Source organism: Streptomyces sp. NPDC057694 (assembly GCF_042799415.1).
In the GTDB taxonomy this organism is placed as follows: domain Bacteria; phylum Actinomycetota; class Actinomycetes; order Streptomycetales; family Streptomycetaceae; genus Streptomyces.
In genome coordinates, this window is the sequence record NZ_JBHVIX010000002.1 from 1 (window position 1) to 54,875 (window position 54,875).

Sequence of the window (54,875 nt, forward strand, 5' to 3'; positions counted from 1 at the left end):
ATGCCCTCGGCATGCGCTGGTAACCACACAGACCACCGGAGGGAGCAGGCACCCATCAGCAGGCCGAGCGCCCCGGCCTTGAGACCATCCCCGCGGGCGTGGGGATGGTCCTGTCATCGTCTGACACATCGCCGAAGGCGGAGTTGCCGAGTAGCCGACGTCGGCATTCTCGATCGGCCTGGCCTTCGTGGAATTGATCTCGATGTGTGTCAGTGGCTCCTGGCAGTGTGTGCCGTGTGAACGTTGATTCTTTCTGGGGACTGGTGGAGACCTGCAGACGGCAGGCGGAGGGCAGGGATGCACGGCTTGCCTGGTTGCGGGATGAGCTGTCGCGAAGGTCGCAGATGGAGATCGTCGAGTTCCAGCTGCGCCTCGACCAGGTAACCCGTCAGGCTTTCCACTGGGAGTTGGTTGCTGCAGCTGAGCGGATCTTCGGCGGCCGGTGCTCGGACGACGATTTCGACTACTCCGGCCTCTGGATGGTCGGGCTCGGACGCGAGATCTTCGGGCGAGCGGTGCTTGACCCGGATGCCTTGGCTGATGCGCCTGAAGTGCTGGCGCTGACTGGTAGGAGCTCGAAGGGCTGGGGCGAGGGCTGGCCCGGGTGGGAGTTGCTGGATTATGTGGCCTCGGGAGCCTACGAGTTGGTGAGCGGGGATCTTGATCCGTGCGGGGAAGAGTTTTCTGCCGCGGTGCGGGCTCGGCGAGGCGCGCATGTGGTCAGCCGGGGGTTGGCGGGGGAACGCTGGAATGTTCGGGACGAAGCGGAAGCGGCTCGTAGGCTGCCGCGATTGAGCTCTATGTTCTCGCTCCGTGCTGATTCCTGAGGTCATTGTCCCGTCGTGTTGAGTCTGTCCGTGGGTCTTGTGGTGGGCTGTGGGGTTGCCAGGTGGAGTGAGGAAGCTCGAGGCGGGATTCGAGGCCCAGTGCGTCTGGCTTTCGCTGGATTCGGGGGGCGGTTGGTCCGTTGCTGTCTGGGGAGTCCGGCGCGGGGTGTCGGGAGGTCAGGTGTGGAGCAGGTTGGTCGAGACCGCCCAGAGGCGCTCGGCGACAGCGGGATCGAGCGCCCATTCCTTGACGCCGTGCGGGTGTTGTGCGAGGTCTGCGTTGTTCGGCACGGTGTAGGCCTCCTGCGAGTCGTCGAGGTAGTGGCCTCCGGAGTGGGCGAACTGCGGGGCGACGGCCGCGACCATGGTGGTGGCGGCTCCCTGCTGGACCGTTTTGTATGTGAAGACTCCGGCGGCTTCGGCTGCGTCGAGTGACTGCTTTTGCTGAGCGGTGAAGTTGCGCTGCAGACCCGTCGCGACGCCGCCGGGGTTTACCGCGTTGGCGACGATGCCGTCGGACGCCCACAGGCGGGTCGCCTCGACGGCGAACAGGGAGTTCGCCGTCTTCGACTGGGCGTAGGCGATCTGCGGGTCATAGCTGCGGCGCTCGAAGTGGAGGTCGTCGAAGTCGATGCCGGAACGCATGTGCGCCGTTGAACTGACCGAGACGATCCGTGCCCCGTCGCGCTCACACGCTCCGTCGGCCAGGGCGCGATGCAGCCCGATGGCGAGCGCGAGGTGGCCCAGGTGGTTCGTCGCGAACTGCAACTCCCAGCCCTCGCGGGTCCGTTCGAGGCCGCTGGTGACCACGCCCGCATTGTTGACCAGCAGGTGAAGTGGGCCGCTCCATGCGGCGACGAGCGACGTGGCGGTGGCTCTGTCGGCGAGGTCCAGACGGATGCCTCGGGGGCGGATCCCGCCGGTGGAGCTCTCGATCGATCCTGCCACGGCGTCACCCGCGGCCGTGTTCCGCACGGCGAGCGTCACCTCTGCCCCGGCTGCGGTCAACGCGCGAGCCGTCTCGATTCCGATCCCGGAGGAAGCTCCCGTCACGATCGCGCGGATGCCGGCGAGGTCAGCACTGCGAACCACCTCGTCCGCCGTGCTGGTGGCAGTGAAGGACGTGGAGAGAGGTGCGCGAGCCGTCATACAGCGAGACTATACAAACTAAACTCAACTTGTATAGCTGGACTCCCGCTTCTATGCTCACTCCATGAGCAGCCCCGGGACCGGTCCCCTGTCGTCGCCAACCCCCGATACCGACCGCCGAGCCACGGTTTTGGACTCTGCGCTCGCGACGTTCGCCCGATTCGGCTACCGGAAGACCTCGATGGAGGAAGTGGCGCGGGCTGCGCACATCTCCCGCCCCGGGCTCTATTTCCTCTTCTCCTCGAAAGAGGCTCTGTTCCGTGCTGCCGCGACCCAGGCCCTGGAACGCGACATCGCAGTGGTCGAAGACGTCCTGGCCGATGTCGACCGCCCCCTCCCGGAGCGCCTCGTCGAAGCCTTTGACCAATGGGCGGGCCGCTACGTCGGCCCACTGGCACGCGACATCGCTGCGGTCATAGCGGACAACCCCAACCTCCTCGGAGAGATCGCACAGACCGCTCCACAACGTTTCGAGGAATTGATCACGAGTGCGATCGCCGTCGAGTCAGGACACAAGACGGCCGCCCCCGCCGCACAGACGATGATCAGCGCATCGATCGGCCTCAAGCACCAGACCGCAACACGGGAGTCCTACCTCGAGCGCCTGAAGATCGGCATCGCACTCCTGGTGCACTGAAGACACACGGCGCGCGCCTGAGCGCAGAGATGGCGGCGAACGTCGGCTTCCCGAGCCCGCCGCGCCCACGGCGACGATGCGCGTACCGGGCTCCGGGGAGCGGAGTACGTCCGCGTCGGCGGCCGTCGCCGTGCAGGTCTCCTCCCGCGGGCCGTACGCGGCGGTCCAGCGGTCTGGCGCCCGGCCGGCGTCCCCGGCTGCCAGCCGGGCCAGGCCCTCGACATGGAGGGCGTCACCGAGGGCATGAACGGGCGGCTCAGTGTGACTCGTCGATACCTGAGCACTGTCCAGATGGACCGGACTGTCTTCACCGGGTGGAGCGGCCCTCCGGCAGTGAGCCTCGGGATTCAGCACAGCGGGTGGGATGCACTCGCGTCCCGTACAGAGGGGCCGACGGGGTCACGGTGGAGCGGCCGTGGCGGGCCGTGATAGAGGACCTGAGCCACTTGGAACGCTCGGTCGTGCACAGCGGCGAAGCGGGACGCGGTCATGACGCTGGACCAGGCCCCGCGCACGGCCGGCCAGGCCGGCCGGCCAGTGGTGGTTCGTGTGGGAGCAGCGGCGGGGCCGGGTGGTGGCTCATGTACCTCATCTGGTCGTGACTGTTGGTCGGGAGGCATGCACTTGGTGGACTGCCCTGGGCGGGAGGGCCTTCCGTGTAGCTGAGGCGCAAGGGGGCGGGAGATGAGGGCATCCGCGCGACAGTGAGGCACCTGGTCAGCCACGGCGCCCGGCACTCTCCACCTGGTGCGAAAGACGCCGTATCGGCGTGAACCTGATCAGTGGTCAGCCTCGTTCAGGGTATGACGGCCGCACCGGCCCGACCCTCAGACCTGAACACCGACCAGCGAGGTCGAGGGGTAGCAGATGGGACAGAAAATGATTCTGAAGAACTTCAAGCGGTCTGCTGCAGTGCTGACCGCAGCCGCCGCACTGGGTGTGAGTGCAGGCCTCATCGCTCCGCAGGCCGCTTCGGCAGGAACAGCCCGCAGCGCCACCTCTACCTGGAACGGCAGGACGGTCGAGGCTCAAATCGACAACTCTCCTGGCAACGGCGCTACCGCCTGGCTCTGGCTCGCGGACTACAACGCCGGAAACGCGATAGCACACGTCACCTACGTCGACGGTACGACGGCAGGCTGGGGACCCGTGTGGAACACCAGCGCGTCCGCAAGCCTGCCCAAGAAGGTCAGTCGCTTCCAGGTCTGTTTCTACGGAAACTCGACCTATCTGCACTGCAGCGCCTGGACTTCCATGTAGCCGCCCGCCGGGACTGCACCGAACATGCATGAACCGTCCCGCCGTCGTCGACCGCTGTGCCAGTGAGTACAGCGGTGCAGAACATGTGCCGAGCATGATCGGCATGAAGAAGCACCTGGCACCGATCGCCGCCCTGTCCGCTGCGGCCGGTGCCGCGGTGACCCTCGGTACGGGCACCGGCTCCGCGGCGAGCTACGACAACATCCCTCGGGACATGAACGCGCGCAAATCTAACGACGCGGACGCGGACCTCAGCCCCCGTAACCACCGACTGGCTGACGCAGACCTCCCCGCCCCAGTGATCACTCACAGTACGCGAGACCGCGCCGGAGCCGTCCCGCACTGACAGGCGGAGCGTCGCAGAAGCGCTGGTGACCCTAGGGACCTCTCCGTGAACTGGGGAACACACGTCAGTACTGCCATCGGCGTTGTCCTGGGCGTCAGCGCGACGCTGTTAACCGATCGTGTGCGGTACCGCAGGGAACGGGAAACTCGTGATCAGAATGCCCAACGAGACCTGTACACGAGGCACTTGACGGCTCTGCACAACGGTTCGTCACCGCCTGCCCGGCCCACCCCATCGGCTTCCCTACAAGGGCCGCACCTGCTCCCCACCGGGAAGCAGGTGCGGTCCAGATCGACCTGATGGACGCCGTGCAGCGTGTGATGCGCACTTAGCGGACGTCCGGGAACCATGAGCCGGAAGCTCATTTCAGTTCTGTTCCCTGGGGGCGGGGGGGGAGACTCCCGGCTCCCCCGCCCCCCCGGATCTGTGTCGGCCCGATGTCATCTGTCGTTGCGGGCCCCTCGATCTCCTGACCGCATCCGAACAATCTAGGACCGAAACTGGCCTAGTTCACTCCTACCGTGACGCCACTGGCACCCCAGCAACTCACACAAGGCGGTCACCATGACGAGCAACGAGACGATCACCCGTGTACACGCCGAGCCCGCCACCCCGGCCGTCACCGGCGAGGCCACCGACTGGCTCCAAGGGCTGGCCAAGCAGCGGCATTTCCTCCGGTTCACCACCCGCGACCTCACCGACGAGCAGGCAGGTCTGCGGACCACCGCCAGCGAGCTGTGTCTGGGCGGATTGATCAAGCACGTCACCCGGGTGGAGCGGAGCTGGGTGACCTTCATCCAGCACGGCCCGTCCGCAATGCCCGACTTCACGGCGATGACGCAGGCGGACTGGGCCGAGCGAGCAGCGACCTTCCGCATGCTGTCCGGCGAGACGCTGGCGGGCGTCCTCGCCGACTACACAAAGGCGGCGCACGACACTGACACCGTGGTCGCTTCCCTGCCCGACCTGGACGTGTCCTGGCCACTGCCGAAAGCTCCGTGGAACGAGCCCGGGACCTCCTGGTCAATCCGTCGCGTTCTGATCCACCTGATCGCCGAAACGGCCCAGCACTGCGGTCACGCCGACATCATCCGCGAGTCCCTGGACGGCGCGCAGAGCATGGCATAGCAGGCCGGACTCCGCTCAACCTGGCACAGAGACCGGACGCCGAACCAGAACCGTGCGACAGCCCGCCCGAATTCTGCACGGGCGGGCCGTCCACGCCCTCCCCGATACAGGCCTCCTCACCCGCATCCCCGCCGACGGCAGCCCTGCGATACGGCCGACGGACCGGCTGGTGGATAAAGAGGGCCGCGCCAGCCGCGGCCGAAGGCTCTCTTGCCCGTACGGCAGTCCTGTCCTACGGGCTCCCCGCAGGACGAACTGCCACACATAACGGCTAATGCCGACTGCAAGAGAAGAGCGACCGCCAGCATCCGACCGCGAATCCTACAAGCAGCGGAACACGGTCAAGCGGTACATCAACAGGCTCAAGCAATGGCGCGGGCTTGCCACACGCTACGACAAGACCGCCACCATCTACCTCGCCAAACTCCACATCGCAGGCATCTTCATCTGGTCGGCACGATAACGCCGGAGCCTCACGGTCGGATGGCGATCGTGCTTACGGTGCCGTTGCCCCAGACAGTGGTGTTCATCAACACCTGGCCGTCGAGCGAGACGACCGTGAACTCCGGGACGAACCGCTCCGTCAGCAGATCTCCCATCGAACTGCGGAACTGGGCCACCTCACTGCACACCACGTCCCATTCGTCGAGAAGACGGACGCGAACCCAGCCTCGATACTCCCCCTCGACGTCCTCGTCCTCAGGAAGCGCGAAGTCGACTGCGAGCAAGAACTCTCGTTCCTTGCTGAACAAGCCATGGTCAATCGCCATGCGATACCAGCTCGCATTGACCTTGTCCGCCAGGCCAGGCTCGTCCACATCCGCCACCTCATCCGGGCGAGAGTCGAACCGTCCGTGCTCGGGGCGTGCGCTCGCAGGGCTGTAGCCGGGCGGCAGCTCAGGCGATCGGACCTCCCCGTAGACCCGTTCAACGAAGCGAAACCCGGCGGGCTTGAGCGCGACAGCCATGTCGCCATCAGTCATTGGCACGGCGGCAACGATAAGGCCTGCTCAAACGACCACAAAGGCATTTTCGAATGATCCAAAAGACACCCCGTAGCCCACGAATGGATCTGTTCCCGTAGGCCAGGAACTCTCCGGGATCAGCTAGAACGAGGCGATGTCGAACCTCGGCACCGCGCCGTGACCACACACGACACACCCCCATCAATCCTCACCGGATACCCCAGCAGAGGCGGTTGGCCTCCAGGGTGCCGCCCCTGGTCAGAGGTCGAGGACGGCGCGCAGGGCTGCGTCCACCCGGTTCATGACCTCGGGGGCGACTGCTCCGCGCAGCGTGGCGTCAGCGAACCGGGTCGCCGTGGCGAGTTGCTGGATGTTGACGGCGACGGCGGTGCAGGGAACCGGGCCGGTGATCTCGACCGACATCGCGGTGTCGGGGTAGCGGCCGGGCGGGTGCAGCACGATCGCGAGGACGGCGCCGTACGCGGCGTCGAGGCCGGTGAGGGTGACGACCAGGACGTCGCGGCCGTCGGTGAGGGTCCAGACCTCACCGCGCTTGATCTCGCGGGTCACAGGCTATCGCCCTCACCAGCCAGGTCCTGGCCGAGGCCGAGGGCGGCGAGCTGGTGGCCGGCGTCGAGGGTCGCGGCGCGGCAGGCGGCTCTGACGATGTACGCGTTCACGCTGAGACCTGCGGTTTTCGCGGCGAGCTTGATCGCGGGGGCGATGTCGTCAGGCACGCGGAGCGTCATCGGGGTAATCGACATGACACCAGGCTAGACACCGGAAAGCGGTGTCACCAGGTGATGCCGGATACGGGGAGAGCCAGGCTGGTCTTGATGGTGTCGAAGGCCACCAAGGTCTCGTAGCGCCTGATGTTGTCATCAGCCTTGAACAGGCGGTCGCCGAGGCGGCCACAGTCGCGCATGCTGCGCGCCGCCAGGACGATCACGTAGTCCCATGGCCCCGCGACTCGGTAGCACTGCTGGACCTGTGGTTCGGAGAGCATCCGTTCGGCGAATACGCGGTGGTGTTCGAACGATTCCTGGTTCAGGGTCACCAGGACCGTCGCCAGGACGGTGGGGCCGAAGCGGTGCGGGTCGAGGACGGCGACCTGCCCGACGATGAGGCCGTCCTTGCGGTAGCGGGCGATCCTCCGATGGACGGCGCTCGGTGAGAGCCCGACCCGTTCGCCGAGCTCGTGCAGCGTGCGTCCGGCGTCGTACTGGAGCAGATCCAGCAGCAGAGCGTCGATCTCGTCCAGGCGTGGTGGCGGCGATTCAGGCACACAAAATTATTGCGCCTGGACGCGAAAATTCTCAATCGCTTCGATCGAGCGTTCGGTTAGCGTCGGTCGCGTCCGCAGGTTCTACGGCAGCGGAAGGGGAGGCGCATGGACCTGGATGTGGCGCGCATCGAGCACGCCGTACAGGTGATCGATCCGGTATTCCTCAATACCCCGCAGTACCTCGACGAGCAGCTTTGCAGGGCGTTGGGCCATCGCGCGGTGTCGGTGAAGGTGGAGACGGCCAATCCGGTGCGCAGTTTCAAGGGCCGGGGCGCCGATCTGATGCTGAGCACACTGGCTCCCGGAACGCCGGTGGTGTGCGCGAGTTCGGGCAACTTCGGGCAGGCCGTCGCCTACGCGGGACGCGCCCGCGGGATGCCGGTCGTGGTGTTCGTGCCCGAGACGGTCAATCCCGCCAAGCGCGAGCGGATGGAGACCTTCGGCGCCCGCGTCATCGCGGCGGGGGCGGACGGCCTGTCGGCGCGGAAAGCCGCGGCCGTCCACGCCGAACGCCATCCTGACCATCTCTACTTGCAGGATGGCCTCCAGGCGGCGATTGCCGAGGGCGCAGGGACGATCGGGGTCGAGCTGACCCGTGGAGCGCCGGGCGGTCCTGGCTTCGACGCCGTCGTGCTCCCGGTCGGCGATGGCGCGCTGATCAACGGTGTGGCGTGCTGGATGAAGGAGCACGCACCCGGCACCCGGATCGTGGGGGTGAATGCGGAAGGCGCCCCCACGATGCGGGAAAGCCTGCGCGCCGGCCGCGCGGTCCACCTCGAGCACGTCCGCACCTTCGCCGACGGCATCGCGGTGCGCACCTTGCTGGAGACCTCGGTGCGGCGGGCCTGCGCGCTGGTGGACGAGATCGTCCTGGTGTCCGACCACGCCATCGCTGCCGCCATGGAGCTGGCGGCGCGCACGCTGGGGATCGTCTTGGAACCGGCGGGGGCGGCGGGCCTGGCGGCGATCGCCGAGGGCGCGGTCGCCGGAGACCGGTTGGCGACGGTGCTGACCGGTGCCAACCCGCGCCCCGAACAGGTCCGCGCGCTGGCCGCCCGGCTCACCGGCCCCGCATGGGCGCCGAGTCCCGCCGGACGCACGACCTTCTTGAGAACAAGGGAGAAGACATGAGTGAGACCACTGCTGCCAAGCGGCCGCCGCAGCCGGACTTCTCGGCGGTCACGGCCGAAGAACTGATCGCCTACCGTGCTGCGGAGAACGGCTGGCGGGCGTCCAGCGCGGCGCGTGCGCTGCTTGGCGAACCCGATCCCAGCGCCGCGATCGAGTGGAAGGCCGTCGCGCTGCCGGGCCGCGTCCTGCCGGTCCGGGTATACCGGCCGCTGTCGACGGGCGGCGATGAGGCCGCCGCCCGCAGCGACCTGCCCCTCGTGATCCATGTCCACGGAGGCGGATTTGTGGGCACGGCGGTGCAATGCGACTGGACCAACAGCCGACTCGCGGCCAGGCTGCCCGCACTCGTGGTCTCGGTCGAACACCGCCTGCTCGCCCCGGGAACTGCGCTGTCGGCAGCCGCCGACGACGGCTGGGACATGCTCCGGCATGTGCTGCGGCATGCCGCACAATGGGGCATCGATCCGTCCCGCACGGTTGTCTTCGGGGAGAGCTGCGGCGCGCTGATCAGCGCGCTGACTGCCATCCGGGCCCAGGCCGCCGGCCTGGAGCTCACGGCGCAGGTGCTGGTCAACCCCGTGGTCGATGTGACCGGGACGATGTTCGACCACCCCTCGATCACCGAGTACGGATACAGCCCGACTCGCGCCCTGCCACTACTGCGGCTTTTTCAGCAGCTCGCCGTCCCGCCGGGATACGACGCCGGCGCAGTCTCACCGCTGTACGCGGACGACCTGAGCGGGCTCGCCCCGGCGCTCGTGGTCGTGCCCACCCAGGACGCGGTCGCCGATCACGGCCGCCGCTACGCCGAGCGGCTGCGCAAGGCAGGGACCTCCGTACGGCTCTCCGAATACCCGGAAGCACAGCACGCGTTCCTCACATTGCCCGGCGTGGAACCGCAGGCCGAGGCCGCCCAGGCTGAGATCCTCACATTCCTCCGCGCAGCCCTGTCAAAGTGACGGAGGACCGAAGCACCCAGCCCTTGGACCCGACAGCCCGGCGGACTCCCGACCCCGCTGTATGAGCAACGGCTCCACCGACCCGCACGAGGCCGCGGCCACTGTGCTGCAGGCCCTCGATTCGGGCGTCACCGTGTTCGAGACCGGCGACTTCCACGGCGATGGAGCAAACGAGGAACTCCTCGGCCCGGCCCTCACATCGCACCGCGGTCCCATCGCGCTGGTCACCAAGACCGGAATCCGCCGCATCGACGGGTCTGGTCCCAGCCGGTTCGCCCAACGATCTGCGGCGTGCCTGCGAAACGTCGTTGCATCGGTTGCGCACCGACCACATCGACCTGTACTACCTCGCCCGCATCGACCCAATGAAGAGCGAAGGACCCTGATGGCAAGACCAACCCATGCACGAGGAGCGCTCGGAGCGGTGTTCGCAGGCCTTGCGCTCACTGTCCTCGCGACGACCGCCTCGTACGTCGACCGCGACACCACCCATCTGCTGGCCGACCACATTCGTGCCGGCTATCCCAGCTACTCCCAGGCACGGGTCGACTCGGCCGTCACCGACTACCTGGTCGTTCTGTCCGTCATCGGAGCGCTCGGCGTCCTCGCCTGGCTCACGACGGCCTGGGCCGTCAGGACAGGCAAACGGTGGGCCTGCCCCGCCGCGACCGTGCTGTTCATGCTCGGCGCCGGCATCGGACTGGCCGGGCTGCTGACCAAGGACACCTCCGGCGCGACCGGACTGCCGACGGAGCTGGGTTGGGCCGGGATGATTCCCTGCCTGGCAGGCGTCGTCACGGTCATATTGCTGTGGAGCAGACCGCGACCGGCGTGACGTCGGCTTCGTTCGAGCCCGCACGTGAGGAGCCGACGGCAATCACCGCGACCGTACAGATCAGCGCCAACACAAGTCACGACCACCGAGCGCCATGGAGGAAGGCACAGTGCAGAGCATCGGCATCATCGGAGTGGGCGATATCGGCCAGGCCATCGTCGAGGGCCTGCGCAGCGGGGACGGCGCGTCGCCAGACGTCTTCCTCTCTCCCCGGGGAGCCCGCACCGCCGCGGTACTGTCCGAGCGCTTCGAGGGCATCCAGGTGTGCCTCGACAATCAGACAGTGCTGGACCGCTCCGAGGTGGTGATCATTGCCGTGCGCCGCCAAGACCACCACGAGGCACTTGCCGGGCTGACGACGGACGGCGACAAGGTTGTGGTCAACCTGATGGCCGGTGTCGCCACCGACGACCTGCGCCGGACCCTCGCCACCAACGCCCCGATCGTCCGCGCTATCCCGCTGCCCGCCGTGCGTGAGTGCCGCTCCGTCACCGTGACCTGCCCCTCGCACCCGGTCGTGGACTCCCTCTTCGAACGGCTGGGCGGAGCGCTTCCCGTTGCGGACGAGGACTCCTTCAACGTCTTCTCCGCGCTGACCGGGACGCTCACCGCTCACTACGCCTACCTCGCCACGCTCACCTCGTGGGCCGCCAGCCACGGCATCGCTCCCGACGCCGCCGACCGGTATGTGCGCGGCCTCTTCCAGAACGTCGGCCGCTCCCTGAGCAACGAGATCCGCCCTCTGCACCAACTCGCCGCCGACCACGAGACGCCCAAAGGGAACAACGAGCGGGTCCGCACCACGTGGTTCGATCCAGCCAACGCCGCAGCCCTCAAGGAGGCCCTGGACGGCCTCCTCTCCGATCTCAAGTAACGGCCGTCCAGCAGGACTGGCGCCCGTGACTGGAACAGAAACCTGCATGTAGAGCGAGCGTCAGAAGGACTGGGCACTCGGGTTCTGCGCTGCTTAAATGCTCCGGTGATCGAACTGGTGGTTGTTCTGGCAGCGGCAGGGCTGATGGCGTGGTTGTTCCGTCGCAGAGTGAAGCAGCGGGCAGACAGTGTCGCTCAGGGAGATGTGATCAAGGTTCCCTGTCTGCTCCGGCACCCTTCGCTTGAAGGACGATGGCTTCGGGGACGGCTGTTGGTAGGTCCCTCTGGGATGGGCTGGGAGCCACGAACCAAAGCTGGGGCGGCAGTCTCCCTCCCGGAAGGGCTGCGGCAGGTAAGCGTGCGGGCACCGTCATGCCGCGAGGCGGTGAAGATCAACGGTGGGTCCAGAATCGTCGAGTGCAGTTCCCCCGAGGGGGCTCTTCTCGTTGCCGTGATGCCTAATGAGTTGGATCACGTGCTCACGGCCCTGAACAGCAGCTGAGCAAAGAGCGTCCCTTCACGCCTGGGCAGCGCCGTCCTCCACCTGACCGGTCAGCAGCGTCACACGGCGGCGACTTCCTGAATCCTGCATGGCATCGCAAGTTACTGGCCGTACTCGCAGAATCTGCCAGATACTGCGAACAATTCACACGTATGGATAAAGCTCGGCGAAAGGGATCTCACCTCCCCACTTGCATCCTCTTGGGCAGACGCAGGGCGACGGAACCCGCGTGAACTCCAGTTGCGTAGGAGGCGGGGTGACGGCCGACGAGTTCGGCCAGGCGGCGGCCGCCGGCCGCAGTGCGGGAGCGCACCGCTGAGAAGTCGGTCTTCCCGTCGCGCCAGATGACCAGCTCCCCGTTTATGCGGGCTACCACACCTGTCTCATCGAGAGCCCTCTTCGAGGCGCCGCGCAAAGTGAAGCAGATCCGCCAGGCCCAGTACCCGGCCGTTGAATCCTGGGAGGGGAACGTGGAGCGTCTGGGTCCAGCGGGCGGGGATCGCATCCAGCCCGTAGTACGCCCCCGCGAGTCCTCCGGTCACCGCGGCGACGGTGTCCGTGTCACCGCCGAGGTCGATCGCCGCGCGTATCGCGTCTTCGAAGCTGGCGGTGGTGCGCAATGCCCAGACGGCGGAGCCCAAACAGGGCCAGACGGCACCGTTGAACTCGGTCGCCTGATCGGGGTGCCAGTCGGGCGCAAGGACGGTGGCGTAGCGGGTGCGGTGGTCGGGATGGACAAGGTCCAGGACGTCTGGCAGTGCGGTGAGGGGGTCGGTGTCCTCCAACGTGAGGCGGATGAGTTCGTGGAAGATCGCGGTGCCCTCCCATGCTGCGCGGTCGCCGTGGGTCAGTGCGGCGATGCGGCGGGCCGCGTCCATGGTCGCTTCCTGGCCGGCGGATGCGAAGTGAACCGCGGAGGTTGATGCCCGCATCAAAGAGCCGTTACCCGCTGCTCGTTGGTTGACCTGGAAGTGAATCGCGGCGGCGAGGTCCCAGGGCATGCCGTTGGTCAGGACGTCTTCGGTCTGCAAGCCGATGTCCTTGGGTTCTGATGCCGCCCACCGCTGGAAGCGGGCGAAGATGTCCGGCAGATCCAGTCCGCCCCGCTCCAGCAGCGACTCCGCGACCAGGACGGCCATCTGCGTGTCGTCGGTGGCCTCGCCGGGGTCCCAGCCGCCGCCGCCGCACATCTCGCCGCCAGCACCAGGCACGGGAAACCGTGCGGAGAACGCTTCCTGGGGACCGAACTCGAAGGGGCCGCCCAGCGCGTCACCCACCGCTGACCCGACGACCGCGCCGGCGGCCCGCTGAATCCGCTCCATCCGCGCAGGCTATCTGTGCCGCGCCGACGGCCGCGCGGCCTTATCTCCTTCTTGGGCTCCCGACCCATCGGCGACGAACGTGTCTCATCTACGGAGGTGCACCGCCTGAAACATCATGGGGCTGAGACAGCCGTACAGGTCACATAACGCCGTCGAGGACCGTGCCGGGGGGGAGGTTCATGTTCTCTGGGGTAAAGGCTGCGGTGCGAGGCGAGCCTAGAAGGCTTGATGCAGCTCAGCGCCAGTCTGTCTCACGCTAGCAGGTGCAACAGGTGTGGTGTTGCCGCCAGCCCGGGTTGCTGAGGAAGGCTGGTGAGCCGGGTGTACCCAGACTTCGCCGTCGAGCAGCGGCATTCCCAGTACCGCCACGCCTCCCGCGTGCGACGGTGCAGCCGCGTGGTGTCCATCTCGCTGCGTTGAATGCTAAGGAGTGTCTCGCCGATCACGAATCGGGATCGACGAGGGCGGGGATGAGGTAGACACCTCGGTATGGCAAACAAGGTACGGATCGCAGCTGCGCAGCCTCCCGTCACGACCCACCCAGCCGCGAACGCGACGGCCGTGCGAGACGTAATGATTCAGGCGGCGAGATCGGGGGCACGGCTCGTTCACTTTCCCGAAGGGGCTATATCCGGATACCCCTCAGGAGAAGAGGCCAAGGAGGCACTACGAGGCTGGGACATCGACTGGGCCGCCATCACCATGGAGTTGGAGCGCATCGCCCGGCTGGCCAGTGACCTTCGCCTCTGGGTTGTCGTCGGTTCCAGCCACCGGCTCGGCGCCCCGCACTTGCCCCACAACAGCCTGTATGTCATCTCGGACCGAGGCCAGTTGGTCGACCGCTACGACAAGCGCCGCTGCTCGAACAATGAACTGTCCGGTTGGTACTCGCCCGGCTTTGACCCCGTGCTATTCGAGATCGACGGATTCCGGTTTGGCGCTGCCTTGTGCATCGAGGTCAACTTCCCCGAGCTTTTCATGGAGTACACGGCCCTCGGTGCCGATTGCATATTGCTGTCTTCCTTCTCTGATGACCCGATTTTCGATGTGCTCGCGCGCAGCCACGCTGCCACTCAAACCTGCTGGGTGTCCGTGTCGGTTCCGGCTCAGTGCAGTTCCGCGATGCCCTCCGGGGTCGTCGGGCCCCATGGTTACTGGCTCGGCAGGTGCAGCACAGACGGCGAGCCGGGGCTAATCTGCGTGGACCTCGATCCAACTCAACCCGGCCTGGAATTCGCGCTCAACAAGGCTGGCCCGTGGCGGCAGTCGGCCCGGGCCGGGGTCATCTATCAAGAGCGGCGCGTCCAGGACGATCGTAGTGCCGACCGCACGCACTTCTGACGGCGTCGCGGAAGGGCCACTCAAATGCCCGAGCGAGGATGGTCTAACCGACTCAGACCATAAAGAACAAGCTCAGGACGGCTTTGGGATCGATGCCGCGCTTGGGCGGTGCTCGGCCAACCAGACCTGGGCATATGCGACGGCGTCTGCCAGGGAGAACAGCCGCGCTTCGGCTGCAGCCACCGTACCTCGTGTTATGGGGCGTTCCTGCTCGAAGGCCGCGCCCAGGTCGTCGAAGCCGTCATCGGTGATCGACGTATCTCTCACGGTGCTCCAGCGGCGGCCCTGTGGGGTCATGATGGCGAAGGAGTTGTCGACCTGTGGTGCGGGAATCCGGTACTCGGCCAGGTGAAACGCCGTGCAGGATTCGAAGCTCGCGCCCAGCAGGAGGATCCGCGCCCCGACATCTTCCAGACGGGCAAGCGGACTGCGTTCGCCAAGCCGGCAGTCCAGAGCGTGGCCGTCCAGGATCTCGGAGGCGCGCGGGCCTATGGCCGCGAACGAGGTCTGGGGATGCGCACTGCGGGCAGCCCCTGGCCAGTTACGGACGGTCTCGGGGATCGCGCCCACACCGCGCGTGGACGTGGTGCGCGGGTCGTAGGGCAGCATCGATGCCCTGATGTCCACCCACCATGCCTCAGGCACGGACGGGCTGTTCCAGTTCGCCGGATCCGAGTTGTCTCCGGAATGCGTCGGCACCACCAACGTCCCGTCGTCTCCGAGGACGTCGAGCAGTGCCAACACAACAGCCCCGGGCCCGCCGCAGACCCAGCCGAGCGAGCTGAGGGAGGAGTGCACGAGGAGGGTCTCGCCAGGGCGTAGGCCGATGTCACGCAGCTCCGAGGCGAGTGAATCACGGGTACACAGCGGGCCTGGCGGAGGCGTCGTCGACATAGCTGGTGAGTGTCTCCCGTCCGAAGACCGCTCACCACCGGATTTCGGCAATTGCCTCCAGCCTCGATTGCCCCACGGTCGTGGCAGTCCCTGACCAAGGCCTGATGCAGGATCAAAAACACCTACTCAGCTACTTCCGTGCCATCGCGGCGTTCTTGGCCTCGGTGAACACTTCGTCTCTGAGAGCCCCTGCCTCGTTCAGGGCGGCAAGTACGAATCTCGTCCGCCAAGGTCTTCGCTGCAAGCGGAGGTTACGCAAGGACAGCAACCTGTCCCTTGCAGTCGGTGACGCGGAAGCGCAGCTCATTCAGCCAGGGCAAGGCTTCCTGGTACAGCCTTTTCGGCAGGGAGGTCTGCTGCGCAAGAGCTGACGGCAAGGTGCCCAGTAGCCCACAAGCGGCGTGAGGCCGGCCGGTCTACCGGCGCAGAAAGGGCCGGCGGTTCAGCCTCGCTTGAGAGAGCGTCCGGCGGGCGGCCATGCCACCCGCCGGGCCCCACTTACCGGCGCCGCCAGGTGTCGTACAGCTTCTGCAGCGCGCGCACGAGTCCTTCCGCATCACCAGCCAAGCGGGTCAGGACCAGCAGGAGCAACGCCAGCCCCTCGGCAACGACCAGCACGGCCCAGATTGGGCTCTCCACGTTCCAGCTCCCTCAGAATGAAGGGCGGGCTCAGGCAGCGATCCCCATCGACGCCGCCCTTTCGCCGCCCCCGGACATGACTGCCGGCGGGGAAACGCCCTGACCGGGCGCTCGTGGGACAACGGGAACGGTCAACCCGCGAATGCCGCAGATCATTGCAAGCGGAGGGGGATCGCTGATGGGGCGCTGGGAGTTATCGTCTGGAGACTGTGGGATGTCAATGTGGCGGGACTGCGCAAGAGACTCAGCCGAAGCCCACAGCGCGGTCGCAGCACCAACCGCTGTGAAGCTCAGTGAGGGGCCCGCGGTCTCCTGACGGCGCTCACGCAGCCAGGCGCGCTCTTCTCTGCTGAGCGGCCGGTATAGGTGCGCTTCGTCGCGGACCACCAGCAGTTCGCGCGCTCGAGCAACGACATCGGCGCGGCCACCGAGGAGCCGGCGCCCGGAGGCCAGCCATGCGTTGACGAAGCTGTGCGTCTTGCCAGAGCCCGTCCCGTGCCAGAAGACTGCACGGCGCTCCTGCGTAGCCCACCGATGAGCCTCGTACGCGTTGGCGTACAGCTCGTCAGCGGCGGTGAGCACGCTATCCGCGTACCGCTCGAAGGCCGTACGGCGCATGCCGTGGAACGCCGCGAAATCCGCAGGCAGATGGGCAGCGTTCGTCTGCCAGAAGCCAGCCCCTTCTGAGGAGCCCTCTGGGGACGCGTCGATGCTCACGCATAGAAGCTATCGGCCCATCGCGTTCCGTGTCCCACGTTTCCGTACCTCTTTAGAGGTCATAACACGATCTTGGGCGGCAGCCTCAGGACTTCGTGATGTTGGGGCATGGGCTTCCAGTATGTTCGTGGTATGAGTGGCAGCTTCGACGTGGCCCAGGCTCTGGATGGCGGGGTCTGCAAACGGGACCGGGCCTGGGCGTTCATCCGCAGCTTTGCTGCAGCTTGGGGCGAGCCGTTGGTCGACGGCGGTTCTCTTACGGCAGAGCTGGCGCGGGCCGCGGCGACGTTCGGCTGTTCGCTGCCGGCCGCGCTGCATGAGTTCTATGCACTCGCAGGGACCCGGCCCGATCTGGTCAGTAACCAGGACCCCCTGCTGCTGCCGCACGAGATGTTCGTGCACGACGAGTGCGGCGGTGTCCTCGTGTTCCGAAGCGAGAACCAGGGATGTGCCGTGTGGGGTGTGCGCCTTGCCGACCTTGACCAGGAAGATCCGCCGGTACTCGTTCAGACACAGCACGGTTGGGTGCCGTTCATGGACCGAGTGTCCCTGGCCTGCGTCGAACTCGTACTGAGCGAGGCGCTGTTCGGCGATGAGGGACGTCTGTATAACGCGTGCGAGCTGCCTGCTGACCTGCTCGGGAAGGTGCCGGAGCATTTTCAGCACGTTCCACTGCCGGACTACCCGATGTGGACGGGACCGGAGGACTCTCCCGTGCGTTGGTTCTCCGCGCAGGGCAAGCTGCTGCGGCAAGACGGCCTGGGCGTCCACAGCTGGCTCCATGCTCGGGGCCGCACCCGTGCCGATCTGGATGCGATCTGCGCGACCATCCCCGGACCGTGGTCCCTGGGATACACCGACTCAATGAGCTCTGAGCCTCTGCCCTTCTGAAATGTACTGGTCGGGCGTGGCGAGTCTGGCGTCAGGGCCGTTCGTGGTGGCGTGAGCACACGACCGTGGATCGTGGACAACGCGCTGTGGGCGCTGATGGAACCGCTGCTGCCGCCCTGGCCCGCCCGGTCACCGGGGCCGCGGCCAGTGGCGGACAGGCTCTGTCTGCAGGGCATCCTCTATGTCCTCTCCAACGACATAGCCTGGCAACTTCTGCCCTTGGAGCTGGGCTTCGGCTCCGGACAGACCTGCTGGCGGCGCCTGGATCGTTGGCAGCAGGCCGGTGTTTTCGAGAAATTGCACCGGCTCCTGCTCGCCGAGCTGAACGCGGCCGGCGAAATCGACTGGTCCCGCGCGTGCGTGGACGACTCTCACGTCCGCGCGAAATAAAGGGGGAGCCGCGACAGGCCCGTCGCCGGTCGACCGGCGGAAGACAGGCAGCAACACCACCTGATCTGCGACGGCAAGGGCACCCCGCTCCACGTCATCACCACCACCGCCAACGTCAACGACATCACCCAGACCCTCGACCTGGTCGACGGCATCCCGCCCGTCGCCGGACGGCCCGGCCGCCCACGACAGCGACCCGAGTCTGTCCTGGGCGACAAGGCGTACGACTCCAAGGCCGTACGCCGCCAGCTACGGCACCGCAGGATCCTTGCCGTGATCTCCCCCCAAGGGCGCCCCGAACATCAAGGGCCTGGGCAAGCTCCGCTACGTCGTGGAGCAGACCTTCGCTCGGCTCCACCAGTTCAAGCGCCTTGCCATCCGATGGGAACGACGCCTCGAACTCCACCATGCGTTCGTCTCGTTGGGCTGCAGCCTCATCTGCTGGAGGCGCCTCAAGAAGGTCAGATCATGATCGTGTTACGAGCTCTAACTGATAGTTTAGTGCTGTTTCGTGGCGTCCTGCCCGGGTTTTATGGTGGCAAGGGCGTGAGACGGGAGGGGCGGACGAGGAGAGGAGGCCGAACAGAGATGAGAGAGAACTGTTTCATCCCGGCCTCCCCCATCTCCTCCCAACTCGCCCGGCCCCTGCACCAGATGACCCCTGGCCGGGCCGCGCCCCTCGCGGTATTTCTGCAACATGGCCCCGCACGACAGGTACCCCAGCGACCTGTCCGACCAACGCTGGGAACTGATCGAACCCGTGCTCACCGCCTGGCGGAACGAGCGGCGCCGGCCCGCCCTCGACATCGGCCGCCCGCCCGAGCACGACCTGCGCCGGATCCTGAACGCGATCCTGTACGTGGACCGCACCGGCATCGCCTGGCGCTACCTGCCCCACGACTTCCCGCCCTGGAACACCGTCTACGGCTACTTCGCCCACTGGCAGCACGACGGCGTCTTCGCTCAGCTCACCGGCGTGCAGCGACGCCTGGTCCGCGAGCGCGAGGGCCGCGACGCCGAGCCGTCGGCCTGCGTGCTGGACTCCCAGACCATCGAGACCTCGGCGAACGTGCCGAAGGCCGGGCAGGGCACCGACGCCGGGAAGCGGATCATCGGACGCAAGCGCCACCTGGGCTGCAACACCCTCGGCCTGCTGCTGACCGTGCTGGTCACCGCGGCGAGCGTGTCCGACAACGCGGCCGGGGTGACGCTGCTGTCCCGCATCGCCGCCGCCCACCCGCGCATTACGAAGGCCTGGGTGGACGCCGGCTACCGCACCACCGCCATCGACCACGGCGCCGGCCTCGGCATCGACGTCCATCCCGTCCAACGCGCCCCCGGAGTCAAGGGATTCAAGGTCATTCCGCGGCGCTGGACCATCGAAGGCAGCATCGGCTGGCTCATGCACCACTGCCGCCTCGCCCGCGACTACGAGCACCACCCGCACCGCTCCGAAGCCATGATCCACCTCGCGATGATCGACCTCATGGCCCGCTGCCTCACCCACGAAGCCACGCCCAACTGGCGCGGAACCTGGCCCGGGACCAAACACCAAGCCACGGACCAAACACTCAGTAAGCGGAGTGTGTACGGCAGGCGTTGTGATCGATGTCCGACGGCGCAAGACGAAGCCAGCCGGGAAGCTCGAAGACGAGATGGCGCTCTTGAACCTGACCGAAAGGATCATGAACGCGGCCTATCCGTCATCCCTGAAGTTGCAGCGCAGCGTCTACAGGGAGGAGGCGGCGTCGCTGGTGGAACGGTATGAGGCCAGCCTCCGGTATCGCAGCATCCACAACCGCCTGCAGACACTCATCATGATCGGCTCCGCATCCACGACCACGATCGCGGCCCTCGATACAGGCAAAGAGTTCACCTGGCAGAGCGTGTCCGTAACCGGGATCAGCTTTGCCCGCGAGCGCAGCTACTTCCGCCAGCAAACGGCCGACGCCATCAAGGAGGAAGCCAACGTCGTCCGGCTCGGCATCGGCCCGTACAGCGAATACGGGCCCGACCAAGAGGAGGAGGCGCTGAAGAAATTCACCCAGCGAGTCGAAGACCACCGCAACGAGCAGCGGCGCCGCCAGCAGCAACTGGACCAGCCCGCCGACCAGGCGACCCCGTCCAGCCAGCTGCCGGCGGCCTGCCTCCGTCTCACCCCCGGCGTCGGCCTCCTCTGCGCTCGGACCACACGGAAACCGGCGGCGTGATGGTCCAGCCCCTCGCCTCGCGTCGCCCATGTTGGCGAGTCCAGGCACACGGTCAGCCAGCCGGAGCCCGAGTCCCGCTGCCTGCCGAGCAGGCGTCAACTCGGGGACGGCTCGCCCAGCACGCTCAGCTCGGACCCGGCGCAGAGTGCGAGACCGTGACCTCCGCGTGAAGCCATCAGTTGCACCGGCGTGACCGACATCGACGGCCTCCCCCTCGCCGACGCCCCGCTCCCCCCGCTGCTGCCCCTGCTGTCCCTTGAAGAAGCACAGGAGATCGTGACGGTCCGGGGCGCAGTCGTCAACGGCAGCGCCCCGGACCATGAAACGGCCCGCTGGCTGCTGGCCAACCTCGCCGCCCGCGTGCCGTCACGCGACTAGCGGCTCCGGCCGCCCGGGCAGGGGCCGCAGCGGGAACCGCACGTCCCTGCAACGAGCCGGGAACGCCCGGACAGCACGGTCATCCGCCGCCGAAGGAACCCCCTGCGCGCCGTAGGCGCTCGCCCGATCGAGGGCACCCTCCACGCTTCCCCTGTCCTCCGCCTCAAGTGTCTGGGAGATTCATGCCGACCGAACTCGCCTGGAGCGCCGCTGTCGTGGCGGCTGCTCTGCTCGCTCTGCCCCAGCCTCCGACCACATCAACGGCGGCGGCCGCCGCCAAGTGTGTGGGCGGGGCGAAGGACTCCCGGGGCCGTTCAGCCGTCGACGGCCGGGAGGTGCGCTGGGAGGACGAGACCAAGTTCAACGACGCCTACCGGCACGCGCACAAGGCATGGAGTACGCATGGACTGTCCCAGGTGAAGTTCAGGCCCGACAACGCCAGCTCAATCGCCGACCTTCAATGGCAGGGCGTCAACAGCACCCGCGACAACTTCAAGGGAGTTCTGGGCCAGTACGCCCCGCACCCGGGCGCCGACACCCTCTACCTCAACCGCGCTTATCTCGACCGCGGAAAGCGCTACGGGGACGACATGTACCGGCGGATGGTCGCCGCACACGAACTCGGCCACGCACTCGGTTTCTGCCACAAGAACCCGGACTGGTATCCCACGCTGATGGCCAAGGAAATCGACGACGTCCCAACCAACGCCCAGCCCACCTCCAAAGACCGCGCCAACTACCACAAGCTGTGGGGATGAACGGATGACCCGCACCAGACTCACCGTCCTCGCCAGCACGCTCGCCCTGACCGCCACGCTCACAGGCGCCGGCTGGTGGGGACACCAGCAGTGGACGGCTGCCTCCTCCCCTCCGGAGGCACTGACGACCTATGATCCCGACAACGCCGACGAGGTGTCCCGGATTGCCGACGACGTCTTCACCGCCACCGTCCTCGACGACGAAGACACCCGGCAGATCAACGACATCGACTGGGACATCTACCGGGTACGGGTGAGCACACCGCACAAGGGCACCCTGCATGGTGCCCTCGATGTCGCCCTGCAAAACGGCAGCGCCAAACTCGTGAACGGGCACGCCTACGTATTCGCCACCTTCACCTTCCACGATCTCCGCGACATCCACGGCCAGGTCACCGAAACCACCCCACAACCCGCCACCAACCGAGCCGTCGACACCTGGCATCAGGCTGCCGCCCACGCACCCTCTCAGCGCGCGAGTGAGTGAGAAGCCGTGTCACATCGAGTGTGAGAGACGGGAGTTGAGGCGTCGTTCAGGCTCGGTCGCATCTGCGGCACCCGCTCAAGAAGCGGGGTGTTCCTGGAGCCAGTTCGAGAGCTTGCGCGCGGATCCGAAGACGGCAGGCCGATTCGAGGGCGGCAGGACCACGTCCGGATCGTCGCCGTCGCCGTACTCGAGATCGCCGCGGTCTCTTCCTGCAGAGACTCCGGCTTCCATCTTGCCGATGAGGGCGTACGCGTCGTCCCACCTACCGGCCGGCGCGGCGGTGTCTGCCTGCATCGCCTTGCGCAGTTGGCGGACCGGTCCGATGAGGGCCTGCATCTGGTCCCAGCAGGTGTCCGGCTTGGACGAGGGGCAGCCATTCGCGGTGTAGTGGTCGAGCGCTTCCTGGAACCGCTGGGTCGCGCTCTGAACGGTGGCGCCCCGAGATGCGGCTGTTGCCGGACGTGGTGCGCTCGCCTGGCAGCCGCACATCAGCACGACCGAGATGGCGGCCAGTAACGCGATGCACGCGGGCCGCCCCGATGTCTGTCTCCTCATGCGCGGGATAATCCCATAGCGATAGCTCTTCGACTGCTTGGCCACCGTGTGGTCGCGGGTGGGCACCAGGGTGCCGTCGACGATGAGCACAGTGTCCTTGCGGAACTGCCTCCGTTGTCGGATCGCCAGCAACGGACCGAGGTGATTCATGATTCGGTCAGCCGTCGCCTTGGGGACGCCGAACAGCGGGGCGATCTGGTGCAACGTCAAGTTCGTCCGCCAGTACGTCGTCACCAACAGGACACGGTCCTCCAGCGGGAGGCTCCAGGGTCGGGCGCGCCTCTGATCCGAAGCCTGCTCGCGTCGCACCGAGGCAACCAACTTGCCGAAGAGCGCAAGTTCAGCCGAGCAATAGTCAAGAGTGGTGGGTGAGCTGACTCAGCTCCCGCTGTGGGGTTTCAGGTTGGCCCGGGCGGTGTTGCGGATCCGCTTGGTGCGGCCGGCTCCGGCGAGGACCTCAGTGGCCTCGATGTTTGTCCCCGCGGCAGTCTTGAGCTGGAGCCAGTTGGAGGACGTGAGCAGGTCGTCCGGCTGCCAGGGCAGCTTGAGAGTGAAGGCGCGGAAGAGCGACCACTCCCGCAAGCGCTGAGCCAGGAAAGGACGGCCGATCGTGGCCTGGGCCATCGCCTGCGCCCATCCTTCGTAGGCGGGACCGGTGTGGAGGTCGGTGGCTCGACGGTCCAGGTGCCGCAGCACGGCGGACTGGGCCATCGTCTCGTCCGGATCACTGAGAACGAGGCTGACCAGGTCGACTTCGTCTGCGTCGCCGACCTGTTGGAGCTGGTTGAGGTAGGCCGTGAAGCGGACGTGTTCGTCCGGGTCCTGCGGGATGTCGTCGATATTCACGCGGCCTCCTCCTCGCGCTCGACCAGGACGCCGTTCTCGAACCGCGCGCCGGCACGAACCAAGGACACCAGGTGGGCTCCGGTGATCGCGCGCCATCGCGCCTGAGCGGACTCGACTAGCTTGAACACCATCGCGAGCGCGGCCGCGGCCTGGCCGGCGGCCGACACCTCGGTGCCGGACTGCGGGATGAGCGCGGCCACACTGCGGCCGAGTTGACGCCCCTGAAGCCGGGGGGGGCAGGTTGTACATCCGGTCATCCTCCTGCTCACCGCATCGATGGGAAGCGTGCTCTCGTCGTGCCGGGTGCAAGGCCTCGTACTGCACGTACTCGGCCCGGTACCCGGTGCGGCGAAGGCGGCACCTCCCTCCCGAGCCGTGCGAAGCCGGTTCGAGGGTGAGGGCGCATGCCAGGCGTCGCGAGGCAGGAGGGATCTGGGAGACAGGCCCTAAGCGGCAGGGGCGGCTGACACCTTCTGCAGCGCGGCCACCTGACGGTGCACGAGGTCACGCGGGACGCGCACCTCGTCGTGGGTGCCGCTCATGTCATTGGTGGCGAACGTGACGAGCGTCGCGCCCACCCGGATGACCCGCACTTCGGTCGCCAGCGCGGGCGTGTCCGGGACCGGAATCATCTTCGCCCGGAACGCCACCTCCTGGTCGCCTTCGCCGAGTCCCTCCGCCGCACGTACGTTGCTCCACTTCCCGCCCTCCAGCAGGGTCGGAAAGGCATGGCAGGTGCGCAGCGCGGCACGCAGGTCGTCCAGGGCCCGCCCGGCGTCCTCGGCGGAGTACGCGGTGAGAAAGACCTGCCCCGCCACATTTTTCCCTGGCGAGACCGTCCCTTGCACCACGCCCCTGGGCATCCTCTGGCTCTGGCCCTGCCCGGCCGCGAGGACCGGAGTGCAGTCCGCTGGAGTGGCGGCCCCGGCACGTATGGCGTTCGGCTGCCCGACGATGGCGGAACTCTCGGGCAGCGCGGCCGCCTTCAGCTCCCGTTGTGTCAGAACGCGCGCGGGTGCAACCTTCTTCGACGGCTCGGCGGGCTTCGACGGTGCGGCCGCAGTGGTGTGCTCGGACGCGGCCGGTGCGCCTCCCCCACACCCGCTCGCCCCGGCCAGCACGCATACCGCCGCGGCGAGCGTGATGGCCCTGCTTCTGTGTCTCGTGCCGTTTCCCATGATTCCCTCCCCTGATCGGATGGGATGGATCTTATGGGGCCAGGAGCTCAGTCTTGAGACATGGTGACGGTCTCCCCGACGGGTGCGACATCCGGTAACCACCGGCCAGTTCCCGTGCCGGGGGCGACGCCAGTCGCGGCGCCCCCGGCCTTAGCCGAAGGAAGATCATGAACGATGACGGCATCGCGTGGGTCGCCCGTGCCGAGCTGTCCTGGCTCGGCTACTGCCTCACCTTCGCCCGCGGCCTGTCCCCCGAGCAACTGGTCACACGCCTCGCGGCGGGCGCTGCACCAGACTTGCTGGGCGAGCACACGGCCACGGAAGCGGAGGAGTAACTCGGGCGGCGTGACCGCGAGCGGGGGGTCTGCGACAGCATTGCCGTGCGGTACGGGCAGTCCGGGGACGTGGCTTTCGCGGTGGCGTATGGGGACAACTGGCCTGGCAGGATGGGTCCCGGATACACCGACGGACTCTCTGACGGCGGAGCGGAAGTGTTCCAGCTGTACTGGGAGGCAGAGAACCCCAAGCTCCCCCCACCCGTCTTCACCTGCTTCCGCGACGGGCACTACACCTGCGGATTTCACATGTACATGCACACCTGGTCGCACGAGGTCTCCGGTTCCCACCCGGAACTCATCAGCACCGGCATCAAGACCGCAGGAATCCCTATCGAGACCGACCAGGACACAGCCCACTACAAGTCTCTTGCACTGATCGAGGAGCAGTTCCGCCGTTCACCCCCGATGGAACCGGTATTGCACGGACGGCTTCCCGCCGCGCTCGTCGCAGGGCAGACGGAGACTGCGTAGAACGGTGTCCTCCGGGACCTCGACGAGGCGGGCAAGCTCGACATCGACCACCTCGTGCCCCTCGCCGAGGCGTGGGACTCCGGCGCCGGCACCTGGACGGCCAAGGAGCGCGAGGCCTACACCAACGACCTCGGCGACGCCCCCTCTTTCATCGCTGTGTCCGCGAAGACGAATCGGTCCAAGGGCGACAAGGACGTCGCCGAGTGGCTACTGCCCTTCGAGGGCGACCGCTGTACCTACGTGAGCGACTGGGTCGCCACCAAAATGCGCTGGCAACTCACCGTCGACCCGGCCGAGTAAGCCGAGTTGCACGACGAACTCGCGCAGTGCCCCAACAAGCCCGTGAAGATCACCCTCGCCAGGTAGGCGTCCGATCAGCATGGTTGCCTGGCCAACCGCCTGACGCCCTACAGGCTGCCTGACCTCCTCGTTACCGGGCAGCGTGCTGCGGAACGGTGCCATGTCCGGAGCTCGCGAGGACGGTGGGTACAGGGTTCAGGTTCAGGGGCGCCTCGCCGCCCATCTGCGATGAGAGGTTCATGCCGCGCATGCGGCGGCGAAGCGCTCGCGATATACGGCCAGCTGGGTGCCGGCTCGCGTTTACAGGGTCTCGGCGACGGCGGTGGCAACCGTGGGCTGCCGGTGTGGCACCGGCTGTGTATCGCGCAGGAACAGCGCGGCGATCAGGGCAAGGAGCGGCGCGAAGCCGTACAGCAGGATCGCGTTGCGCACGTCTCCGGTCGCGTCGGCGACGGCGCCGCCGATCTGCGGTCCGAGGAATCCGCCCACGGTCTCGCCGATTGCGATCAGCAGGGCCATCCCGGTGGCCGCGACCTCGGGAGGGAGGGATTCGGCCGGCACGACGTAGGTGGCGATGGGGAGCGCGCCGCTGAGGAGCGAGGCAGTCGAGGCGGCCATCACGAGGGCGAAGTTGTCGGCGAACACGGCCATCAGCACGAAGGAGAGGCCGAGCATGAACGTGGAGATGATGATGGCTGGTCTGCGGCCGATTCGGTCGGAGAGTGCGGGTGAGATCACCGCGCCAAGTGCCCCCATGATCCCGATGACGGTCAGCGTCACGGTGATGAGTTGGGAGTCGTACCCGCGGCTGCTGAGGAGCACAGTCGTGAAGGAGGACGCGCCGAGGGCGACGAAAACACAGACGGTCGTGATGCACAGGCAGAGGAGGAAGTTGCGGTCGGTGAAGAGTCGGCTCGCCTGCCGGGCCGTGAGCGGAGCGCGACGCTCCGGACCGTTCGGAGTTTCCTGGTAGTACACCCAGACGAGGAGGGCGATCACGAGGCCGGGCACGATCATCAAGGGGAATGCCCCGCGCCAGCCGAGCACTGAGGCGAGCCCGATCATGATGCTGGGGCCGAGGGCGGTGCCGATGATGCCTGTGCCGGCGATGACGATGCCGAGGTTGCGGCCGCGGCGGTGCGACGAGGAGGCTGAGGCGACGGCCGCCTGGATGAGCGGGAGGGCGGGGCCCTCGCACAGGCCGACCAGGGCACGGAGTAGGACCATCGTCGTGAAGTTCTGGGCCAGGCCGATCAGGCCCACTGCCAGGGAGAACAGCACGAGACTCGTGATGATGATGGGCTTCTTGCGGCCGCCCATACGGTCGGAGACGATCGAGAAGACGATGCTGGAGATCGCCCAGGTGACGGCGGTAACACTGATCAGCAGCGCCAACTGGCTGTTGTTGAGGTTGAGTTCATTCTTGATGTCGGGGAAGAGGTAGGAAATTCCGAACCGGTCCAGGAAGACGATCCCGGCCGCGAAGAACATCACGGTGACGAGGGTGTTCTCGCTGGTTCGCTTCGGTGACGGATCGATGACCGCGGCTCTGGTCATGATCTCTCCTTCTATGAGGCGTCGGCCCACTGGCGGGGTGCGGATGGTTGGAAGCCCTGGAGCGCGTGCGTCGCGACGGCGGACACGTCGGCCGGGTCGCGGCCGGCCCAGGCGATGTGCTGGTCGGGGCGTACGAGAACTACTGGCTGGTCGAGCAGCGTGAGCACGGCGGGGTCGCTGACCTGCTGAACCGGCACGGCCCGTGCGCTCAGCTCCTCGGTCAGGGCGCCTGCGGCCTGGCCGGCTCCGAAGACGGTGAATCCGGTGCTCAGTTGGTCGAACAGGGACGAGCCGTCGGGCAGTCGCCGGTGCGGCAGTCGGTTGCCGGGCTGGGTGTGTGGTGCGTAGAGATGCGGCTCCGGTGCCTGCTCGTCGGCGGCCGGTGTGTAGCCGTAGCCGAGGACGAGGCCCAGGCTGTGGAATTCGTCGCGTTTGCGGCTGATGATCTCTTCGGCGGTGTCACCGAGGAGATCGGTGGAGACCGCGCGCATGTTCCGTTCGGCCAGGTCCAAGGTGCGCCGTGCGATGGGGCGACGCTCGGATGCGTAGCTGTCGAGCAGATTTTCGTCGGCCCAGCCACGAAGGACGGCGCCCAGTTTCCAGCCCAGATTGGCCGCATCGCCGACGCCGGTGTTGAAGCCGTGCCCACCCCAGGGCGGGTTCTGGTGGGCCGCGTCACCGATGACGAAGAGGCGGCCCGAGCGGTACCGGTCGGCCAGCAGCATCCTGGCCTGCCAGGGGTCGGTCGCGACGATCTCGACGTCGGTCTCCTGGCCCAGCAGTCCGCACACGATGCTGCGGGCCTCGGCGGCATCGCTGACGTGCTCGGTGCCGGTGGATATGGCCCACCAGGTGCCGTCGAGATCCAGGGGCCCCACGACCCCCGGGCTGGTGTAGTTGAGCACCCAGTAGTGCAGTGAGGGGACGTGCGGAATCGACTCGGCGAGCCCCGGGCAGCGGAAGGTGATGTTGACGTTCTGCCGGCCGGCCGCGCCGCCGTCGTAGTGGGCACCCATCGCCTCGCGGACGATGCTGCGGGCGCCGTCCGCGCCGACGACCCACTGGGCGTGGACGTACTCGCGGGTGCCCTGGTCGTCTTCCAGTGCCACTTCGGCGAAGCCGTCCTTCTCGACGACGCCGGCGACCCGGGAGCCCAGCCGTAGTTCGACTCCTGGGGCCCGGGCGACCTTCTCGCGCAGGACGCGCTCCAAGGTGGGCTGGGGCATCTGCTGGCCGCCCTCGGCGACAAGCTCGGAGTCGGTGAGGTCGAGCGCGAAGGCGCCGTCGAGGTGCCCGATCTGCTGACCCAGCACCGACTCGCAGAACGTGATGCGGCTCGACCACTGGGCCGGTATGGGCGCGGCCTCGCGCAGTGCGCGACTGACGCCCCAGCGCCGGAACAGCTCCATCGTCCGGGCCGACACGGTCTTGGCGCGTGGCCTGGCGGTGTCGATGGTGCGGCGGGGCTCGACGAGCAGCGCGGCAACGCCCTGCGCCGACAGTTCGAGGGCGAGGGCGAGGCCGGACGGTCCCGCTCCCGCGATCAGGACCGGTACGGTCTCGGCGGCACATTCGGTCCGCTCGTTATGGACTGGCGGTTTCGGCACCGCTGCCCTCCCACGTCGTTGTTGGTCGGATGCCGACATCGTGGGGGCGTTCCGGCCACATGACCTGTGCTAATTTCAAAGAGTGGAAACGGCTTCAGGCTCTGAACCGGGCCGGGGCGATGCACGCAAGCCGCGCGGCCGTCGACCTCCGGTCGGCGAACCGCTGCTGGACAAGGCTTTCCGCATCCTGGAGACCTTCTCCGACAACGGACCGTCCCTGACGCTGACGCAGCTGAGTGCGGCAACGGGCATCCCGATCAGCACCGCGTTCCGGATCTCACAGAATCTGGTCAGGCACGGCGCCCTCGAGCAGGCCGACAGCGGTGAGTACGCGATCGGCCTGCGGCTGCTGGAACTGGCCACCCTGGCACCGCGCGGACATGGGCTGCGGCACACCGCGCTGCCGTTCATGGAAGACCTGCACCGCGCCACCGGCCAGCACGTCCTGCTCGGTGTACGTGACGGGGACGCGGTCGTGCTCACCGAGCGGCTCTCCGCGACGAAGGCGGCCGAGGTGGACTACCGGGTCGGGGGGCGGATGCCCCTCCATGCCACCGGCATCGGGCTGGTGTTGCTGGCGCACTCCCCCACGGCTCTTTGCGAGGCGTATCTGCGGCGCGAGCTCGAGGATGACACCGGCCAGCCGGTGTCATCCAAGGTGCTGCGCGAGCGGCTCGGCGAGATCCGTGTGTCCGGTGTGGCGCACAACCGACGCACGCAGCCGGCCCCGGCCTGGTCAGTGGCCGCCCCGGTGATGCACAGAGGCCGTGTGGTGGCGGCCTTGTCCGTGGTGGCGGCGGACGGCTCGGCGGACGCGCGCGGTGTCGAACCGGCGGTCGTGGCCATCGCCCGCGGGGTTTCGCGCGAACTCGATAGAACCCGTCTTCAGGACGACTCCTGACGGACACCGACGACCTCGTACAGGCAGGGGGTGCGATAGTCGGATGGCTCGCGAGCGGGACTGCACAGGGACAAACCACATCCTCGGCGCGGTACACGGGTGGGGCACGAGCTCGGACCGGAATCGTCTACGTTGCGATGTCCGCCAGCGCGACGTGCGCTGCGTTCCAGCCGCAGGCGCCGTGCACGCCGCCGCCGGGGTGACGGTCCGCTCCGCCCAGATACAGCCGCCCGATGCCCGGTACCCGGTAGTGCGCAGGGCCGAGCCGGTCGAGCGCGACCTGTCGCGTCGCCGGCCGCAGCGGAGCGATGAACGAGGCCGACACGGAGTCGGCGCTCACGTTGGGCGCGTAGTGCGACAGGCGTCGCAGTGTCGCCTCGGGGAAGCTGTCTTGGACCGCGTCCCGCTCCGCGTCGCCCAGCGAGGCCACGGCCGGGAAGGTCGAGTCGACGGCGAGCAGGTGGTGCGGCGCGCGGGACTGCGTTGCGTCCGCCAGTGACGGACGAAGGATCGCCCCTCCCGGACGGGGCAGGGCCCCCGCATGGAGTTCACTCACCCGATCGACAACCGCCTCGGGGGTGTCCCAGCCGAAGAAGACCTGGACGGCGCGTTGGATGTCGGGTTCGTCGCGCGCCGAGGTGAAGCGCGGGGGCTCGTGGAGGACGAAATGCTGCTTCACGACATCGTTTTCGCCGCGGTGCCACTGCGGCTCGGAACTTGTGGCGCCGGCTCCGGCCAGGGCGAGTGTGCTGTCTCGCGGCAGGGTGGAGGCCACCAGCTTCCGTGCTGTCACCCGGTCTTCGGGCAGCCGCACCGCCACCGCGCCGCAGTCCGCGACCTCGATGTGTTCGGCTGCGGCCCCGCAGCGGATGTCGACGCCGGCGTTCCGGGCGAGCGTGCGATGGGCCGCTACCAACGCGCCCATACCGCCGACCGGCACGGCGCGGTCGGCGATCAGCCGGCAGGTCACCCCGAGGAACCCGGCGTCTCCCCCGGCCTCGGTGACGTCCCCGCCCAACTCGTGCGCGAGCAGCATGAGGAAGGCGCGTACCTCGGGGGAGGCGAACGACTCGCACAGGAGTTGGATCACGCTGCGTGAACCGAGGCGGTCCAGCACCGGCAGACCGGCGTAGGTCTTCCTGATGGCCGCGAGATGCTGGCCGGCCATGGCGTGCGAGGGCGCCGTCGTCATGGAGGCCGTCACGGGGCCGGTGAGCGTGGCGGCGCAGGCGATCAGCGCCACGAGCAGATCCGCGTCGGCGCGTGAGTAGCGCGCCACGGATGTCCAGGTCGCCGAGGAGCGGTCGCGACGGTGCAGGGCGATGCCCGGGCGGCCGTCGGGGAAGACGATCGCGTGCTGCACCTCGGGCACCACCCAGCGCAGGCCCGCACGGCGGAGATCGTCCCGCAGCGGCATCACGGAGTGGTATCCGAGGAACGTCGCGTGCGGGTGGTGTACGTGTCGCTCGCCCAGAGCCCGGTCGGGGCGGGCCATCCCGCCGGGCTCGGCTTCCGACTCGAGCAGTACGACCGACAGACCGGCCCGCCCGAGCGCCGTGGCCAGCGTAAGGCCGTTGTGCCCGGCGCCCAGGACGACCGCGTCCGCCTCGGTCATCCGCCGTCCGTCGCCGCGTCGGCCGCGAACGCCTGCCGCAGGGAGGCGGCCACGCGCTCGATGAGCGGGCCCGGCTCCCCGGCGTGGCCGCGGTCAGGATCGACGTGCAGTTCGACGGGGACCCCGGCATCGCGCAGCCGGTTGGCGTACTGCACGTCCTCGTCGCGCAGGATGTCCCAATCCCCCACCGTGATCAGGGCCGGGGCGACGTCCCGTACGGTCTCGGCCAGCAGCGGCGAGGCCTGCCAGTCCCAGCGCTCCTCCGGACTCCGGACGTACTGCGAGGCGACGAAGGCATTGTCCGCCTTCGTCAGGCCGTATCCCTCGGCGTTCTCTTCCTGCGAGCGGGTGTCGCACCGCAGGTCCGAGGGCCATGATTCGAGAAACTGAAGGGACAGCGAGGGGCCCCCCGCATCCCTCGCCATCAGTGAGAGCACCGCTGCCATGTTGCCGCCGGTGCAGCCGCCGCCGATCGCGATGCGGCCGGCGTCCCACTCCTGGCGGTCGCCGCCCTCGGCAACCCAGTTGAGTACCGCCCAGTTGTCCTCGATCCCGGCCGGGAACCGGTTCTCCGGCGGCAGCCGGAAGTCGGGATGGACGACCACCGCGGGAACGGACCGGGCCAGCAGGGAGTTGTGGCCGTCCCACTGGTCGAGGCCGCCGCCCGCCACGAATCCGCCGGAGTGTGTGTGGACCACCACGGGAAGGCGTTCGCCTTCCTCGTGGGGAGGTGTGTAGATCCGTACCGGGACGGGGCCGTCGGGGCCGTCGACCTCCACGTCGCGGGTGGCGACCTGCGGGTCGACCGGGAACATGCGGTTTCCGCCCTCGATCAGCTTGCGGACGCCGTCCACGCCGATCTCGGCGAGGCTGGGCCAGCCCTCGATCATCTTCCGGTGCTGCTCCGAAACACGGGCGAGGCGCTCCTCGCGCAGCAGGTCGTAGTCCGTCACACGTCCTCCATTTTCCCGTCGGGCGCGGCATTGCGCCCGGCATCCGTCATGCTGCCGGGCGTCACGGGAGGATGCTCGGTGACTTTCAACCAGTGGCAACGACAGCAGGGCCGGACCCGAAGTCCCGTTCAGAGCGGCTGGTCCATCTCGCCCGCGGCCGGGGCGGTGCTGTGCTCACGGATCAGGCGGAGTGCTGCGTCGCGGTCACGCCGGTCGAGGGCGTCGACCAGGTCGCGGTGCAGTGCGCAGCGGCGGTCGATGTACTCGCCCAGCGGCTGGTCGCCGGCCGGCAGGACCGACAGTGTGTGTGACTCGATCAAGTCGAGCAGGCCGACGTAGAGCGAGCCGAGCAGGGTGTTGGGGCTGATTGCGGCGATGGCGGCGTGCAGGCGCCAGTTGGCGTGCACGAAGGCGACCGGGTCGTCCTCGTGCGCCGCCTCTTCCATGGCGGTGACGTGCTGGTGCAGTCCTGCGATGTCGGCGGGCGAGGCATGCCAGAGGGCGTCGTCGATCAGCAGCGGGTCCAGGGTGTCGCGGATGCGGACGGCGTCGGCGACGTCGCCCTGTTGCGTGTCGAGGGCCAGGACGGAGTTGCCGAGGCGGACCATGGGGGTCTGCTCGGCGCTGAACAAGCCGCCGCCGGGCCCCGGTTTGACGGTGACCAGCCCGCGTGACTGCAGCAGGCGCAGCGCCTCGTTGAAGGTCCCCACGGATACCTCGCACAGGGTGCGCAGTTCTTCCTTGGTGCCCAGGCGCGAGCCGGGTGGCACGGTCTCGATGAGTGCGGCGACACGCTCGGCGGCCTGCTCGGCCCGCCCCGAGGCCGACTGACGCCCGCTCCCCTCGCCCAGGTTTCCGGCTCGGTGCATGCCGGTGGCTGCCGGAGCTCTCCGGCGCGGCTCGGCGCGGTCGCCGGCGTCCCTGCGCGGCGTCTCGGTGATTGTTCGCGCCGCGTCGTCGGGGGTGGCAGCCACAACCAGCTCCTCAGTGATCAACATATTCATCATGGTTATTTTGCGGTGAAGTCTTGACGCTCGGGCTCACCTGAGCACAACATCAGGTTAATCATCATGCTGAATTGCTGGTGAGGGCAAGGGGCGCCCGCCGCGGGCGGCGGAACCCTCTGGTCCTCTCAGCTGGTGAGGCCTGGCGGCACGGCCGCCGTGCGAGACCCGCTGCACGATCTCGCCCCTCGTTCCCTCAGTTCTCGGAGTCACCTCATGCGCATCGCGAATCTCTCCGGCCGTCTGACCCTGATCGTCGACGGCAAGGCCATCGATGTGGAGCAGGCCAGCAACGGCGGATTCTCCGCCGACCCGCAGGCCGTCTACGAGCGGTGGGACGTCTTCCGCACCTGGGCCGCGGCCGCCGACCTGTCCGCCGGAGCGGCGTTCGACCCGGCCGACCTGGGCTCCCCCGCCCCTGCGCCGCGGCAGACCCTGGCGATCGGCCTCAACTACCGGGATCATGCCGCCGAATCCGGATTTGCGGCACCCGAGGGACTGCCCCCGGTCTTCACCAAGTTCGCCAGCAGCATCACCGGGCCGGTCACTGAGGTGAAGCTGCCGGGCGGCGGCCACACCGACTGGGAGGTCGAACTGGTCGCGGTCATCGGCCGCCGTGCCGAGGGCGTCGCCGAGGCCGACGCCTGGGATCACGTCGCCGGCCTGGCGGTGGGCCAGGACATCTCCGAGCGCGTATCTCAACTGGCAGGTCCCGCACCGCAGTTCAGCCTGGGCAAGTCCTACCCCGGTTTCGCCCCCGTCGGACCGTGGCTGGTCACCCCGGACGAGTTCGACGACCCCGACGACCTGGAACTGCGCTGCACGGTCAACGGGGAGGAGGTCCAAAAGGGCCGCACCCGTGACCTGATCTTCTCCGTGCCCGCGCTCATCGCGCGGCTGTCCGCGGTGCTGCCCCTGCTGCCCGGCGACGTGATCTTCACGGGCACCCCGGCCGGTGTCGGCCTCGGCCGCAACCCGCAGCGCTTCCTCGCGGCCGGGGACGAACTCGTCAGCACCGTCGAAGGCATCGGCGAGCTCCGCCAGACGTTCACCGCCTGAGCCCGGGCCCGACGGACAAAGGAGTCCTCCATGGCACTGCACCGTCTGACCTCCATCACCATGGGCGTCCCCAACATCGCCGAGACGTGTGCCTACTACGCCGACTTCGGTCTCGTACCGGACGGCGACGGCTGGTTCACCACCCAGGACGCCGGACGCCAGCTCCGCATCGTCCATGCGCCGAGCCGCCGCCTGGTGGAGGTACGCATCGGTGTCGACACCCCCGACGATCTCGCCGCGGCCGCCGCCCGCCTGCGGCGGCTCGGCACCGAGCCCTCCGTCGATGCCACGACACTGACCGCCTACGACAGGGCCACCGCCGTGCGGGCCGTTCTGGAGGTCACCCCCCGCCTGGTCCAGAACCAGGTCGCGGCCACCGGCTACAACGGCCCCGGCCGAGCCGAGCGCACCGACGTCCGGGCCCCCGGCATTCTGCGCACCGGCCGCGTGCACCCCCGCAAGCTGGGCCACGCCGTCGTCGGCACCACCGACTTCGAGTCCACCACCGCGTTCTTCCGCGACGGACTCGGCTTCAAGGCATCCGACTACATCAAGGACCACGGGGCGTTCCTGCGCTGCTCCACCGACCACCACAACATCCTGGTCCTGGCCGCTCCCGTCACCTTCCTGCACCACTCCTCCTGGCAGGTCGACGACATCGACGAGGTCGGCCGCGGCGCCCACGCCATGCTTGAGGACCATCCCGAGCGGCACATCTGGGGCCTGGGCCGCCACCACGCCGGCTCGAACTTCTTCTGGTACCTGAAAGACCCAGCCGGCAACTTCAGCGAGTACTACTCCGACATGGACTGCATCGTCGACGACCAGCTGTGGACGCCGGAGGTGCTGGAAGGCGCCAAGGGCCTGTTCAGCTGGGGCCCGCCGCCCCCGCCCTCGTTTCTCGCACCCGAGGACCTCGCCGCGCTGATGACCGGCGCCCACAGCGAGTCGAGGTAGCGCCATGGCCAAGAACCCTACGACGCCGTACGACGTCGCCATCGTCGGCTTCGGCCCCGTCGGCCAGCTCCTGGCCCTGCTGCTGGGCCGGGCCGGTCACGACGTCATCGCCCTGGAGCGCTGGCCCCGCCCCTACGATCTGCCCCGCGCCGTGCACTTCGACCATGAGATCGGCCGCATCTTCCAGACCGCAGGCCTCGCGGAGGAAGTACACCGGGTCACCGATCCGGTGCCGGACCACTACGAATGGCGCAACGCCGCCGGCGAGGCGCTGGTGCGCATCGACTGGTCCGGCACCGGCCCCTCGGGCTGGCCCACCGCCAGCTTCTTCTCCCAGCCCGACCTCGAGGCCGTCCTCGCCAGGGCCGCCGAGAGCCTGCCCACCGTCACCGTGCGCCGAGGCTGCGAGGTCACCGGCGTTCAACACGAGGACGACTGCGTCCAGTTGACCACCACCGGCGCCGACGGTGACCAAACGGTCCGCGCCCACTACGTCATCGGCGCCGACGGGGCCAACAGCTTCGTCCGCTCGGCCATGGCCACCACGGTCACCGACCTCGGCTTCTTCTACGACTGGCTGATCGTCGACACCCAGCCGCACGAGCCGGCCGAGTGGTCCCCGATGAACTGGCAACTGTGCGACCCCGAGCGCCCCACCACCATCGTCTCCGGCGGCCCGGGCCGCCGCCGCTGGGAGTTCTTGCGGCTGCCGCACGAGAGCATCGAGGACCTCAACACCCTGGAGACGGCCTGGCATCTGCTGCAGCCGTGGGGACGCACGCCGCAGAACACCACGATCGAACGGCACACCGTCTACACCTTCCAGGCCCGCTGGGTGGACCGCTGGCGCGAGGGCCGGCTGATCCTCGCCGGTGACGCCGCCCATCAGATGCCGCCGTTCGCCGGACAGGGCATGTGCTCCGGACTGCGCGACGCGATCAACCTCGCTTGGAAACTCGGCATCGTCCTCGACGGCCGGGCCGCCTCCGCGCTGCTCGACACCTACACCTCCGAGCGCAGCGAGCACGTCCAGCACGCCATCGGCATGTCCATGGCCCTCGGCGAGGTCATCTGCGTCCTCGACCCCGACGCCGCCGCAGCCCGCGACCAGCGGATGATCGCAGCCGACGCCGACCCGCAGCACGCACTGCCGCCCACTCCGCCACCCGTCCTCGGCGACGGCGTCCTCCAGCGGACACCGGACGGTCGCCGCGCCCGCAACGTCGGCCACCTCACCCCGCAGTACGAAGTGACCCACCGGGGCCGCACCGCCCTGCTGGACGACATCACCGGCAGCGGCTTCACCCTGCTGACCGACGGAACGCACCCGCTCGACGCCCTGGACGCCGCCGACCGCGGCTTCCTCGCCGGCATCGGCGCCACCCTCGTACCGCTGTACGCAGACAGCCCCCCACCCGAGGGCTACCTGGACTCCCCCGCCGGCTATCTGCCCCACATGCGCGAGCACGGGCACGTCGCCGCCATGATCCGGCCCGACTTCTACCTCTTCGGCGCGGCCTCCGACGCGCCCGGACTGCACGAACTGGTCGGCCAGTTGCGCAAACAGCTACAGCACCCGGCGAGCTCCACCACCCGCTCCCTCTCGCCCGAGCCGCTCACGGCCGCCGCCGAGCAGTAGCCCCAACGCGCCCCGGAAAGCAAACCGTTCGGCTGCGGCACGCGCCCCTCACCGACGCTTTCGAAACCGCCGGCCGCAGGGCTGACGACCGCGGCGCACGGACCACCGCACAGTCCGTCCGCCGTTGCGCTCCCGGTTCACCACGAGCCGAGAGCACCGGCCGACGTCCGGGCCCTGCCGCCGCTGCCGCACGGCCCGGACGCCTGTCGGCGCCCCACGAAGACCTCTCAAGGACGTTCATGGACAAGACATCTCCCTCCGCCGCCGCGGCCGTGGCCGACATCGGCGACGGCGCCTCGCTGGCCGTCGGCGGCTTCGGCCTGTGCGGCATCCCCAGCACGCTCATCTCCGCCCTCCACGCCCAGGACGCGACGTCGCTGCGCGTGGTCTCAAACAACTGCGGGACCGACGACCACGGCCTGGGCATTCTGCTGGGCGCCGGCCGCATAGACCGGGTCACCGGCTCCTACGTCGGTGAGAACAAGGAGTTCGCCCGCCAGTACCTCACCGGCGAACTCGAGGTCGAACTTGTCCCGCAGGGCACGCTCGCGGAACGACTGCGCGCGGGCGGCTGCGGGATCCCCGCCTTCTACACTCCCGCAGGCGTCGGCACTCCCCTGGCCGACGGCGGTATCCCCTGGCGCCACCACGCCGACGGCACCGTCGCCACCGCCTCACCCGCGAAGGAGACCCGCTCCTTCAACGACCGTGACTTCGTCCTGGAGCAGGCCATCACCTGCGACTTCGCCCTCGTACGGGCGGCGCGCGGGGACCGGCACGGCAACCTCGCCTTCGACAAGTCCGCCCGCAACTTCAACCCCCTGGCCGCCATGGCCGGCCGGATCACCATCGCCGAGGTCGAAGAGCTCGTGGAGCCGGGCACCTTGAGCCCCGACGAAATCCATCTGCCCGGCGTGTTCGTCCAACGCGTCGTCGCGCTCACCGCGCAGCAGGCGTCCGACAAGCAGATCGAGAAGAGGACGGTGCAGCACTGATGGCCTGGAACAGGAACGAGATGGCCGCCCGAGCCGCGGCGGAACTGCGCGACGGCGACTACGTCAACCTCGGCATCGGCCTGCCCACACGCGTGCCCGGCTTCGTACCCGCAGGCGTCCAAATGGTGCTTCAGTCCGAGAACGGCATCCTCGGTACCGGCCCCTACCCAAGCGACGACGCCGTGGACCCCGACCTGATCAACGCCGGCAAGGAGACCGTCACCGTCCTGCCCGGCGCCGCGTTCTTCGACTCCGCCCTGTCGTTCGGCATGATCCGCGGAGGCCACATCGACACCGCGATCCTCGGCGCCATGCAGGTCTCCCAGCACGGCGACCTGGCCAACTGGATGATCCCCGGCAAGATGGTCAAGGGCATGGGAGGCGCCATGGACCTCGTCCACGGCGCCCGCCGCGTCATCGTGGTGATGGAGCACACGGCCAAAGACGGCAGCCCAAAGATCGTCCAGGAGTGCACGCTGCCGCTGACCGGCCGGGCCTGCGTCCACCGCATCATCACCGACCTCGCCGTCCTCGACATCACCCAAGCCGGACTCGTCCTGGCCGAGATGGCGCCCGGCGTCACCGCCGAGCAGGTCGTCGCGGCCACCGCGGCGCCACTGCACATGCCCCAGCCGGCCGGACTGACCCCGTGAGATCTTCCGCCGGTCCGGTGTCCCCGGACAGCCACCGGACCGGCGGAACCCCAGAACCCGCGGAGCCCATCGCCCAACCGCCCCACCCGCTCCGCCCCGGCCGCGTCCTGTCCGAGATTGCCCTGCCTCGCGGCCGGGGCGGTCACTCCCCTTCCTGCCACGCGCGTCTGCCGACCGGGCCAGCCGACACATCACCGGCCCGCACGCCTCCGCCTACTCCTGAACGGCGTTGCCACCCGTCGGCTCCCGCGACACGGCCTCGGCGCCCTCACGGACGCCCACGGGAGCCCAGCCCTCCGGGAAATCGGCCACGGCATCCACGGGCGCCGGTGTTCCCACGGCGGCCTGGAAGGCCCGCCCTATGCCAGTCCACGTGGTCGACTTCAACACGACCTCTTGATCAAAGACGCCGGGCGGCAGGGTGATCACGCCCTGCCTCTGCAGCGCGCGAATCTTGTTGAGCAGAGCCATCGAGTGAACCATCGTGAAAGCCACCAGGGGCACGGCGGCGCGGTAGCGCTCGAAGAGGCTGAACGCACCGGCTTCTTCACGACGGCCACGATCGTGGTGAACGACGTCGCCGTAAATCCAGGCCAACGCGAGCTTCCGGTCGGTGAGTTCCGCGCTCTCGCCCGTGTCCGTGTCCGTGTCCGTCATCATGACCGTGTAGCCGGGCTCCTGTGGATTCTCACCCACCCGTTCACGCCACGCTTTGCCGAAGGACTTGGCCCACTGGACTTCCTCCGGCACATCACGGCACAGCACCTTCAAGGCGCTCAGGGCCCATCAGCCCCAGCAGGGCGCGGCGGTCTGCACCAAGCGAGTGCTGCTCGACACGGCAAGCCCGGAGCACGAACGCTTCCAATAGGCCCTGGTGCTGAATTCGCACCTCTTCCGGTATCGGCCGGGACTCACCAGTCATGAAACTCCTCAAGTGTGCAACAGACATCGAAGGCAAGGCACAGCAAGGATGAAGCCGTAGCCGCCTCAAACCAACTCGTTTCCGGCTCCCCAGCACCGGCGTCGCAGAGGAACCGCCCGCCGTCCCCGCCCGCCGTCCCCGTCCCCGTCCCCGTCCCCGTCCCCGTCCCCGTCCCCGTCCCCGTCCCCGTCCCCGTCCCCGGGGATCCTGCCAAGGACACGGCGAAGGGCGCATCCTGACCGTGCGGGTCACCCCTGATGTTCCCGTGTACAGCGATTTCCCGAACGTCACTGTCTACGCCAACGCCAACGATGTGGGCGTGGCCTGGCCTGCGATCATGGAGAAGGCCATAGCGGGCCTGGAGCAGTTCTGGGACGACAAGAAGCGTGAGAACAACGCGCAGTTCCCCCAGAACAAGGACTTCCAAGGCAACCTTCTGACGGGCTATTCCCGTATCACCCAGGGCTCGTCGGCCGGCGACCGTGCCGAGTTGCTGGCCCAACTCACCGGTCGTACGGCAGAGACCCACGAACTGCCGACCCAGTACGACATAAAAGGCCGCAGCCCGGAAAAGCAACTCCTCGCCCATTTGCGGGAATTCACGGAAAGCGGCAGGCCGGTCGCCGTCGGTACGCGCCCGAAGGGAACAGGTGTGGAGAACAAATTGGAGAAGGACCTCCTGAGTTCCCACGCCTATGAGATCGTCTCCGTCGATGACAAGGGTCTGATTCAGTTGCGCAATCCGCACAACGCTAGGCATCCGCAGCCGCTGACCGCCGCAGAGTTCATGAAATACTGCAGCAATCAGTACACATCATTGGAGGATTAGCGGTGGGTGGACCAGACACGATCTGCCTCTGGCACGGGATTCAGCGCAATACGGGGGACGCAAGCTTCGCGGTCATGGATATCTACAGGGACTCTGACGGTTCGGTCAGGGTACGGCTCGGGATCGTCGCCGCCGAGGAGCGGTTCCACACCCTCCGCGTGGGTGAGACCTTCCCCGTGGGCGACGAGACGTGGCAGCTCGCCGAGTTGACGGGATGGCCGAGCGAGGACGACTGGATCGTGACGCTTCGACGTATCAAGTCCGCTCCGGCATGAGGCGACCCTCCCCCTCATCCATCATTCTCCGACCGGCGGACTGGTGCGGGGAGAAACGACGAGGAGCCGTCCGACCTGGGGTGATGGGAGTTCCGGCGCTTCCGGCACACCTGATCAGCAAGGCATCTCTCACGTACGCCCTGCCCCATTACAGTGGCGGACTCCGGGACCGGTGGCGACGAGGAGCGGCACAACTGTGGCATCGATGGGTATCCCTGCGGAAGAAGTATCCGATCGCGTGGGCGTCTGGTGGCGTGCGGGTGGGCGGGGTGGCAGTGTCGCCCATGTCGTCGCTCGGGCCGGGGCCGATACCGGGGCCGTCATGCGGCGGGTGCACGAGGACGTGCCGGGGAGCGTTCTTGTCGATGTCGCGGGGCTCACCGCCGAGCAAGTGATACACAAAACCCTGAGTTCGCTGGGAGTTGACTTGTCACCCGGTGAGCGGGGCGACTGGCGGTTCGCGCTCGGTTCCTGGAGCGAAGAGCGGTTGCTGGTCCTCGTCAACTCCCATCGCGCCGGGCTCACCCGACGCTCGTACGAGCCAGAACGGTTGCTGCACAGCACCCTCCCCCTGCTGGCGCGCGGGAAGCTGGCCGTGCTGACCGACGCCCGACCCGAGTTGCTGCCGTCAGGCGCTCCGGCCGAGGCCGTCTTCCGGCTGGCCGAACCGACCGACCTCGCACCCGCTCCTGACCTGCCGGCCGCCCTGCGCGCCCTCGCCCTGGCGGAGCCGCGCAGTGTGCCTCTGCCCGTGTGGGCAGAGCTTGTTGCCGCCGTGACCGGCGAGACCGTGGCAGCGGGCGAACTCACTGAGGTGGCCCGGACACATGCGGACGCCGTGCTGGTCGGGTCGCTCGGGGTCTCGTTCGTCGACGAGGCGGTGGCCGAGGTCCTCCGTCACCAGTTCGACTCCGCGGAACTGACCCGCGTCAATCGGCACATGGTGACGTGGTTGCTGCGCGCCTCCGCGGATTTCCGTCATCCGGAAGGGTGGGCCAAGGCCGGAGCCGTCGGGCTGTACGCGGCCGCCGGGCTCGCCATGCACGCCGTACAGGCAGGCACGTACGAGGAACTCCTGCGCGATGGAGGTGTGGTGGCTCATTTGCCGCAGGCCTCGGTCATGGACTCGGCGCGCAGTCGCAGCTTTCTCATCCCCGGCAACAGCCCCGCCTCCGACGCCCTTCATCTGTGGAACTGGGGAGTCGTTCCGCGCAGTCAGGGTGAGTGGGCCTCCTGGCTTCACCTCATGGCCTGGTCGCGTGACGATCTCGCCCTCGCCTCCTCGGTGGCTTCGTCCGGTGTCGCACTTCCCTGGCGGGTGCAGTGGGCCCGCTGGCGACTGCCCGGTGGATTCCACGCGCGTTTCCTCGAAGCGGGCAGGTTCGTCAGGCTGGCGGAAGTGCGCCGGCAGGGGCGGTCGGCCGTTGCCGGGTTGCAGAAGCGCGTGGCGGGCGGCTCGACGGACCCGTACGTCACCATCCGGGACGTGGAGACGGGTGAGCTCGTCGCCGGTCCGTGGGAGCAGGGGGAGATTCCGCAGGAACACGGCACGGAACTGACCTTGCCACCGGCGACAGCGACTGCCCCATCGGCCTCATCAGGCGCGCAGGGCGGCCAGGGCCCCGAACGACCCACTCGACTCGCCGAGTTGTTCGGTGCGTCGTCCCCTCCTCGGGACAACAGTGCGTTCCTGCTTCCCTGCGCCCCGCTTCTCGTAGGCGATGTCCTCGTGTTCGGGGGCGACCTGGGACTGCTCGCCATTCAGGCGGCGAACGGTGTGGACCCCTCGGTCCTCTCGGACACCTTCGGCTCCCGCCAGCAGCCGCTTTCCTGGGGGTACTCGGACGCCGGTCCCAGCACCCCTGTCGATGCCGCGCCTTCCAGCCACAGCGATCTGATCGCGCTGTTCGGCGAAGAAGACATCTTCGAGGCCGAACCCGAGGAACTGCCGGACGAGTTGACCCATCAGGGAACTCGCGACCTCTTCACCGACTTCGGCCTGCCGGACATGGACGAGGGCGATCTGGCGCTCTTCCCCTACGGAGACGGCGAGGTCGAACTCTTCGACGAGGTCGACTGGCCGGACGATGTCGAATCCGTGGCGGAACGCGGGCCCTTCTTCCAGATCGGTACATGGATGGGCGGCGAGATCGTCGTCGACGGACCGACGGGGCACATCCTGCGCGTACCGACCGGCCCCGACGAGGAGCAACTGGCCGGGCTGCCCGCCGCACGGAGTCTGGAGAGCTTCCTCACCATGGTCGCTCTGTGGGTGACAGGGCTGCGCACCCGCGCCCTCCTGCCTCCGGGCAGCCCCGAGCGCGGACAGATCACGTACTGGGTCCTGGGGGCGCTGGCCGACGTCGATGCGGCGGGCGGAGAACAGCCCGCCTGGTCGTACGTGCTCCACAACGAGTAACACAGCTAGGACGAATGGCACGGTTGCAGCGAGCGACATGGCTGCGACGGCGCGTCAGTCAGGCGATCAGGTCAGGCAGAGAGGCGTCCGACCAGCCGCCTCGGACAGGTCGGGCAGGCTCTCGTCGATCCGGGCCCGCAGGTCAGGCAGGGGCCGGGGACCGATGCGGTACTGGGGCCCCTGGCGGCCATCAGCCCTCCGGCCGCCTCCCGATCCTCCCTGTCCTTTCGAGGAGCCTCGGCCGGCAGGTCCGCCAGAACCAGGAAGACCACGGGCCGTACTCGGTGGGTACGTCCCGCCACGGAACACCGGTCCGAACCCGGAAGCGTATGCCATCGATCAGTTGCCGCCGAGGCCACAAGGGCGGTCGCCCCGCCTTCGTGCCCCGTGGCAGCAACGGCTCCAGCACCGCCCACTGCTCATCCGTGAGATCTCCCCGCCCCATGAACCGAGATCATTCATTACTCAAGATCCACTTTCGATACACGACCTAGAACATGGTCAGAAGGTGATCCGTGGGCCCGTAGTCGATCTTCCAGTCGGCATAGACCCCCGCGGCGCCGTCCTTCTGGCACCGCAGCCCAACGGTCACCCAGCGGACCGACCCGTCGCCAGAGAGCGAGAACGCGACTGCTGTCTCGAACTCCTCGCTCCCGCACAGGCAACAAGCCTCGCCAGGATCCGCGTCCTCCCAGAACTCCCCGCTATCGGCGATGAACGCGCGACTGCCGCAACCAGTGCATACCCGCTCGGCTCCGCCCTCGACATCGTCAACGAGCACGAAGAACACGCGCCCGCCACACCCGCCGGAGACGGAAGGAACGATCTTCACCGGACGGCCGTCGACAGCGTTCCGGAGATACGCCGCGAACTCCGCAGAGACACCCTCACCAACCTGATCATCAGCATGCACAGGCACATCGTTCCAGACGCGCGAACCCAGCACCCATCCCCCTTGACCAAATTCATAGGGGCACCCCCGCCGCAGAACGGCCGAGGACTTAAGCGAGGATGCGACGTCCGATTGCAGCAGCGAAAGCCCGTGGCGGTGTCGCAGCGGGTCCGGCATCATCCCTGTGTGATTGTGATGCAACCCGTTCTGGAGATCGTCGCTGCCGACGACTTCGCGCTCTGGCCGGTTAGCGAGCACGAGTCGTACGGCTACCTAGTGCTGGACGGGGAGCTGACTCCGGCGGAGGTCGGCACGGCGGTTATGCGGATCGCCGACAGCAACAACTTCACGTCGGAGGAGGAGCACGGGCCGTGCCCGACCGACCCGCTCGGCGCGTTCCTGCACGGGCTGCTCACCATGCCCGACCTGATCGCCGCCGGCGGGTTCCGGGTGGCCGACATAGCCACCGACACCGTCTTCGTCGAGCCGGGCTGCTGCAACGGCCTGGAAACCTGGCGGGACTGGCTGGAGGTGCTCGACGGTACCGGCTGCTCCTACTTCGGCCACGACCCGTCCTCAGCGGCCGAGCGTATCGGCGACACCGTCCGGCTGACTCTCGACGCCCACGCGAAGGACGGCAGCCCGGTGATCGAACTGCCGGTGGACCAGGTGCGCGCGCTCGTCACCAGTGCCGAGGCGGACTTGCGGAACTTCCACAGCCTTGCTGGAACCTGGGCCGAAGAACATCTGCCGACACACGCAGTCGCCGTCACGGCCGCCTTGGCCCGGGCACTGGACCTAGAGCTCACACAATGACCAGCTTCCTGACCCACCGGGCGCGCGTGCACGACGCCCGACTCCCTCTCTATCGGCGGCACAGCGCGCTGCGCACATGCCTCACCGTTTTCGCTCCCTACGGCCTGCGGGCGACATACCACCACCTCACGCTCAGCGCCGCGATCCCCCGGCATCTGGAGACGGACCCGGACGCGCTGGCGCGGGCGGTGGAGGAACTGCACGAGGCACGTGTGCTGTGGCTCGTGCGGGCAGAGGAGTACGCCGTGCAGCGTCGGGCGGAGAAGCAGGCCGGGCGGCGGGCTGTACCGAACCCTCGGCCGTGGTGGCTACGGAGCTGGTGGGAGAGCCCGGAACGTGCATGGTTCGAAGACCCGCGTCGCCACCCGTCGCTGCGACTGTCCCAGTACGTCCGGCGGCAGAATGCGCTTCTGAACGGCGCCGATCTGCCCGGATGCCCGGCTTGCGGAGACGAGGGACCACCAGTGCTGAGCTCGACCGGGCATGGCTGGGTCGAGCTGTGCCGTGGGTGCGCGTGGGTGCTGGCGCCATGTCCGTGCGGCCAGCGGCACCGGTTCGTACCAGAGACCCCATTCAACTGGAACGGGATCTGGCAGCGGGCGCACATGAGCGATGACGGCATGCCGAACCCACACTGGCCCGCGAGATAGCCACTCGGATGCGGCACGGCGAACGCTCGGGAAGCCAAAGCCCGTACACCACGACGAACCCACGCGCAGGACCACCACAGCCATCAGCCGACCTACAGATTCCGGCCTCCCAACGCTCAGGATTCCGGAAACCCCCGCGCCTTCAACCGATCCAAGGCCGACCAGGACCCGGCCACCTGGCTGCCCCCGTTCGCCGGCGACCGCTGCCAGCACGACACAGACTGGATCGCCACCAAAATGCGCTGGCAACTCGCTATCGCCCCAGCAGAGAAGACCACGCTCGACAGGGAACTCGCCTCCTGCCCGAACGCCCCGCTGACCGTCCCTTCGCACGGTGACAGCCCGGGAACCCTAAACTCGCAGAACCGGGGAGCACGGGACCGCTATAGCCTGCTTCGTGCGGTGCGGGCCATCGACGAGACTTGCGGCCCGCACCGCATCTTGGTCAGCTGTCGCGCTGGCAACTGGTACCGGGCTGGCGGCCGCATCTCGCCGTGCGGATCACAGCGCACGTCCAGATACGGAACACGGCACGGGCCACCGGCGGTGGGGGTGCGTTCAGGGTGGGCCAAGATTTATTGCCGGTCGCGGTATGCCCCGAAGCCGAGATGCATATGAGCACACGTCAGAGGCCCCTCTGTGCGGGGAATCGACGGCGAATCGACGGCGAATCGCGCTGTGGCGTTGATCGCCGCGTCCACTCCCGTACGCGATGCGGCCAGATCCCCCGAGCAGGCGAAGACAGCAACCGCGTACAGGCCACCGCCGGGATACCGGAGCATTCCCACCTCCATATGCGGTCCGGGCAGCGTTCGGGTCTTCGCCACGACCGTCACAGCCTAGTGAACCCCGGACACCAACCGGCGGCGAAACAAATGCTCGGCGCGGTTTACCTCTCACACCGGACGGAGGCGATCGCACGACGGGCCGCCGAGCGGCAATAGCACCTGTGGCGTCTTCCGTCAGGCGCCCGAGAGTGCCAGAAGCGCACCGCGTCGGGCCCGCGGTCCGACATGAAGGGTCAGCTTGACGGACCGTCCGTCCTGCGCAGGTCGCTGACGGTTACGCCGAACTCGTGTTTGAGCGCACGTCCGAGGTGCTTGCTGTCCTGCACGCCCCACCGTGCCGAGATCGCGGCGGTTGAATCCGCGGCAGCGGCTTCGAGAAGATCCCGACGGATCCGCACCAGGCGTTCGTGCCGGACCCATGCGGCGAAGGTCAGATCACAGCTCTTGAAGAGGGAGTGAAGGTGCCGTACGGAAATGTGGTGCCGGCGAGCGACTCGTTCCGCGGTCAGCCGGGGGTCCCCGAGATGGGCCAGCGTGTAGGCGCGCATACGGTCGAGAAGGTCGCTGGCGACCGATGCCTGTTCAGGGGACGTGTCGGCGAAAGCGGCCAGGATAAGTGCGGTGAGCGCGTCGGCCAGGTGCGTACGCGCGGCCCTCTGGCAAGGCGGATCCTCGTCGGCCGTCCGGAAGGCGTGGCTGATGAGTCTGGCGATTCCTCCCTGCGTTGACAAAGGTGACGCCGTGCGCGCGCTGATCGTGTCCGCATGTCTGCCGAGGTTTGCGCGGGGAACACAGAGGACGGTCATGTCAATGGAGTCGGCGCCTATGAGCCGGTACGGCCGGGTGTTGTCGCAGGCAAAGAGCTCACCGGACTTCACCGAGGTGCTTCGGTCACCCTGAATGGCCGTCACTGCGCCGTGGTGGTGCAGATTGAAATGCATCCACTCGGTGTCACCGGACTTGATGCAGCGGTTGTCCCTTGTCACCGTCGCCGCGTCTGCCTGGATACGCGCGACGACGAGGGGCCCGATGTCCGCGTGATCGACTACGGCCTCGAATGCGGGCTTTCCGGCATCGTTCACCCGCAAGGGCGCGAACAGAGCAGAGGCAAGAGTCTCGAACGACTCGGTTCCTTTGAGCCGGTAGCCTTCACGACCTGTCATGCCCGTGCACCCCCAACGCCCGACGCAGCAATTCTACTTGTGTCCGCACACGTTGTGCGCGGTTTGGGTGCCGCTGTGCACGCAATGGTGCGCGTGGGAGCGGCGTCCCGCTTACGGTCGTTAAACGAGTGCCACAAGTCGGGGGATCATCACTCGGCGGTGTCCCGGCAGGGTTCGAGTGACAAGAGTTCAAGGAAATCAGGGGGAACACATGCGCGGTGTCACACCAAGATCACGGGCGGCAGTACGAGATTCGGCCTCCGTGGCCGGCCGATGGGGCGCGGCCACAGGGCTGGGTGACGAACGACACGGGCACCGTCGGAGGTGGGCGCGCGGCATCGTCGCCGGATCGGCGAGCCTGGCCGCCGTCTTGGCGCTGTGCGGAACGGCCACCGCCGACCCGGCACTCGTCGGAGGCTCCGCCGGGCAGCCCAGAGGATCGCAGCTGACCTCCGCAGAGGCCACGGCCCTTCAGAACCGCGTGGATGGCTACATCGCCGACGTGGGCGGCACCCAGATCGCCGCCAACCGCATCCGACTCGGTACGGGAGCCGTGCTTACGCTCGCACTCCCGAGCAGGGCCGACGCGGACCGGAGTGACATCGCTCAGGCAGCCTCCTATACATGCCGCTACGGACATTTCTGCGCCTACAGCGACGTGAATTGGTCCGGCGACGTCATCGACATGTACTACTGCGCCGACTACAAGATCCCGTGGTTCGGCAACGGGTCGTGGATCAACAATCAGACCCCGGGAACTCAAGCCGGATTCAAGGACAACGACTTTGTTGTCCGCTGGGCCGACTCCGGCGCCTATTCCTCGGACGACGTCGCCGACTGGTCATGGGTCCACACCGTGAAGAACTGCTGACGCCCCCTCTCTCACCCAGCTCTGAACGAGCAGGAAAGGCACCTACCGGTCCGGAAGAACCATCGAGGCAATCAGGAGGAGAGATCTTGAAAACACCCCGTCCCGTCGCCGCGGCTCTCGGCTGCGCCACTCTGATCGTCATGTGCCTGAGCGGCGCGGGCGCAGCCGAGGCGTCGACCGCAACTGACGCCTACTACGGCTGTCCCGCTGGAGCGGTGTGCGTCTACGGCCAGGACCCCGCGAAGGAACCGGCCGGCCCTCCTGACCCCAACAGGATCACCAACATCTACTACAGCTACGGCGCCCACAACCTGAGCAATCAGTACGGCTACCACTGGGTCGCCAACAACCAGACGGGCGGCTCGAACGCCACCTTCGACGTGTGCCGGGGTTACAACGGCGTCGACTGCACGTTCGGCGGCATCCCGCGCGTCGCGTGGCACGTCGACCTGACTCCCATCAACTCGATCGTTCTGAATCGGCCCTGAGCTTCGCCTTTGTCCCTGCGGGCTGGAAGGGTCCGATGGCCGTCCCTGGTCGTGTGCTCGGACCGCCAGAGACTGACCGACTGGGTGCGCCTCCGCAGAGGTCGGTACAACAGCCCCAGGTGAGACGCCCAGCACGCTCGCCGCCCGTCAGATCCAATGCCTGCTGCGAGAACGCCGATCCGGACCCGCTCTGGCGGGCCTACGCACCCGCCCCTTCGATCTCGACCACGCCTTCCGGTTCCTCCGTCAGAAGCTGAACTGGCGGCGCCTCGGCCACGCCCCCTGAGCAGGCCGGCCGATGGGCCTGGCTGATCATCGCCGCCGGCACTTTGCCGTCACTGTTCAGGCATCGATGGTGTCTTTGAGGACGTCGCAGGTGTTCTGGAATTCATCCATCAGCCGGGAGGCCTCTACAACCAGAACACCGTAGGGTCGCGTGGAATCGGCCAGGGGGAGCCTGCTCTCCTGCGCCGAGTTCAAGACCTTCTGCAAGGCTTCCTGCGCTTGCGTCGCCAACTCGCACATCTCGTCCGCCTGTTCTGCGAGCGTGTCGCCGTCCAGTTCGGCGACGACGTGCGCGATATCGCGCAGACACAGCGCGAAGTCCGCGTAGGTCTTGAGGGTGGGAGCGTAGGTGTACGTGTCTTCCGTGTCGCGCCACTGGCCCAGGCTCCGCGTCAGCGAGCCCAATTGGTACACGGCCCGTTCCAGGGCGTTGACGCTCTGGTGGTATCGGCTGAAGGTGAGATTGCCGCGGTGGGACGGGAGCAGGCGCCGCGGGTTGAAGAGGATGCTGTTCTCCACTGTGCTCAGGCCTGCCCGCGCCTGGCCGACGGCGCGCTGTGCACGTTCGCCCGCGATACGCCACTGCTGGGCGCGTTCTGCGTCGACGTCTCCGGTGCACAGGCCGTCTGCCATGTCGTCGAGCAGGATCTCGATCTCGCTGGCCAAGGCGTGGAGCCCGTACTCGGCGCTGCGATAACGCAGTGGAGGTGCGATGCACAGGTTCACGGTCAAGAGAGGAGAAATCTCTGGCCTCCTCCGGGGCCGCCGCGATGACCAGACGAGCCTCACGAGGCGCGTCGATGACTTCCCGGGCACGGACCATCTGGCGCCGTTCGGAGCGCACGGCAAGCACCGACGGGACGGCCTTCCACAAGGGGTGCCACGCGCGGGCGGACGGCTGGTCAGGCTCATCCCCATTGCCGGTTGATGGTGATCCTTCTCCGATCATCCAGCAGGCCGGTGAACACGACGGAGGACTCCCCCTTTGCCCAGTTCATCCGCATTTGATATTCCGCGTCGGAGAAGAATTCCAGCGTCTCCGCGAAGCACGATCTGATGAGTTCTAGGTCGGCCACCGAAAGGTTCCGAGAGGGGAGGAACTCTCCCCAGCCCCTGAGAAAATCCTCCACCTCGGCCTTGGTGCGCCCGAGCCGTGCGACCCAGTCCGCATCAGGGAGCCCGCCTACGACGTAGTCAGCCTCCACGATCGTGTCACGTATCAACTGATGCTCTCGTGGCGACGCGAGGAGCATCTCGTACGCTTCTCCGGACCAATTGAGATTCATTGACTGATCTGCACTCCGGATTTTTTGGTGAAATACTCCGGCGAAGCGCGGAAAACTGATCCGCTAGGGACGGCAGGGGTGCCGCCCCGGAAGATGTACACGCCCCTCTCCTTATCGTATCAAGCCTCACCCCCACCATTGAGCAGCGGGGTTCCGGGCACACTGGTGACGTGATCCACATAATCGGCGAGTGCGTCCGCGCCTCCAGGCGTTCTGGAGTCCATTCCAGGGATAATGTGGCTCGTTTTCCCGTCGATGATTTCCTGCTCATTATGGAGCACTGTCTGGAAAGCCGCGTCGGAGCACGTTGCCATCGAGTTGTGCACAAGTACCGGTGTGCGACCCGCCAGCACATAGTAGGTGTGCAGTTGCTGGACCGTCAGGTTGTACATGTCGGCGGTGCCGTTGCGTACCGTCGTCTCGACGACACTGACGCGACGGTTCTCCGCCGTGATGAGCTTATGGCCCGGCGTGAGGCTGGCCGCGGGGACCCAGGCACCGGCCGTCTCGTCCCAGAAGGGATGCCCGGCGGTGGTGTGCAGCGTTTTGAATTTACCTGCTACGCCTCGCACCTTCAGGTCGACGAGGTCGCTGTCTTTATGGACAAGGCGAGCAGCAACCTCCCGCGCTCCTTGGTGGCGGCCATTCTGAGGGTTGGCTGCTTCGACCTGTTCGCCGGGTTTGATTTTGCTGATCGGCTTGGTCTTGCCGTTCTTCAGAAGAACTTTGGTGTCTGCTCTGAAGCTGCAGATCAGTCCGATCGATCGCAGCGCTGCGACGCTCTCCGGTGCTACCTTCTCGGCCATAGCCAGGAAGCGGGCGCTGGTGGCGGCCTTGCCGAGCCCCCAGGTGGCGACGGTCAGTAGGTCAGTGATGACTGCTTCTGTGCAGTCCCCGTGTCCGGTGATGCATCGAATGTTGACCTTGATGCCGAACGGGTCGTCGCCTTGCGCGAGCAGACCGGCCTTGTCCGCGTGTTTACAGAAGGCCACCCAACTCTTGCCGTCGGGCCCTGAGTTACAGGAGTTGAAGACCCACTTCTGGAACCGGTAGGCGTAGGTGTCTGTATTGGGATCGCCGGATGTGAACTCGGAGAGCTCTTTGTACTTGGGGACGCGGATTCCGTCGACCAGCGGCTGCCCGTCGGGGGCCTTTCCGACGGCTTGGATGGTACCGCTGGACGTCTTGCCTTTTCCGGTACTGCTGCTTTTGCCGTCGCTCCACGTTCTGTTCCATTGCTTCTCAGGCTTCTGGTTCCCGAGTTTTCCGCCGTCGTCGGGGACGCAGCGTCCATTGCCCGGGTCGAGGCACATGCCGGTCGCAGCGAAGGTTGAGCGTTCTCACCGAAGATTGAGTGGCCCACCCGTGGTCCGGGGTGAGGCCATCATGACGGGCGCGGACGTGGCCTCTGGGGAGCTCGTTCACGCGCTAGGGATGAATTCCGGGTTGATGCCAAGAGAGGCGGTCGCTTCGCGTACCGCACAGTCGAAGCGGCGGATCTCCGCGACCAGGTCATCCCAGGACATCGGGGCGGTCCAGAGGTCCGGTTCGAGCACCGTCCCGACCCTCCAGCCGTCATCGGAGCGGACGATGCGGATGACTCCACGCTCTGCCCAGTCCATCGAGTCGAGGTCGAAGTTGCCCCGGTCTTCCTCTGGGACTTGGAGCCATCGCGCCAGTTCATAAGCCAGCTCGGCAACCTGGAAGAGCTCCTCCGACCACAGTGTTCGGCCGTCCTCCTCGATGGACAGGTCCGCCTCGATGTCCAATAGCAGGGCCTCGACCGGCGCGTTGCCCGGCGTGTAGCCGCGCTTGGACAGGTCCTGGGCCCCGATGTTGTGAAAGACGAGCCGCATGAAAGTGGCCTCCAGATGGTTCGGGGCCTGCTTCGGGTCGAGGGCCGCCAAGGGCAGACGACCGTATCAAGTCTCTCGGCGCTGACCACGTAGCTATCCAACGCTCGCTCTCGGCCGTTCCCTCACCGCGAAGATCGAGCTGAGGAAGAAGACGACGCCCAAGGTTCGATGAGAACGCTCAACCTTCGCTGCGACGGGTCAGGATCATTGAATGTCGGACCACCGGACTAATCTCGGACGCAAGCCCGACTCCCACGACTTCCCCAACGACCTGCTCGCCGCACAGAAGCACGCCGCCACCCTCTACGCCGAGCTGCACCACTTCGCCATACGCCCCCACTCTGCCCTGGTCCGTGGAACCCTCCGACGGGTGGGAGTCGCCCGAGGCACCGCACGGCGGGAAGGTCGCCGGCTACGCATCGGCCCGGCCCGACTCCCCGGCTGGAACGATGACGACAAGGTCACGTACGAGCAGCTCTGGCGCGACCTGGAGACCGCCACCGCCAAGGTCTCCACCCACCGCCACTGGTCCACGTACAGCGGCCCTGACCTGGTGGCGGCGCGGATGGCACTCAAGCATCACCCCGCCACCCCAACAACCCATGAGCTGCACCGGAGGCCCTGCCTTTATGCGGCTGTTGCACCGCGACCACCCGAACGGGAATGCCGTTCGATCAGCAAACGCCACGATCGATACGGCAACTGCCCCTGAAGCGGAGTCGGTCCGGAGCCGCGATGAGCCCTGAAGGTCCCGCGGGCGGCATCACGATGTCGAAGAGGCCACCCAACGGGCGGTGACACTACCGTCGTCTCCCGGCACGACCGCCTCTAGGCGAACCGCGTCCCCTGCCGGCCACGGGAATACCCCGAACTCCTGTCCTGGGGCTAGGTCACCGTCGTCCGGCAAGGGGTCATCCCATTGCACGGTGAGGGTGTGGAGTTCTCTGTCGCCGGCCAGCGGGAAGATCACCACGTCTGCTCCGTCATCGTCCGATTGGGCCCGTCGTGCGGCCTCCACGGCACGCGCGACCTCGCCCCGAGAGGTCGCGTGGATCTGTAGATCGATGAAGGCGGAGATCAGCGCCTGACGTTTCACCGATGCGGCCACCGAAGAGAGGTCGTCGGCTGCCACGAGCCACAACCGGTGACCGAGTCTTCCGCCGGCCCAGCGCTCCACGACAAGCGTCCGGGCTTCCTGTTGCTGTGCGGACGACCTGACGGCCAACTCCCCGGCCACCTCGGTCCAGAAGGTGTCATCGGCGTGCCGTGAGACGTGCACTTCCTCGTCTTCGTCCTGCTCCTGGTCTCCCAGGACGAAAAGACCCATCTCCTCGATCTCATCGAGAGACGCGAGGGCTCGCTCAGGGATCTGTACGTGCATGTAGAAGTCGAAGCCCATCATCATGCACATCTCCTCGCTGTCGAACCAGGCAGCGGGAGTGTCTCCGGACATGTGTCCCCTGAGCATCCGCAGGGCTGAGGTCTTGTCGACGATTCGGCCCTCGTGCACCTCTCCGAGCCAGGCCGGCGGAGGGTTGTGCAGGAAGACGTTCCGCAGGGTGAAGTGCGAGGCGCCGGCCGCTCTCGCGAGGATGTCGGCAGCCGCGATGTAACGGTCCTCGGTCCGTTGATACTCCTCAGCCGTCAGGATGCGTCCGTCGAAGGACGCGCCGATGTCGGAATGGTCGGTCCAGTCGTCGATGTCGCCCCGGCGTCTGGCCTCGTCGTACTTGCAGAGGACGTAGGAGTGGAGCTTCACGGGGCTCGTATCAGGTGGCGCCCCGTTTTCGTGGCCGGCGGGACTGTTCTGACGGCCGGTGTCTTCGCTGCATGACATGCGTCGGAACTCCTCTGGGCGCGCTGCGGTTGTCGTCAGCGCCGCACGTCGTTTCCACCCGTGGGACCGTGCCCCGGGGCTGGACTCGCATTGTGCGCCTGCGACCGGACAGTGCGCACCTCGATATGGGGACGGTTGGTTTGCTGGAGGAGCGGGAGCGGGGTGCCGGAGGCGCGTTGAGGTGCTGCGTCAGGAAACCGACCCGGTTCTTGCCGAGCTGCGCGACGCGGAGTTGCTCCGGGAGCGGTTCGTCGTGCTCGGTGTCTCAGCAACTCCGAACTGTACGAGAGGCCCTGTCCTCATGCACGGACACGAGCAGATTCATCCGATCCGGCAGCCGCTTTCGATCGCACCGCACTCAAGACCGATAGAACAACGGCTTCTCAGCATGGCCGCTGAGGGCGGATCTGCGTGCTGCCCAACGGGCACGACTATCGCGAAGCGCCAACTGGTCAAACGGGATCGGTGAACGAAATCGGCTTGCCGGTTGCGTGGGCGTAGGCGATTTCCCTGCTCGTGGACTCACCGATGTACCCGCCAGGATTGACGACCAGAACCCGGTCAGCCAGGTCGATCTTGCGCAGGTGGAGGGCGTCCAGCACTGTTCTGTGCTTGTCGGTGATCAACTCGTCTGCTTCGCCCGGCGCGACAACAATGACCCCTGCGAAGGTCAGATCGCGGTTCACTGCACGCATCTCGTCCACGAACCGAGCAGAGCCACAGATACAGACGACCTCAGGTTGGTCGGACACGGCTCAGCCCTTCGCTCGAACGGAACACCGCCACCGTGCACGTTGGCATCACAAACATTCGCACGAGCCAGCAGTTTCGAATCTCGTCGATGAGTCCCATGGCTGACCCTCCGTCCCCTGCACTGCGTTGGCAAGAGGTTAGTGGGTGGCACTGACATCAGTGAGGTCGTTCGGTAGTGCTGGCTTGCGAGCGC

Annotated in this window: 59 protein-coding genes and 6 pseudogenes (1 of these 65 running past the window's edge); 36 read left to right on the forward strand and 29 right to left on the reverse strand. The window is 67.4% G+C overall.

Annotated elements, in window-relative coordinates; all coding sequences use genetic code 11:
• Positions 1-236 precede the first annotated feature (236 nt).
• Positions 237-827 (forward strand): DUF4240 domain-containing protein, encoded by a 591-nt coding sequence (locus ACFVDP_RS06640; protein WP_383484428.1) that lies wholly within the window; start codon positions 237-239, stop codon positions 825-827.
• A gap of 177 nt (positions 828-1,004) precedes the next feature.
• On the opposite strand, the gene ACFVDP_RS06645 is transcribed toward ACFVDP_RS06640, so the two are convergent.
• The gene (locus ACFVDP_RS06645; RefSeq protein WP_383484431.1) at positions 1,005-1,976 is read right to left on the reverse strand and encodes an SDR family NAD(P)-dependent oxidoreductase; all 972 of its coding nucleotides are present in this window, start codon (positions 1,974-1,976) and stop codon (positions 1,005-1,007) included.
• Between the two features lie 64 nt (positions 1,977-2,040).
• On the opposite strand from ACFVDP_RS06645, the gene ACFVDP_RS06650 reads away from it, so the two are divergent.
• From ACFVDP_RS06650 to ACFVDP_RS06670, 5 genes and pseudogenes are all read left to right on the forward strand, one after another.
• Positions 2,041-2,613, forward strand: coding sequence for a TetR/AcrR family transcriptional regulator (locus ACFVDP_RS06650; RefSeq protein ID WP_383484434.1), 573 nt, complete (start codon positions 2,041-2,043; stop codon positions 2,611-2,613).
• 879 nt (positions 2,614-3,492) lie between these two features.
• Positions 3,493-3,873: a hypothetical protein gene (locus tag ACFVDP_RS06655; RefSeq protein WP_383484437.1), complete on the forward strand. Its 381-nt coding sequence runs from the start codon at positions 3,493-3,495 to the stop codon at positions 3,871-3,873.
• 28 nt (positions 3,874-3,901) lie between these two features.
• Positions 3,902-4,219 carry a hypothetical protein gene (locus ACFVDP_RS06660; protein ID WP_383484440.1) on the forward strand — a complete coding sequence of 106 codons (318 nt, stop codon included), beginning with the start codon at positions 3,902-3,904 and terminating at the stop codon, positions 4,217-4,219.
• Between the two features lie 564 nt (positions 4,220-4,783).
• Positions 4,784-5,347: a DinB family protein gene (locus ACFVDP_RS06665; RefSeq protein WP_383484443.1), complete on the forward strand. Its 564-nt coding sequence runs from the start codon at positions 4,784-4,786 to the stop codon at positions 5,345-5,347.
• 295 nt (positions 5,348-5,642) lie between these two features.
• Positions 5,643-5,810 (forward strand): annotated as a pseudogene (locus ACFVDP_RS06670) (IS5/IS1182 family transposase); the annotation flags it as partial.
• Positions 5,811-5,820: 10 nt separating this feature from the next.
• Here ACFVDP_RS06670 and ACFVDP_RS06675 read toward each other — a convergent pair.
• From ACFVDP_RS06675 to ACFVDP_RS06690, 4 genes are all read right to left on the reverse strand, one after another.
• On the reverse strand, positions 5,821-6,330 hold the full coding sequence (locus ACFVDP_RS06675) for a hypothetical protein (protein WP_383486005.1): 510 nt from the start codon (positions 6,328-6,330) through the stop codon (positions 5,821-5,823).
• A gap of 240 nt (positions 6,331-6,570) precedes the next feature.
• Positions 6,571-6,882: a hypothetical protein gene (locus tag ACFVDP_RS06680; RefSeq protein ID WP_383484446.1), complete on the reverse strand. Its 312-nt coding sequence runs from the start codon at positions 6,880-6,882 to the stop codon at positions 6,571-6,573.
• Positions 6,879-7,076, reverse strand: a complete 198-nt coding sequence (locus tag ACFVDP_RS06685; protein WP_383484448.1) for a toxin-antitoxin system HicB family antitoxin — start codon at positions 7,074-7,076, stop codon at positions 6,879-6,881. The genes ACFVDP_RS06680 and ACFVDP_RS06685 overlap by 4 nt, the downstream gene beginning before the upstream one ends.
• A 29-nt stretch (positions 7,077-7,105) precedes the next feature.
• A complete protein-coding gene (locus tag ACFVDP_RS06690; protein ID WP_383484451.1) occupies positions 7,106-7,597 on the reverse strand; it encodes an Lrp/AsnC family transcriptional regulator in 492 nt (163 codons plus the stop codon).
• A gap of 105 nt (positions 7,598-7,702) precedes the next feature.
• Here ACFVDP_RS06690 and ACFVDP_RS06695 point away from each other — a divergent pair, with 105 nt between their 5' ends.
• From ACFVDP_RS06695 to ACFVDP_RS06715, 5 genes and pseudogenes are all read left to right on the forward strand, one after another.
• The gene (locus ACFVDP_RS06695; protein ID WP_383484454.1) at positions 7,703-8,728 is read left to right on the forward strand and encodes a threonine/serine dehydratase; all 1,026 of its coding nucleotides are present in this window, start codon (positions 7,703-7,705) and stop codon (positions 8,726-8,728) included.
• On the forward strand, positions 8,725-9,687 hold the full coding sequence (locus ACFVDP_RS06700) for an alpha/beta hydrolase (protein WP_383486007.1): 963 nt from the start codon (positions 8,725-8,727) through the stop codon (positions 9,685-9,687). The genes ACFVDP_RS06695 and ACFVDP_RS06700 overlap by 4 nt, the downstream gene beginning before the upstream one ends.
• 61 nt (positions 9,688-9,748) lie before the next feature.
• Positions 9,749-10,073, forward strand: a pseudogene (locus tag ACFVDP_RS06705) (aldo/keto reductase).
• A gap of 38 nt (positions 10,074-10,111) precedes the next feature.
• A complete protein-coding gene (locus ACFVDP_RS06710; protein WP_383484457.1) occupies positions 10,112-10,522 on the forward strand; it encodes a hypothetical protein in 411 nt (136 codons plus the stop codon).
• A gap of 94 nt (positions 10,523-10,616) precedes the next feature.
• Positions 10,617-11,396 carry an NAD(P)-binding domain-containing protein gene (locus tag ACFVDP_RS06715; protein ID WP_383484460.1) on the forward strand — a complete coding sequence of 260 codons (780 nt, stop codon included), beginning with the start codon at positions 10,617-10,619 and terminating at the stop codon, positions 11,394-11,396.
• 884 nt (positions 11,397-12,280) lie between these two features.
• On the opposite strand, the gene ACFVDP_RS06720 is transcribed toward ACFVDP_RS06715, so the two are convergent.
• Positions 12,281-13,219 carry an ADP-ribosylglycohydrolase family protein gene (locus ACFVDP_RS06720; protein WP_383484462.1) on the reverse strand — a complete coding sequence of 313 codons (939 nt, stop codon included), beginning with the start codon at positions 13,217-13,219 and terminating at the stop codon, positions 12,281-12,283.
• Positions 13,220-13,708: 489 nt separating this feature from the next.
• Here ACFVDP_RS06720 and ACFVDP_RS06725 point away from each other — a divergent pair, with 489 nt between their 5' ends.
• Positions 13,709-14,560 carry a carbon-nitrogen hydrolase family protein gene (locus tag ACFVDP_RS06725; RefSeq protein ID WP_383484466.1) on the forward strand — a complete coding sequence of 284 codons (852 nt, stop codon included), beginning with the start codon at positions 13,709-13,711 and terminating at the stop codon, positions 14,558-14,560.
• A 72-nt stretch (positions 14,561-14,632) separates the two neighbouring features.
• Here the strand turns inward: ACFVDP_RS06725 and ACFVDP_RS06730 are convergent, their stop codons facing one another.
• The 3 genes from ACFVDP_RS06730 to ACFVDP_RS06740 all read right to left on the reverse strand — a co-directional run bounded on the left by ACFVDP_RS06730 (position 14,633) and on the right by ACFVDP_RS06740 (position 16,810).
• The gene (locus ACFVDP_RS06730) at positions 14,633-15,454 is read right to left on the reverse strand and encodes an aminoglycoside N(3)-acetyltransferase (protein WP_383484469.1); all 822 of its coding nucleotides are present in this window, start codon (positions 15,452-15,454) and stop codon (positions 14,633-14,635) included.
• 498 nt (positions 15,455-15,952) lie between these two features.
• Entirely contained in the window at positions 15,953-16,093 is a 141-nt protein-coding gene (locus ACFVDP_RS06735; protein ID WP_383484472.1) for a hypothetical protein, read from the reverse strand.
• A gap of 30 nt (positions 16,094-16,123) precedes the next feature.
• Positions 16,124-16,810, reverse strand: coding sequence for a DEAD/DEAH box helicase family protein (locus tag ACFVDP_RS06740; protein WP_383484475.1), 687 nt, complete (start codon positions 16,808-16,810; stop codon positions 16,124-16,126).
• A 132-nt stretch (positions 16,811-16,942) separates the two neighbouring features.
• Between ACFVDP_RS06740 and ACFVDP_RS06745 the strand changes: the two genes are divergently transcribed.
• The 7 genes and pseudogenes from ACFVDP_RS06745 to ACFVDP_RS06775 all read left to right on the forward strand — a co-directional run bounded on the left by ACFVDP_RS06745 (position 16,943) and on the right by ACFVDP_RS06775 (position 21,924).
• Complete coding sequence (locus tag ACFVDP_RS06745) at positions 16,943-17,701, forward strand: SMI1/KNR4 family protein (RefSeq protein WP_383484478.1); 759 nt, start codon at positions 16,943-16,945, stop codon at positions 17,699-17,701.
• Positions 17,702-17,797: 96 nt separating this feature from the next.
• Positions 17,798-18,563, forward strand: a pseudogene (locus ACFVDP_RS06750) (IS5 family transposase).
• Positions 18,564-18,788: 225 nt separating this feature from the next.
• Positions 18,789-19,628 (forward strand): annotated as a pseudogene (locus ACFVDP_RS06755) (IS5 family transposase); the annotation flags it as partial.
• A gap of 217 nt (positions 19,629-19,845) precedes the next feature.
• Positions 19,846-20,301: a hypothetical protein gene (locus tag ACFVDP_RS06760; protein ID WP_383484481.1), complete on the forward strand. Its 456-nt coding sequence runs from the start codon at positions 19,846-19,848 to the stop codon at positions 20,299-20,301.
• A 189-nt stretch (positions 20,302-20,490) separates the two neighbouring features.
• The gene (locus ACFVDP_RS06765) at positions 20,491-20,679 is read left to right on the forward strand and encodes a hypothetical protein (RefSeq protein ID WP_383484484.1); all 189 of its coding nucleotides are present in this window, start codon (positions 20,491-20,493) and stop codon (positions 20,677-20,679) included.
• A gap of 182 nt (positions 20,680-20,861) precedes the next feature.
• Complete coding sequence (locus tag ACFVDP_RS06770; protein ID WP_383484487.1) at positions 20,862-21,437, forward strand: matrixin family metalloprotease; 576 nt, start codon at positions 20,862-20,864, stop codon at positions 21,435-21,437.
• Between the two features lie 4 nt (positions 21,438-21,441).
• On the forward strand, positions 21,442-21,924 hold the full coding sequence (locus tag ACFVDP_RS06775; protein WP_383484490.1) for a hypothetical protein: 483 nt from the start codon (positions 21,442-21,444) through the stop codon (positions 21,922-21,924).
• A 570-nt stretch (positions 21,925-22,494) separates the two neighbouring features.
• On the opposite strand, the pseudogene ACFVDP_RS06780 reads toward ACFVDP_RS06775, so the two are convergent.
• The 4 genes and pseudogenes from ACFVDP_RS06780 to ACFVDP_RS06795 form a co-directional block, all read right to left on the reverse strand.
• Positions 22,495-22,809, reverse strand: a pseudogene (locus ACFVDP_RS06780) (transposase family protein); the annotation flags it as partial.
• A gap of 48 nt (positions 22,810-22,857) precedes the next feature.
• Complete coding sequence (locus ACFVDP_RS06785; protein WP_383484493.1) at positions 22,858-23,325, reverse strand: hypothetical protein; 468 nt, start codon at positions 23,323-23,325, stop codon at positions 22,858-22,860.
• Positions 23,322-23,480 (reverse strand): annotated as a pseudogene (locus ACFVDP_RS06790) (IS256 family transposase); the annotation flags it as partial. The pseudogene ACFVDP_RS06790 and the gene ACFVDP_RS06785, both read right to left, overlap by 4 nt.
• Positions 23,481-23,771: 291 nt before the next feature.
• Positions 23,772-24,503, reverse strand: a complete 732-nt coding sequence (locus ACFVDP_RS06795) for a hypothetical protein (RefSeq protein ID WP_383484496.1) — start codon at positions 24,501-24,503, stop codon at positions 23,772-23,774.
• A gap of 167 nt (positions 24,504-24,670) precedes the next feature.
• Between ACFVDP_RS06795 and ACFVDP_RS06800 the strand changes: the two genes are divergently transcribed.
• From ACFVDP_RS06800 to ACFVDP_RS06810, 3 genes are all read left to right on the forward strand, one after another.
• Positions 24,671-24,838 (forward strand): hypothetical protein, encoded by a 168-nt coding sequence (locus ACFVDP_RS06800; RefSeq protein WP_383484499.1) that lies wholly within the window; start codon positions 24,671-24,673, stop codon positions 24,836-24,838.
• Between the two features lie 156 nt (positions 24,839-24,994).
• Positions 24,995-25,312 carry a hypothetical protein gene (locus tag ACFVDP_RS06805; protein ID WP_383484502.1) on the forward strand — a complete coding sequence of 106 codons (318 nt, stop codon included), beginning with the start codon at positions 24,995-24,997 and terminating at the stop codon, positions 25,310-25,312.
• Positions 25,313-25,354: 42 nt separating this feature from the next.
• On the forward strand, positions 25,355-25,612 hold the full coding sequence (locus tag ACFVDP_RS06810; protein ID WP_383486009.1) for an HNH endonuclease family protein: 258 nt from the start codon (positions 25,355-25,357) through the stop codon (positions 25,610-25,612).
• 300 nt (positions 25,613-25,912) lie between these two features.
• Here ACFVDP_RS06810 and ACFVDP_RS06815 read toward each other — a convergent pair whose 3' ends face one another.
• Positions 25,913-27,169: a nitrate/nitrite transporter gene (locus ACFVDP_RS06815; RefSeq protein ID WP_383484505.1), complete on the reverse strand. Its 1,257-nt coding sequence runs from the start codon at positions 27,167-27,169 to the stop codon at positions 25,913-25,915.
• An 11-nt stretch (positions 27,170-27,180) separates the two neighbouring features.
• On the reverse strand, positions 27,181-28,776 hold the full coding sequence (locus ACFVDP_RS06820) for an FAD-dependent monooxygenase (RefSeq protein WP_383484509.1): 1,596 nt from the start codon (positions 28,774-28,776) through the stop codon (positions 27,181-27,183).
• Between the two features lie 82 nt (positions 28,777-28,858).
• Between ACFVDP_RS06820 and ACFVDP_RS06825 the strand changes: the two genes are divergently transcribed.
• Positions 28,859-29,677 (forward strand): IclR family transcriptional regulator, encoded by an 819-nt coding sequence (locus ACFVDP_RS06825; protein ID WP_383484513.1) that lies wholly within the window; start codon positions 28,859-28,861, stop codon positions 29,675-29,677.
• A gap of 127 nt (positions 29,678-29,804) precedes the next feature.
• On the opposite strand, the gene ACFVDP_RS06830 is transcribed toward ACFVDP_RS06825, so the two are convergent.
• The 3 genes from ACFVDP_RS06830 to ACFVDP_RS06840 form a co-directional block, all read right to left on the reverse strand.
• Positions 29,805-31,292: a phytoene desaturase family protein gene (locus tag ACFVDP_RS06830; protein ID WP_383484516.1), complete on the reverse strand. Its 1,488-nt coding sequence runs from the start codon at positions 31,290-31,292 to the stop codon at positions 29,805-29,807.
• Positions 31,289-32,245, reverse strand: coding sequence for an alpha/beta hydrolase (locus tag ACFVDP_RS06835; protein WP_383484519.1), 957 nt, complete (start codon positions 32,243-32,245; stop codon positions 31,289-31,291). Before ACFVDP_RS06835 ends, ACFVDP_RS06830 begins: the two co-directional genes overlap by 4 nt.
• 128 nt (positions 32,246-32,373) lie before the next feature.
• Positions 32,374-33,219, reverse strand: coding sequence for a FadR/GntR family transcriptional regulator (locus ACFVDP_RS06840; RefSeq protein WP_383484522.1), 846 nt, complete (start codon positions 33,217-33,219; stop codon positions 32,374-32,376).
• A gap of 246 nt (positions 33,220-33,465) precedes the next feature.
• Between ACFVDP_RS06840 and ACFVDP_RS06845 the strand changes: the two genes are divergently transcribed.
• From ACFVDP_RS06845 to ACFVDP_RS06865, 5 genes are all read left to right on the forward strand, one after another.
• On the forward strand, positions 33,466-34,308 hold the full coding sequence (locus ACFVDP_RS06845; RefSeq protein ID WP_383484526.1) for a fumarylacetoacetate hydrolase family protein: 843 nt from the start codon (positions 33,466-33,468) through the stop codon (positions 34,306-34,308).
• Positions 34,309-34,338: 30 nt separating this feature from the next.
• A complete protein-coding gene (locus ACFVDP_RS06850) occupies positions 34,339-35,265 on the forward strand; it encodes a VOC family protein (RefSeq protein WP_383484529.1) in 927 nt (308 codons plus the stop codon).
• Positions 35,266-35,269: 4 nt separating this feature from the next.
• Positions 35,270-36,904 (forward strand): bifunctional 3-(3-hydroxy-phenyl)propionate/3-hydroxycinnamic acid hydroxylase, encoded by a 1,635-nt coding sequence (locus ACFVDP_RS06855; RefSeq protein ID WP_383484532.1) that lies wholly within the window; start codon positions 35,270-35,272, stop codon positions 36,902-36,904.
• Positions 36,905-37,143: 239 nt separating this feature from the next.
• Positions 37,144-37,899 carry a CoA transferase subunit A gene (locus ACFVDP_RS06860; RefSeq protein WP_383484535.1) on the forward strand — a complete coding sequence of 252 codons (756 nt, stop codon included), beginning with the start codon at positions 37,144-37,146 and terminating at the stop codon, positions 37,897-37,899.
• Complete coding sequence (locus tag ACFVDP_RS06865) at positions 37,899-38,552, forward strand: CoA transferase subunit B (protein WP_383484539.1); 654 nt, start codon at positions 37,899-37,901, stop codon at positions 38,550-38,552. The genes ACFVDP_RS06860 and ACFVDP_RS06865 overlap by 1 nt, the downstream gene beginning before the upstream one ends.
• Before the next feature lie 213 nt (positions 38,553-38,765).
• Here the strand turns inward: ACFVDP_RS06865 and ACFVDP_RS06870 are convergent, their stop codons facing one another.
• Positions 38,766-39,302: a hypothetical protein gene (locus tag ACFVDP_RS06870; RefSeq protein WP_383484542.1), complete on the reverse strand. Its 537-nt coding sequence runs from the start codon at positions 39,300-39,302 to the stop codon at positions 38,766-38,768.
• A gap of 437 nt (positions 39,303-39,739) precedes the next feature.
• Between ACFVDP_RS06870 and ACFVDP_RS06875 the strand changes: the two genes are divergently transcribed.
• The 3 genes from ACFVDP_RS06875 to ACFVDP_RS06885 all read left to right on the forward strand — a co-directional run bounded on the left by ACFVDP_RS06875 (position 39,740) and on the right by ACFVDP_RS06885 (position 42,997).
• Positions 39,740-40,303: a C2 family cysteine protease gene (locus ACFVDP_RS06875; protein ID WP_383484545.1), complete on the forward strand. Its 564-nt coding sequence runs from the start codon at positions 39,740-39,742 to the stop codon at positions 40,301-40,303.
• 2 nt (positions 40,304-40,305) lie between these two features.
• A complete protein-coding gene (locus ACFVDP_RS06880; protein WP_383484548.1) occupies positions 40,306-40,578 on the forward strand; it encodes a DUF6406 domain-containing protein in 273 nt (90 codons plus the stop codon).
• Positions 40,579-41,005: 427 nt separating this feature from the next.
• Positions 41,006-42,997, forward strand: a complete 1,992-nt coding sequence (locus ACFVDP_RS06885) for an SUKH-4 family immunity protein (protein ID WP_383484551.1) — start codon at positions 41,006-41,008, stop codon at positions 42,995-42,997.
• 190 nt (positions 42,998-43,187) lie between these two features.
• On the opposite strand, the gene ACFVDP_RS06890 is transcribed toward ACFVDP_RS06885, so the two are convergent.
• Both ACFVDP_RS06890 and ACFVDP_RS06895 read right to left on the reverse strand, forming a co-directional pair.
• On the reverse strand, positions 43,188-43,442 hold the full coding sequence (locus tag ACFVDP_RS06890) for a transposase (protein ID WP_383484553.1): 255 nt from the start codon (positions 43,440-43,442) through the stop codon (positions 43,188-43,190).
• A 45-nt stretch (positions 43,443-43,487) separates the two neighbouring features.
• Positions 43,488-43,910 carry a hypothetical protein gene (locus ACFVDP_RS06895; RefSeq protein ID WP_383484556.1) on the reverse strand — a complete coding sequence of 141 codons (423 nt, stop codon included), beginning with the start codon at positions 43,908-43,910 and terminating at the stop codon, positions 43,488-43,490.
• A gap of 111 nt (positions 43,911-44,021) precedes the next feature.
• On the opposite strand from ACFVDP_RS06895, the gene ACFVDP_RS06900 reads away from it, so the two are divergent.
• Together ACFVDP_RS06900 and ACFVDP_RS06905 are read left to right on the forward strand one after the other, a co-directional pair.
• Positions 44,022-44,705: a hypothetical protein gene (locus ACFVDP_RS06900; protein WP_383484559.1), complete on the forward strand. Its 684-nt coding sequence runs from the start codon at positions 44,022-44,024 to the stop codon at positions 44,703-44,705.
• Positions 44,702-45,355, forward strand: a complete 654-nt coding sequence (locus ACFVDP_RS06905) for a hypothetical protein (RefSeq protein WP_383484561.1) — start codon at positions 44,702-44,704, stop codon at positions 45,353-45,355. Before ACFVDP_RS06900 ends, ACFVDP_RS06905 begins: the two co-directional genes overlap by 4 nt.
• Before the next feature lie 1,021 nt (positions 45,356-46,376).
• On the opposite strand, the gene ACFVDP_RS06910 is transcribed toward ACFVDP_RS06905, so the two are convergent.
• Entirely contained in the window at positions 46,377-47,306 is a 930-nt protein-coding gene (locus tag ACFVDP_RS06910; RefSeq protein ID WP_383484563.1) for a helix-turn-helix domain-containing protein, read from the reverse strand.
• Between the two features lie 262 nt (positions 47,307-47,568).
• On the opposite strand from ACFVDP_RS06910, the gene ACFVDP_RS06915 reads away from it, so the two are divergent.
• Both ACFVDP_RS06915 and ACFVDP_RS06920 read left to right on the forward strand, forming a co-directional pair.
• The gene (locus ACFVDP_RS06915) at positions 47,569-48,177 is read left to right on the forward strand and encodes a hypothetical protein (RefSeq protein WP_383484565.1); all 609 of its coding nucleotides are present in this window, start codon (positions 47,569-47,571) and stop codon (positions 48,175-48,177) included.
• 86 nt (positions 48,178-48,263) lie between these two features.
• Positions 48,264-48,665 carry a hypothetical protein gene (locus tag ACFVDP_RS06920; protein ID WP_383484568.1) on the forward strand — a complete coding sequence of 134 codons (402 nt, stop codon included), beginning with the start codon at positions 48,264-48,266 and terminating at the stop codon, positions 48,663-48,665.
• Between the two features lie 342 nt (positions 48,666-49,007).
• On the opposite strand, the gene ACFVDP_RS06925 is transcribed toward ACFVDP_RS06920, so the two are convergent.
• The 4 genes from ACFVDP_RS06925 to ACFVDP_RS06940 all read right to left on the reverse strand — a co-directional run bounded on the left by ACFVDP_RS06925 (position 49,008) and on the right by ACFVDP_RS06940 (position 52,143).
• Positions 49,008-49,682, reverse strand: a complete 675-nt coding sequence (locus ACFVDP_RS06925; RefSeq protein WP_383484571.1) for a hypothetical protein — start codon at positions 49,680-49,682, stop codon at positions 49,008-49,010.
• A 176-nt stretch (positions 49,683-49,858) separates the two neighbouring features.
• A complete protein-coding gene (locus tag ACFVDP_RS06930) occupies positions 49,859-50,203 on the reverse strand; it encodes a hypothetical protein (protein WP_383484574.1) in 345 nt (114 codons plus the stop codon).
• 152 nt (positions 50,204-50,355) lie between these two features.
• Positions 50,356-51,549 carry a polymorphic toxin-type HINT domain-containing protein gene (locus ACFVDP_RS06935; RefSeq protein WP_383484577.1) on the reverse strand — a complete coding sequence of 398 codons (1,194 nt, stop codon included), beginning with the start codon at positions 51,547-51,549 and terminating at the stop codon, positions 50,356-50,358.
• 108 nt (positions 51,550-51,657) lie between these two features.
• Positions 51,658-52,143 carry a hypothetical protein gene (locus tag ACFVDP_RS06940; protein WP_383484580.1) on the reverse strand — a complete coding sequence of 162 codons (486 nt, stop codon included), beginning with the start codon at positions 52,141-52,143 and terminating at the stop codon, positions 51,658-51,660.
• A 160-nt stretch (positions 52,144-52,303) separates the two neighbouring features.
• On the opposite strand from ACFVDP_RS06940, the gene ACFVDP_RS06945 reads away from it, so the two are divergent.
• Entirely contained in the window at positions 52,304-52,804 is a 501-nt protein-coding gene (locus tag ACFVDP_RS06945) for a hypothetical protein (RefSeq protein ID WP_383484583.1), read from the forward strand.
• Between the two features lie 51 nt (positions 52,805-52,855).
• On the opposite strand, the gene ACFVDP_RS06950 is transcribed toward ACFVDP_RS06945, so the two are convergent.
• The 3 genes from ACFVDP_RS06950 to ACFVDP_RS06960 form a co-directional block, all read right to left on the reverse strand.
• Complete coding sequence (locus ACFVDP_RS06950; protein WP_383484585.1) at positions 52,856-53,851, reverse strand: hypothetical protein; 996 nt, start codon at positions 53,849-53,851, stop codon at positions 52,856-52,858.
• Between the two features lie 530 nt (positions 53,852-54,381).
• Complete coding sequence (locus tag ACFVDP_RS06955; protein ID WP_383486012.1) at positions 54,382-54,624, reverse strand: hypothetical protein; 243 nt, start codon at positions 54,622-54,624, stop codon at positions 54,382-54,384.
• A 214-nt stretch (positions 54,625-54,838) separates the two neighbouring features.
• Positions 54,839-54,875: the final stretch of a hypothetical protein gene (locus ACFVDP_RS06960; protein ID WP_383484587.1), read on the reverse strand. 491 nt of this gene lie beyond the right edge of the window; 37 of the gene's 528 nt are visible here — the last part of the coding sequence; its start codon lies beyond the right edge, outside the window; its stop codon occupies positions 54,839-54,841.

Excerpts from the sequence above, each read along its gene's own strand:
- ACFVDP_RS06905 (WP_383484561.1), top strand. The coding sequence starts at position 44,702 with ATGACCAGCTTCCTGACCCACCGGGCGCGCGTGCACGACGCCCGACTC.
- ACFVDP_RS06675 (WP_383486005.1), bottom strand. The coding sequence starts at position 6,330 with ATGACTGATGGCGACATGGCTGTCGCGCTCAAGCCCGCCGGGTTTCGC.
- ACFVDP_RS06730 (WP_383484469.1), bottom strand. The coding sequence starts at position 15,454 with ATGTCGACGACGCCTCCGCCAGGCCCGCTGTGTACCCGTGATTCACTC.
- ACFVDP_RS06945 (WP_383484583.1), top strand. The coding sequence starts at position 52,304 with ATGTCGGACCACCGGACTAATCTCGGACGCAAGCCCGACTCCCACGAC.
- ACFVDP_RS06645 (WP_383484431.1), bottom strand. The coding sequence starts at position 1,976 with ATGACGGCTCGCGCACCTCTCTCCACGTCCTTCACTGCCACCAGCACG.
- ACFVDP_RS06795 (WP_383484496.1), bottom strand. The coding sequence starts at position 24,503 with ATGGGAAACGGCACGAGACACAGAAGCAGGGCCATCACGCTCGCCGCG.
- ACFVDP_RS06935 (WP_383484577.1), bottom strand. The coding sequence starts at position 51,549 with ATGTGCCTCGACCCGGGCAATGGACGCTGCGTCCCCGACGACGGCGGA.
- ACFVDP_RS06890 (WP_383484553.1), bottom strand. The coding sequence starts at position 43,442 with ATGGGGCGGGGAGATCTCACGGATGAGCAGTGGGCGGTGCTGGAGCCG.
- ACFVDP_RS06930 (WP_383484574.1), bottom strand. The coding sequence starts at position 50,203 with ATGCTCCTCGCGTCGCCACGAGAGCATCAGTTGATACGTGACACGATC.
- ACFVDP_RS06650 (WP_383484434.1), top strand. The coding sequence starts at position 2,041 with ATGAGCAGCCCCGGGACCGGTCCCCTGTCGTCGCCAACCCCCGATACC.
- ACFVDP_RS06660 (WP_383484440.1), top strand. The coding sequence starts at position 3,902 with ATGAACCGTCCCGCCGTCGTCGACCGCTGTGCCAGTGAGTACAGCGGT.
- ACFVDP_RS06695 (WP_383484454.1), top strand. The coding sequence starts at position 7,703 with ATGGACCTGGATGTGGCGCGCATCGAGCACGCCGTACAGGTGATCGAT.
- ACFVDP_RS06720 (WP_383484462.1), bottom strand. The coding sequence starts at position 13,219 with ATGGAGCGGATTCAGCGGGCCGCCGGCGCGGTCGTCGGGTCAGCGGTG.
- ACFVDP_RS06855 (WP_383484532.1), top strand. The coding sequence starts at position 35,270 with ATGGCCAAGAACCCTACGACGCCGTACGACGTCGCCATCGTCGGCTTC.
- ACFVDP_RS06715 (WP_383484460.1), top strand. The coding sequence starts at position 10,617 with ATGGAGGAAGGCACAGTGCAGAGCATCGGCATCATCGGAGTGGGCGAT.
- ACFVDP_RS06655 (WP_383484437.1), top strand. The coding sequence starts at position 3,493 with ATGATTCTGAAGAACTTCAAGCGGTCTGCTGCAGTGCTGACCGCAGCC.
- ACFVDP_RS06770 (WP_383484487.1), top strand. The coding sequence starts at position 20,862 with ATGCCGACCGAACTCGCCTGGAGCGCCGCTGTCGTGGCGGCTGCTCTG.
- ACFVDP_RS06830 (WP_383484516.1), bottom strand. The coding sequence starts at position 31,292 with ATGACCGAGGCGGACGCGGTCGTCCTGGGCGCCGGGCACAACGGCCTT.
- ACFVDP_RS06865 (WP_383484539.1), top strand. The coding sequence starts at position 37,899 with ATGGCCTGGAACAGGAACGAGATGGCCGCCCGAGCCGCGGCGGAACTG.
- ACFVDP_RS06665 (WP_383484443.1), top strand. The coding sequence starts at position 4,784 with ATGACGAGCAACGAGACGATCACCCGTGTACACGCCGAGCCCGCCACC.
- ACFVDP_RS06815 (WP_383484505.1), bottom strand. The coding sequence starts at position 27,169 with ATGACCAGAGCCGCGGTCATCGATCCGTCACCGAAGCGAACCAGCGAG.
- ACFVDP_RS06850 (WP_383484529.1), top strand. The coding sequence starts at position 34,339 with ATGGCACTGCACCGTCTGACCTCCATCACCATGGGCGTCCCCAACATC.
- ACFVDP_RS06910 (WP_383484563.1), bottom strand. The coding sequence starts at position 47,306 with ATGACAGGTCGTGAAGGCTACCGGCTCAAAGGAACCGAGTCGTTCGAG.
- ACFVDP_RS06845 (WP_383484526.1), top strand. The coding sequence starts at position 33,466 with ATGCGCATCGCGAATCTCTCCGGCCGTCTGACCCTGATCGTCGACGGC.
- ACFVDP_RS06685 (WP_383484448.1), bottom strand. The coding sequence starts at position 7,076 with ATGTCGATTACCCCGATGACGCTCCGCGTGCCTGACGACATCGCCCCC.
- ACFVDP_RS06860 (WP_383484535.1), top strand. The coding sequence starts at position 37,144 with ATGGACAAGACATCTCCCTCCGCCGCCGCGGCCGTGGCCGACATCGGC.
- ACFVDP_RS06800 (WP_383484499.1), top strand. The coding sequence starts at position 24,671 with ATGAACGATGACGGCATCGCGTGGGTCGCCCGTGCCGAGCTGTCCTGG.
- ACFVDP_RS06725 (WP_383484466.1), top strand. The coding sequence starts at position 13,709 with ATGGCAAACAAGGTACGGATCGCAGCTGCGCAGCCTCCCGTCACGACC.
- ACFVDP_RS06775 (WP_383484490.1), top strand. The coding sequence starts at position 21,442 with ATGACCCGCACCAGACTCACCGTCCTCGCCAGCACGCTCGCCCTGACC.
- ACFVDP_RS06700 (WP_383486007.1), top strand. The coding sequence starts at position 8,725 with ATGAGTGAGACCACTGCTGCCAAGCGGCCGCCGCAGCCGGACTTCTCG.
- ACFVDP_RS06955 (WP_383486012.1), bottom strand. The coding sequence starts at position 54,624 with ATGCGTGCAGTGAACCGCGATCTGACCTTCGCAGGGGTCATTGTTGTC.
- ACFVDP_RS06745 (WP_383484478.1), top strand. The coding sequence starts at position 16,943 with ATGAGTGGCAGCTTCGACGTGGCCCAGGCTCTGGATGGCGGGGTCTGC.